Source organism: Bradyrhizobium zhengyangense (assembly GCF_022012435.1).
GTDB classification, from domain to species: Bacteria; Pseudomonadota; Alphaproteobacteria; order Rhizobiales; family Xanthobacteraceae; genus Bradyrhizobium; species Bradyrhizobium zhengyangense.
Genome location: NZ_JAKLUA010000024.1, coordinates 1 through 56,264 on the forward strand (window position 1 = coordinate 1; position 56,264 = coordinate 56,264).

General features: G+C 58.7%; 54 protein-coding genes and 17 pseudogenes. 47 read left to right on the top strand and 24 right to left on the bottom strand.

Annotated features, from left to right (window positions below; genetic code table 11):
• Positions 1-195 (top strand): annotated as a pseudogene (locus tag L6637_RS37720) (UPF0149 family protein); the annotation flags it as partial.
• Positions 196-318: 123 nt separating this feature from the next.
• On the opposite strand, the pseudogene L6637_RS37725 reads toward L6637_RS37720, so the two are convergent.
• A pseudogene (locus tag L6637_RS37725) lies at positions 319-695 on the bottom strand (response regulator transcription factor).
• Here L6637_RS37725 and L6637_RS37730 point away from each other — a divergent pair.
• Both L6637_RS37730 and L6637_RS37735 read left to right on the top strand, forming a co-directional pair.
• Positions 667-1,023 carry a hypothetical protein gene (locus tag L6637_RS37730; protein WP_128955101.1) on the top strand — a complete coding sequence of 119 codons (357 nt, stop codon included), beginning with the start codon at positions 667-669 and terminating at the stop codon, positions 1,021-1,023. The pseudogene L6637_RS37725 and the gene L6637_RS37730 sit on opposite strands and share 29 nt — an antisense overlap.
• A 137-nt stretch (positions 1,024-1,160) precedes the next feature.
• Positions 1,161-2,295, top strand: a pseudogene (locus tag L6637_RS37735) (IS3 family transposase).
• Between the two features lie 273 nt (positions 2,296-2,568).
• Here L6637_RS37735 and L6637_RS37740 read toward each other — a convergent pair.
• Together L6637_RS37740 and L6637_RS37745 are read right to left on the bottom strand one after the other, a co-directional pair.
• Positions 2,569-3,441, bottom strand: a pseudogene (locus L6637_RS37740) (nucleotidyl transferase AbiEii/AbiGii toxin family protein).
• Entirely contained in the window at positions 3,431-3,958 is a 528-nt protein-coding gene (locus L6637_RS37745; RefSeq protein WP_232995616.1) for a type IV toxin-antitoxin system AbiEi family antitoxin domain-containing protein, read from the bottom strand. Before L6637_RS37745 ends, L6637_RS37740 begins: the two are co-directional and overlap by 11 nt.
• Before the next feature lie 24 nt (positions 3,959-3,982).
• Here L6637_RS37745 and L6637_RS37750 point away from each other — a divergent pair, with 24 nt between their 5' ends.
• The 3 genes from L6637_RS37750 to L6637_RS37760 are packed head-to-tail and all read left to right on the top strand — an operon-like array spanning position 3,983 to position 5,869.
• The gene (locus tag L6637_RS37750; protein ID WP_167506287.1) at positions 3,983-4,510 is read left to right on the top strand and encodes a metallophosphoesterase family protein; all 528 of its coding nucleotides are present in this window, start codon (positions 3,983-3,985) and stop codon (positions 4,508-4,510) included.
• Entirely contained in the window at positions 4,507-5,112 is a 606-nt protein-coding gene (locus tag L6637_RS37755) for a hypothetical protein (RefSeq protein ID WP_167506286.1), read from the top strand. The genes L6637_RS37750 and L6637_RS37755 overlap by 4 nt, the downstream gene beginning before the upstream one ends.
• Positions 5,093-5,869, top strand: coding sequence for an ATP-binding protein (locus L6637_RS37760; protein ID WP_128929785.1), 777 nt, complete (start codon positions 5,093-5,095; stop codon positions 5,867-5,869). The genes L6637_RS37755 and L6637_RS37760 overlap by 20 nt, the downstream gene beginning before the upstream one ends.
• A 589-nt stretch (positions 5,870-6,458) precedes the next feature.
• On the opposite strand, the gene L6637_RS37765 is transcribed toward L6637_RS37760, so the two are convergent.
• Positions 6,459-6,929, bottom strand: a complete 471-nt coding sequence (locus L6637_RS37765; RefSeq protein WP_128958632.1) for a hypothetical protein — start codon at positions 6,927-6,929, stop codon at positions 6,459-6,461.
• A gap of 104 nt (positions 6,930-7,033) precedes the next feature.
• On the opposite strand from L6637_RS37765, the gene L6637_RS37770 reads away from it, so the two are divergent.
• Both L6637_RS37770 and L6637_RS37775 read left to right on the top strand, forming a co-directional pair.
• Positions 7,034-7,882, top strand: a complete 849-nt coding sequence (locus tag L6637_RS37770; RefSeq protein ID WP_128958633.1) for a coiled-coil domain-containing protein — start codon at positions 7,034-7,036, stop codon at positions 7,880-7,882.
• Entirely contained in the window at positions 7,842-8,573 is a 732-nt protein-coding gene (locus L6637_RS37775; RefSeq protein WP_128929783.1) for an ATP-binding protein, read from the top strand. Before L6637_RS37770 ends, L6637_RS37775 begins: the two co-directional genes overlap by 41 nt.
• A gap of 352 nt (positions 8,574-8,925) precedes the next feature.
• Here L6637_RS37775 and L6637_RS37780 read toward each other — a convergent pair whose 3' ends face one another.
• The 4 genes from L6637_RS37780 to L6637_RS37795 form a co-directional block, all read right to left on the bottom strand.
• Positions 8,926-10,017: a hypothetical protein gene (locus L6637_RS37780; protein WP_206733199.1), complete on the bottom strand. Its 1,092-nt coding sequence runs from the start codon at positions 10,015-10,017 to the stop codon at positions 8,926-8,928.
• Between the two features lie 14 nt (positions 10,018-10,031).
• The gene (locus tag L6637_RS37785; protein WP_206733200.1) at positions 10,032-10,394 is read right to left on the bottom strand and encodes an ATP-binding cassette domain-containing protein; all 363 of its coding nucleotides are present in this window, start codon (positions 10,392-10,394) and stop codon (positions 10,032-10,034) included.
• 393 nt (positions 10,395-10,787) lie between these two features.
• Positions 10,788-11,168, bottom strand: a complete 381-nt coding sequence (locus L6637_RS37790) for a hypothetical protein (RefSeq protein WP_206733201.1) — start codon at positions 11,166-11,168, stop codon at positions 10,788-10,790.
• A gap of 8 nt (positions 11,169-11,176) precedes the next feature.
• Entirely contained in the window at positions 11,177-11,944 is a 768-nt protein-coding gene (locus tag L6637_RS37795) for a hypothetical protein (protein ID WP_206733544.1), read from the bottom strand.
• Between L6637_RS37795 and L6637_RS37800 the strand changes: the two genes are divergently transcribed.
• Positions 11,943-12,191 carry a hypothetical protein gene (locus L6637_RS37800; protein WP_206733545.1) on the top strand — a complete coding sequence of 83 codons (249 nt, stop codon included), beginning with the start codon at positions 11,943-11,945 and terminating at the stop codon, positions 12,189-12,191. The two genes, L6637_RS37795 and L6637_RS37800, sit on opposite strands and share 2 nt — an antisense overlap.
• 237 nt (positions 12,192-12,428) lie before the next feature.
• Here L6637_RS37800 and L6637_RS37805 read toward each other — a convergent pair whose 3' ends face one another.
• The 3 genes and pseudogenes from L6637_RS37805 to L6637_RS37815 all read right to left on the bottom strand — a co-directional run.
• Positions 12,429-12,824 (bottom strand): hypothetical protein, encoded by a 396-nt coding sequence (locus L6637_RS37805; RefSeq protein WP_206733205.1) that lies wholly within the window; start codon positions 12,822-12,824, stop codon positions 12,429-12,431.
• Positions 12,796-13,086, bottom strand: a complete 291-nt coding sequence (locus tag L6637_RS42870; RefSeq protein WP_347339917.1) for a type 1 glutamine amidotransferase family protein — start codon at positions 13,084-13,086, stop codon at positions 12,796-12,798. Before L6637_RS42870 ends, L6637_RS37805 begins: the two co-directional genes overlap by 29 nt.
• A pseudogene (locus L6637_RS37815) lies at positions 13,083-13,372 on the bottom strand (chorismate-binding protein); the annotation flags it as partial. The pseudogene L6637_RS37815 and the gene L6637_RS42870, both read right to left, overlap by 4 nt.
• 154 nt (positions 13,373-13,526) lie before the next feature.
• Between L6637_RS37815 and L6637_RS37820 the strand changes: the two are divergent.
• The 5 genes and pseudogenes from L6637_RS37820 to L6637_RS37835 form a co-directional block, all read left to right on the top strand.
• Positions 13,527-13,868, top strand: coding sequence for a hypothetical protein (locus L6637_RS37820; RefSeq protein ID WP_128929782.1), 342 nt, complete (start codon positions 13,527-13,529; stop codon positions 13,866-13,868).
• Positions 13,865-14,368 (top strand): annotated as a pseudogene (locus L6637_RS37825) (helix-turn-helix domain-containing protein); the annotation flags it as partial. The gene L6637_RS37820 and the pseudogene L6637_RS37825, both read left to right, overlap by 4 nt.
• Positions 14,369-14,894: 526 nt before the next feature.
• On the top strand, positions 14,895-15,449 hold the full coding sequence (locus tag L6637_RS42475) for a reverse transcriptase domain-containing protein (protein WP_276575796.1): 555 nt from the start codon (positions 14,895-14,897) through the stop codon (positions 15,447-15,449).
• Between the two features lie 80 nt (positions 15,450-15,529).
• Positions 15,530-15,763, top strand: coding sequence for a reverse transcriptase domain-containing protein (locus L6637_RS43050; protein WP_276575798.1), 234 nt, complete (start codon positions 15,530-15,532; stop codon positions 15,761-15,763).
• Positions 15,700-16,074, top strand: a pseudogene (locus L6637_RS37835) (IS630 family transposase); the annotation flags it as partial. The gene L6637_RS43050 and the pseudogene L6637_RS37835, both read left to right, overlap by 64 nt.
• Positions 16,075-16,174: 100 nt before the next feature.
• Here the strand turns inward: L6637_RS37835 and L6637_RS37840 are convergent.
• Positions 16,175-17,241: pseudogene (locus L6637_RS37840) on the bottom strand (hypothetical protein).
• 245 nt (positions 17,242-17,486) lie between these two features.
• Positions 17,487-18,077, bottom strand: a complete 591-nt coding sequence (locus tag L6637_RS37845; protein ID WP_232995615.1) for a DUF6088 family protein — start codon at positions 18,075-18,077, stop codon at positions 17,487-17,489.
• Positions 18,078-18,323: 246 nt separating this feature from the next.
• Here L6637_RS37845 and L6637_RS37850 point away from each other — a divergent pair, with 246 nt between their 5' ends.
• The 4 genes and pseudogenes from L6637_RS37850 to L6637_RS37865 all read left to right on the top strand — a co-directional run.
• Complete coding sequence (locus L6637_RS37850; protein ID WP_128930177.1) at positions 18,324-18,881, top strand: hypothetical protein; 558 nt, start codon at positions 18,324-18,326, stop codon at positions 18,879-18,881.
• Positions 18,878-19,558, top strand: a complete 681-nt coding sequence (locus L6637_RS37855; RefSeq protein WP_308421722.1) for a hypothetical protein — start codon at positions 18,878-18,880, stop codon at positions 19,556-19,558. Before L6637_RS37850 ends, L6637_RS37855 begins: the two co-directional genes overlap by 4 nt.
• Positions 19,559-20,475: 917 nt before the next feature.
• A complete protein-coding gene (locus tag L6637_RS37860) occupies positions 20,476-20,805 on the top strand; it encodes a hypothetical protein (RefSeq protein ID WP_128929781.1) in 330 nt (109 codons plus the stop codon).
• Positions 20,796-21,277: pseudogene (locus L6637_RS37865) on the top strand (transposase); the annotation flags it as partial. The gene L6637_RS37860 and the pseudogene L6637_RS37865, both read left to right, overlap by 10 nt.
• A gap of 51 nt (positions 21,278-21,328) precedes the next feature.
• On the opposite strand, the pseudogene L6637_RS37870 reads toward L6637_RS37865, so the two are convergent.
• Positions 21,329-22,245, bottom strand: a pseudogene (locus L6637_RS37870) (IS3 family transposase); the annotation flags it as partial.
• Positions 22,246-23,080: 835 nt separating this feature from the next.
• Between L6637_RS37870 and L6637_RS37875 the strand changes: the two are divergent.
• From L6637_RS37875 to L6637_RS37895, 5 genes are all read left to right on the top strand, one after another.
• Positions 23,081-24,670: an amidophosphoribosyltransferase gene (locus L6637_RS37875; protein ID WP_232995614.1), complete on the top strand. Its 1,590-nt coding sequence runs from the start codon at positions 23,081-23,083 to the stop codon at positions 24,668-24,670.
• Between the two features lie 9 nt (positions 24,671-24,679).
• The gene (locus tag L6637_RS37880) at positions 24,680-25,360 is read left to right on the top strand and encodes an HAD family hydrolase (RefSeq protein ID WP_128929780.1); all 681 of its coding nucleotides are present in this window, start codon (positions 24,680-24,682) and stop codon (positions 25,358-25,360) included.
• Between the two features lie 3 nt (positions 25,361-25,363).
• Positions 25,364-26,269, top strand: a complete 906-nt coding sequence (locus tag L6637_RS37885; protein ID WP_128929779.1) for an NAD(P)-dependent oxidoreductase — start codon at positions 25,364-25,366, stop codon at positions 26,267-26,269.
• Between the two features lie 308 nt (positions 26,270-26,577).
• On the top strand, positions 26,578-26,748 hold the full coding sequence (locus L6637_RS37890; protein ID WP_232995656.1) for an IS4/Tn5 family transposase DNA-binding protein: 171 nt from the start codon (positions 26,578-26,580) through the stop codon (positions 26,746-26,748).
• Positions 26,749-27,491: 743 nt separating this feature from the next.
• Entirely contained in the window at positions 27,492-27,719 is a 228-nt protein-coding gene (locus tag L6637_RS37895; protein WP_188637434.1) for a hypothetical protein, read from the top strand.
• 16 nt (positions 27,720-27,735) lie between these two features.
• Here L6637_RS37895 and L6637_RS37900 read toward each other — a convergent pair whose 3' ends face one another.
• Complete coding sequence (locus L6637_RS37900) at positions 27,736-27,942, bottom strand: transposase (protein ID WP_373291724.1); 207 nt, start codon at positions 27,940-27,942, stop codon at positions 27,736-27,738.
• Positions 27,943-28,135: 193 nt separating this feature from the next.
• Here L6637_RS37900 and L6637_RS37905 point away from each other — a divergent pair, with 193 nt between their 5' ends.
• Positions 28,136-29,095 (top strand): IS110 family RNA-guided transposase, encoded by a 960-nt coding sequence (locus tag L6637_RS37905; RefSeq protein ID WP_232995613.1) that lies wholly within the window; start codon positions 28,136-28,138, stop codon positions 29,093-29,095.
• Between the two features lie 131 nt (positions 29,096-29,226).
• On the opposite strand, the gene L6637_RS42720 is transcribed toward L6637_RS37905, so the two are convergent.
• Positions 29,227-30,009, bottom strand: a complete 783-nt coding sequence (locus L6637_RS42720) for a transposase (protein WP_430644590.1) — start codon at positions 30,007-30,009, stop codon at positions 29,227-29,229.
• Positions 29,964-30,266, bottom strand: a complete 303-nt coding sequence (locus L6637_RS37915; protein ID WP_237866556.1) for a transposase — start codon at positions 30,264-30,266, stop codon at positions 29,964-29,966. Before L6637_RS37915 ends, L6637_RS42720 begins: the two co-directional genes overlap by 46 nt.
• On the opposite strand from L6637_RS37915, the gene L6637_RS37920 reads away from it, so the two are divergent.
• Together L6637_RS37920 and L6637_RS37925 are read left to right on the top strand one after the other, a co-directional pair.
• Positions 30,265-30,600: a DUF4365 domain-containing protein gene (locus L6637_RS37920; protein WP_128929778.1), complete on the top strand. Its 336-nt coding sequence runs from the start codon at positions 30,265-30,267 to the stop codon at positions 30,598-30,600. The two genes, L6637_RS37915 and L6637_RS37920, sit on opposite strands and share 2 nt — an antisense overlap.
• An 87-nt stretch (positions 30,601-30,687) precedes the next feature.
• Positions 30,688-31,398, top strand: a complete 711-nt coding sequence (locus L6637_RS37925) for a hypothetical protein (protein WP_128929777.1) — start codon at positions 30,688-30,690, stop codon at positions 31,396-31,398.
• A gap of 4 nt (positions 31,399-31,402) precedes the next feature.
• Here the strand turns inward: L6637_RS37925 and L6637_RS42725 are convergent.
• A pseudogene (locus L6637_RS42725) lies at positions 31,403-31,504 on the bottom strand (transposase); the annotation flags it as partial.
• Between the two features lie 52 nt (positions 31,505-31,556).
• Here L6637_RS42725 and L6637_RS37935 point away from each other — a divergent pair.
• From L6637_RS37935 to L6637_RS37950, 4 genes and pseudogenes are all read left to right on the top strand, one after another.
• Positions 31,557-31,848, top strand: a pseudogene (locus tag L6637_RS37935) (transposase); the annotation flags it as partial.
• A 624-nt stretch (positions 31,849-32,472) separates the two neighbouring features.
• Entirely contained in the window at positions 32,473-32,790 is a 318-nt protein-coding gene (locus L6637_RS37940; protein ID WP_232995611.1) for an IS4/Tn5 family transposase DNA-binding protein, read from the top strand.
• A 150-nt stretch (positions 32,791-32,940) separates the two neighbouring features.
• On the top strand, positions 32,941-33,450 hold the full coding sequence (locus tag L6637_RS37945; RefSeq protein WP_232995610.1) for a hypothetical protein: 510 nt from the start codon (positions 32,941-32,943) through the stop codon (positions 33,448-33,450).
• Positions 33,451-33,582: 132 nt separating this feature from the next.
• Positions 33,583-33,795 carry a hypothetical protein gene (locus L6637_RS37950; protein WP_232995609.1) on the top strand — a complete coding sequence of 71 codons (213 nt, stop codon included), beginning with the start codon at positions 33,583-33,585 and terminating at the stop codon, positions 33,793-33,795.
• A 196-nt stretch (positions 33,796-33,991) separates the two neighbouring features.
• Here the strand turns inward: L6637_RS37950 and L6637_RS37955 are convergent, their stop codons facing one another.
• Positions 33,992-34,684: a substrate-binding domain-containing protein gene (locus L6637_RS37955; RefSeq protein ID WP_232995608.1), complete on the bottom strand. Its 693-nt coding sequence runs from the start codon at positions 34,682-34,684 to the stop codon at positions 33,992-33,994.
• Positions 34,685-34,831: 147 nt separating this feature from the next.
• Positions 34,832-34,954 (bottom strand): annotated as a pseudogene (locus tag L6637_RS42875) (LacI family DNA-binding transcriptional regulator); the annotation flags it as partial.
• A gap of 103 nt (positions 34,955-35,057) precedes the next feature.
• On the opposite strand from L6637_RS42875, the gene L6637_RS37960 reads away from it, so the two are divergent.
• Entirely contained in the window at positions 35,058-36,293 is a 1,236-nt protein-coding gene (locus tag L6637_RS37960) for an NAD(P)/FAD-dependent oxidoreductase (RefSeq protein ID WP_232995607.1), read from the top strand.
• Here L6637_RS37960 and L6637_RS37965 read toward each other — a convergent pair.
• The 3 genes from L6637_RS37965 to L6637_RS37975 all read right to left on the bottom strand — a co-directional run bounded on the left by L6637_RS37965 (position 36,290) and on the right by L6637_RS37975 (position 39,217).
• Entirely contained in the window at positions 36,290-36,712 is a 423-nt protein-coding gene (locus L6637_RS37965) for a MocE family 2Fe-2S type ferredoxin (RefSeq protein ID WP_373291727.1), read from the bottom strand. The genes L6637_RS37960 and L6637_RS37965 overlap by 4 nt on opposite strands.
• Positions 36,713-37,071: 359 nt before the next feature.
• Positions 37,072-37,923, bottom strand: coding sequence for a sugar phosphate isomerase/epimerase family protein (locus tag L6637_RS37970; protein ID WP_128955100.1), 852 nt, complete (start codon positions 37,921-37,923; stop codon positions 37,072-37,074).
• 7 nt (positions 37,924-37,930) lie between these two features.
• Positions 37,931-39,217 (bottom strand): NAD(P)/FAD-dependent oxidoreductase, encoded by a 1,287-nt coding sequence (locus L6637_RS37975; RefSeq protein WP_128929774.1) that lies wholly within the window; start codon positions 39,215-39,217, stop codon positions 37,931-37,933.
• A gap of 247 nt (positions 39,218-39,464) precedes the next feature.
• Between L6637_RS37975 and L6637_RS37980 the strand changes: the two are divergent.
• The 16 genes and pseudogenes from L6637_RS37980 to L6637_RS38055 all read left to right on the top strand — a co-directional run.
• Positions 39,465-40,580, top strand: a pseudogene (locus L6637_RS37980) (DDE-type integrase/transposase/recombinase); the annotation flags it as partial.
• A 104-nt stretch (positions 40,581-40,684) separates the two neighbouring features.
• Positions 40,685-41,050: a hypothetical protein gene (locus L6637_RS37985; protein WP_128929773.1), complete on the top strand. Its 366-nt coding sequence runs from the start codon at positions 40,685-40,687 to the stop codon at positions 41,048-41,050.
• Positions 41,051-41,226: 176 nt separating this feature from the next.
• Entirely contained in the window at positions 41,227-42,240 is a 1,014-nt protein-coding gene (locus L6637_RS37990; protein ID WP_128955099.1) for a sterol desaturase family protein, read from the top strand.
• Between the two features lie 94 nt (positions 42,241-42,334).
• Entirely contained in the window at positions 42,335-43,426 is a 1,092-nt protein-coding gene (locus L6637_RS37995; protein ID WP_128929771.1) for a substrate-binding domain-containing protein, read from the top strand.
• Between the two features lie 38 nt (positions 43,427-43,464).
• A complete protein-coding gene (locus L6637_RS38000) occupies positions 43,465-45,003 on the top strand; it encodes a sugar ABC transporter ATP-binding protein (RefSeq protein ID WP_164934141.1) in 1,539 nt (512 codons plus the stop codon).
• Positions 45,004-45,113: 110 nt separating this feature from the next.
• A complete protein-coding gene (locus L6637_RS38005; RefSeq protein ID WP_245478061.1) occupies positions 45,114-46,034 on the top strand; it encodes an ABC transporter permease in 921 nt (306 codons plus the stop codon).
• 13 nt (positions 46,035-46,047) lie between these two features.
• A pseudogene (locus L6637_RS38010) lies at positions 46,048-46,289 on the top strand (hypothetical protein); the annotation flags it as partial.
• A gap of 563 nt (positions 46,290-46,852) precedes the next feature.
• Positions 46,853-48,148, top strand: a pseudogene (locus tag L6637_RS38015) (extracellular solute-binding protein).
• An 85-nt stretch (positions 48,149-48,233) separates the two neighbouring features.
• On the top strand, positions 48,234-49,169 hold the full coding sequence (locus tag L6637_RS38020) for a carbohydrate ABC transporter permease (RefSeq protein ID WP_232995606.1): 936 nt from the start codon (positions 48,234-48,236) through the stop codon (positions 49,167-49,169).
• 11 nt (positions 49,170-49,180) lie between these two features.
• Positions 49,181-50,041, top strand: a complete 861-nt coding sequence (locus L6637_RS38025) for a carbohydrate ABC transporter permease (RefSeq protein WP_128929767.1) — start codon at positions 49,181-49,183, stop codon at positions 50,039-50,041.
• The gene (locus L6637_RS38030; protein WP_128929766.1) at positions 50,038-50,979 is read left to right on the top strand and encodes a ribokinase; all 942 of its coding nucleotides are present in this window, start codon (positions 50,038-50,040) and stop codon (positions 50,977-50,979) included. The genes L6637_RS38025 and L6637_RS38030 overlap by 4 nt, the downstream gene beginning before the upstream one ends.
• 136 nt (positions 50,980-51,115) lie before the next feature.
• A pseudogene (locus tag L6637_RS38035) lies at positions 51,116-51,748 on the top strand (SDR family NAD(P)-dependent oxidoreductase); the annotation flags it as partial.
• Positions 51,741-52,064, top strand: coding sequence for an HAD family hydrolase (locus L6637_RS38040; protein ID WP_430648592.1), 324 nt, complete (start codon positions 51,741-51,743; stop codon positions 52,062-52,064). The pseudogene L6637_RS38035 and the gene L6637_RS38040, both read left to right, overlap by 8 nt.
• A 260-nt stretch (positions 52,065-52,324) precedes the next feature.
• On the top strand, positions 52,325-52,567 hold the full coding sequence (locus L6637_RS38045; protein WP_232995604.1) for an HAD hydrolase-like protein: 243 nt from the start codon (positions 52,325-52,327) through the stop codon (positions 52,565-52,567).
• A complete protein-coding gene (locus L6637_RS38050; RefSeq protein WP_128929765.1) occupies positions 52,567-53,679 on the top strand; it encodes an ABC transporter ATP-binding protein in 1,113 nt (370 codons plus the stop codon). Before L6637_RS38045 ends, L6637_RS38050 begins: the two co-directional genes overlap by 1 nt.
• Positions 53,680-53,713: 34 nt before the next feature.
• Positions 53,714-55,489 (top strand): phosphoenolpyruvate hydrolase family protein, encoded by a 1,776-nt coding sequence (locus tag L6637_RS38055; protein ID WP_188637435.1) that lies wholly within the window; start codon positions 53,714-53,716, stop codon positions 55,487-55,489.
• Positions 55,490-55,496: 7 nt separating this feature from the next.
• On the opposite strand, the gene L6637_RS38060 is transcribed toward L6637_RS38055, so the two are convergent.
• The gene (locus L6637_RS38060) at positions 55,497-56,048 is read right to left on the bottom strand and encodes a hypothetical protein (protein ID WP_232995603.1); all 552 of its coding nucleotides are present in this window, start codon (positions 56,046-56,048) and stop codon (positions 55,497-55,499) included.
• Positions 56,049-56,264 lie beyond the last annotated feature (216 nt).

The window sequence follows — 56,264 nt, forward strand, 5'->3', positions numbered from 1 at the left end:
GGCAACGTCAATCACGGCCTACTTCTACCTATCCTGCTGCACTGTCGCGACGATCAGGGCCGACCGCTGCTTGGACCGCCACGAAGCGGCCGCGAGACCAAGAAACTTCTGCGTAACGCCCACGCCGATATTCCCACGGCGGTCGAAGCCTTGCGGCAATACTGGATGCCGATCCGCTACGCCCGCGCTCACTGATCACTGCGGACGTGGGAGCTCATGCCGGTTACCTTCAAAATAACCGCGGCAGCGCAACCTACGGGAATCTCGCAATGCATCCCCGCTTTGGGACTGAAGGCCGTGGGGAGGGGGCCAAGGTCCTCACGCGTGTGTGTCGCCTGACCCCGGCAGTACAATGGTCAAACACTTGATCAACGCAGCCGTGGAAAACGGTTTGGCAAGAAAGCAGATCCCGCCAGCCTTGATCGCTCGTGCGCGCACCCCATCGCCGTGATGAAGATGAACGGCATACGATGACCGGGGCTTCGCATATGCATCAGCAGGTCAATTCCGCTCATCATGGACATTTGGACGTCGGTAATCACGCAGGTCGTCTCGGCCAATGCCGCAGCGCGCAGGAACTCCTCGGCGGAGGCAAAGGCAAGGACCGCGTATCCGTACGATGCCAGAAGATTGCTCGTTGCACTGCGAACGGATGGATCATTGTCGATGACCGAAATGATAGAAGGCTTTGACAAACTGATTGCTCGTGATCCGGGCTGCTCCGCCTGCGGAATGTTCACAGTAGAGGGGCTACGAGCCACATCAGAGGTTTGGGAGCAGCTTGAGTGTCGGGAGAAGGAGACGCTGCAAGACGCGGAACGTCTAACCGAGCAACTTCTGGACCGGCTGATTTCCGAAAGTTTGCCGGACGAATCCGTAACCCAGGATCATGTCAATGTACTGTATCGGCATTGGCCATTGCCGATGTACAATCTCGACCTCCATCCGATCCCGGTATCTCTCGAAGAGCTGAAGGCCGAGCAGGAGCGCCTCCTCTGGGCAGAGGTCGGCGACCCTCGATGACACTGACGATTTGAGTGATCAATCCGATATCAGCATGAGTTTGCGAGGTTTGAGCTGGTCCCGCAAATCTGAACAGCGCGATAAGTGGAGTTTCTGCCTGACGGCGGGCAAGATTGACCCGCGAATCAGGAGCGACGATGAGCAGACGAGCACGGCGGAACGACACTGCGGCTTTCACGGCGAAGGTGGCGCTTGCCGCCCTCAAGGGTGACGGCACGCTGGCACAACTGGCGGAGCAGTTCGACGTTCACCCCAATCAGATCACATCGTGGAAGGCGCAGCTCGAAGGCGGCGCTGCCGATGTGTTCGGTCCGGACGGCGGGAGTCGGATCGCCGAACCCACCATCGACGTGAAGTCGCTGCACACCAAGATCGGCGAGTTGACGCTGGAGAACGAGTTTTTAGAAGGAGCGCTCACCAAGGCGGGATTGCTGAGCGCAAAGCGATGATCGACCGTGAACACGATCTGCCGATCAGCAAGCAGGCGGAAGCCCTGAGCATCAGCCGCGGCAGCGTCGATTACCTGCCGCGTCCGGTGTCGCCCAAAGACCTCGCGCTGATGCAGCGGCTCGACCGGCTGCACCTGGAGTTTCCATTCGCCGGTTCGCGTATGTTGCGACGCCTACTGGCTGCAGAGGGGTGCAAGATCGGCCGCCGGCATTTCAAACCGCTGATGCGGCGGATGGGGATAAAGGCGCTGTACCGCCGTCCGCGCACCACCCAACCCGAGCCCGGGCACAAGATCTATCCATAGCTGCTGCGCGGTATGGAGATCACGCGTCCGAACCAGGTTTGGGCGATGGACATCACCTACATCCCGATGGCACGAGGCGTCGTTTATCTGGCCGTGGTGCTGGACTGGGCGACCCGCCGGGCGCTGTCGTGGCGGCTGTCGATCACCATGGAGGCCGCATTCTGCGTCGCGCCACTGGAAGATGCCATGGCCCGTCACGGCAAGCCGGAGATCTTCAACACCGACCAGGGCTCGCAGTTCACCGGCGCGGCGTTCACCGGAGTGCTCGCTGACAATGACATCGCCATCAGCATGGAGGCCGCGGCGCCTGGCGGGACAACGTGTTCGTCGAGCGGCTGTGGCGCAGCGTCAAATACGAGGAGGTGTATCTGCGGGCCTACGACAGCGTCAGCGAAGCTCGCGCCTCGATCGGCCGTTATTTGGACTTCTACAATTGCCGCCGTCCACATTCGAGCCTTGACGGCGGCACACCGGATCAAGCCTACTTCACCTCGCTGCCGCTTCGCACGGCAGCCTAAACCCGGCAGAGGCTCCACTTATCGACGCGCAGTTGCTGTTCAGACAACCGGGACCAGGTCAGTTACGCGGCCAAGGTCATTCGAATGGGACGCCTTCTTTGGTGTACCCAAGTTTGTCGGCGGCGACCACTAGTTCGTCTCAGGGTGGGTCGCGCATTTATATGGCTTGGTCACGCCTTGGTCGAAATGCATCTCGCCGAGGCACGAAGAGACACCCGCTATAGGGGCTATGACCGCAGCTTTTCGATCTCCGAACGCAACTGCGCATGTTTTTCAGGATTTTGCGTTTTCAATTTTGCGATATTGAGCAGCTTCCGCCGAACCGCCGGTAATTGCGCGGCCTGCGGTAAGCCGATAGGCCTCGAAGTCCGGCTCGCCGTCATGGAGCGTTAGCAGAAAGCGCATCGCCGCGTCGTCGAGCCGTGCAAGCATATCGGACAATAACCGCGACCGCGCTGCCTTGAGCTCGTTGAGGCCGACGGGCGGCACCGTCACTCCCTCGAACTCCTTGGCAAAGATGTCATCAAGTTCTGACAATGACGGACGGACGAGTTCATGCGGAGGACGCCCCGAACTTGCGACGTAGACGAGGAACGTGCGGTAGAGCGCGTCGGTCAGTTCTTCATTGTCATACAGAAACTTCACCTCGAAGAGGTCGCGCGGATGCTGTCGGTCGACAGCAGCATTGAGCTTGCCGCCGAAGAGATCCTCGAATGCCACCACTTGCATCTCCGCAAATCCGAAGGCTTCGGCGGCCGGATCGCTGACGACGCGAAGCTCGGGAGCGTGAACCTTGCCGCATGCGACAGGTGACGTCTCGACTTTGATTTCGGCGCCAGCCTGCCGGACGAGGAGCCGCGTGTCGTTATTGTCGCTGCCGGCGATGCGCTGAACGCTGACGCCGCGGAGATCACGCTGAATATCCTCGCGAATGCGATCAAGAGCGGCGTCGATCCCTGCGAGGGTTGCGTCGCGGTCGCCGATCGGCAAGTAGACGAGGTCAATATCGACCTACAGTCGTGGCATGTCGCGATAAACGAGATTGATCGCGGTGCCGCCTTTCAGAGCGAAGCTGTCCTGACTCGCGATGTAGGGCAATGTCCGGACCAGCAGCTCCACCTGGCGCATGTATCGTTCACGCGCCATCGACCGTTTCCTGTGGCACGAGCTCGGCCGGAACTGTCATGCGACAGGTCGGGTGAAGCCGCCCGCCTTGCACAAGGCTGCGGTCACCGCGGCCCAATTCTATATGGGCGGTGTCGATGTGCTTTCGCCACGGATGTACATGCTTGTCCGCATAAATGAAAAACAAGCGCTTGACTTTGATGCTGCGGCACTCCTCGAGCAGTTGGTTCAGCAGTTTTGGTCGCAGGCTCACCAAGCCCTCGAACAGCGTATCGACCTTTTGGAAGCTTTCATCCGCAGGGAGCTCATCCAGCATTTCGAGAATCGCTCTCTCAGGCGAAGACATCCTGATCGGCCATCTCCAGGGGCTGAGCGCAAGTTCGCTGTTATCGTTGTCCGACAGGCTGAATGCGGCATCCTCGACGCCGACCGGCTGAGATCCAAACGGTGCGTCGGATGTCTGAGCGGTCAGGAAGGTCCCGCGGCTGAAAGAATCCGAACGGCGACCCGAGCAGCCTTCGAGGACCTTGTCACCCAAGCGATCAACGGACAGGTTGCTTTCATGATCATCGCCGGCGATCTCTATGATGGCGACTGGCGCGATTTTCAGACCGGGCTCCTTTTCGTCCGGCAGATGGGGCGCCTGCGCGCGGCGAACATCCCGGCTTTCGTTCTTCACGGCAATCACGACGTTGAAAGTCAGATCACTAAACGGTTGCCACTCCAGGACAACGTGCAGGTGTTCAGCTATCGCAAATCCCAGACCTTCAAACTCGACGATCCTCGCGTTGCGATCCACAGTCAGAGCTTCCGTATGCAGGCGACGACGGATAACGCGGCGGCGGCTTATCCACCGCCCGTGAAGGGGTATTTCAACATCGGTGTTCTACACACCGCCCGTGGAGGACCGAAAGGCCCCCATGAGAATTACGCACCGGGTACGCTCGATGAACTGGTAAACAAGGGCTACGACTACTGGGCTCTTGCACACGTGCATCAGGGCGGCGTGCTGCACGAGCAGCCGCACGTCTCTGCGGCAACCTGCAAGGCCGCCATATCCGCGAAGCCGGCGCAAAGTCGGCGCAGTTGATCACGGTGAGGGACGGCGCGCTGCAAGGCATTGAGCCATTGCATACCGACGTCGTGCGATGGATATATCTCGACGTGCCGGTTGGCGAACGCGCACGATTTGGGGACGTCATCGATCAAATCAAGAGCATCATCGGCGAGGCCACCAGAAACGCAGAGGGCCGGTTGCTGGCCTGCCGCATCCAGCTGAGCGGCGCGACCGCTCTCCATGGCGAGTTGCTGGCCTCCGGGCTGCAATTGCTGGCGGAAGCGCGCGCCGCAGCCCTCGCGCTCGGTGAAGAGGTCGCCTGGATCGAACGCGTTATCAATGTGACCAGATCGGCATCGGCGGTCTGCATTCTGTCGGATGGGAGCGCGATCAACGATCTCCCTGTCCTGCTGGCTCATGCTGCGGACGACGCTGACTTGCAGGCGGAGATCGCGAGCGATCTGGGCGATCTCGTCCGCAGGCTTCCGCATGATGCCGCGCTGGATATCGACGATCCGCTTCTGGAGGCGGCGATCAACAAAGACTTTGGCGCGGTGATTGAGCAGGCAGGCGCATATCTGAGCGCGCGCTTGGCTGCGAGAGAGGCGGTGATCCATGCGTGTCCGTTCCCTTGACCTGATCCGGTACGGACACTTCACCGAAGCCTCGCTTCATATTCCGTCTGAAGGGCCCGATTTTCATATCGTGTATGGCGAGAACGAGGCCGGCAAGTCGACGACGATGTCGGCGATTGAAGAGCTGCTGTTCGGGATTCCGGGTCAGTCTGCAAGAAACGTTCTTCATGAGAACGCGGCGTTGCGCATCGGCGCGACGTTGGAACGTGAGGGAACGGAGCTATCGATCCGGCGGCGCAAGGGCAACAAGGACACGCTGCTCGGCCTTGACGAGCTGCCTCTTCCTGCGGGCGACGGGCTGCTTGGACCGTTGGTCGGCGGGATAGATCGCGCATTCTTCTGCCGGATGTTCTGTCTCGCCCATGAGCGCCTGCGCGATGGCGGCCGGGACATCATCCAGGCCAAGGACGATGTCGGCGCGACCTTGTTCGCCGCGGGGGCGGGCGTCTCCGGTCTTCGCGATCGACTGGCGGCGATGCAGGAAGAAGCGGACGGGCTGTGGGGCAGCCGCAGGGCGGGGCACCGGAAATATTACCAGGCGGAGGAACGTCTCAAAGAGGCCGAAGCGACGTTGCGCCAACACACGGTCACCGCGACCAAATGGCAGGAGCTGAAATCCGCCTATGAAGAGGCGCGCGACGCTGTGTCCAGATCGAGAAAGAGATCGAAGAGCAAGTCGCCGAGCTCGCCAAAATCGTGCGCGTCCGGCGCGTTTATCGCAACGTACGGCGTCTCGGCGAAATCGAATACGAGATAACGGCCCTCGGCGTCGTTGCCGATCTGCCCGCTGATGCCGCGAAGCAATTCGACAAGGCGTCGGCCGATAACGCCGCCGCGGAGGCGCGCATCACAGCCTTTCAGAAACAGATAGCAACGTTCAGCGCTGAGCGCGCCGCGATCGCGATAGACGATAACGTTCTGCTCCATGAGGCGGAGATCGAACGCCTGTCCAAGCTCAGAATCCAGCTCGCTTCGGGAAGAGCTGATTGCCAAAGCGGCGGGCGGAGCTCGCAGCGGCGGAAGACGCTCTCAAGTGGGCCGCGTCCGAACTGGCTTGGACGGGTGAGACCGCCGAGCTGGTTGATAGAATCCCGCCGCGTGCCAAAGCTTCGGCCGTGCAAGGCTTGCTGACCTCTCGCGGCGGCCGCTTTGCGGCCGTCGAGAATGCCCAGAAGACCCTTGAAGACGCGGGCGAAAAGCTGGCCAATCTCCAGGCTCGCATTGAGGCGATCGGGACCCCCCAGGATCTGTCGGGCTTGGCGGGCGTGGTCAAATCCACTTCCGCCTTGGGCGATCTTGACGCTCCTCTCCTGGCTACCCAGCGAGAGTATCGGGACGCGGATGAACTATGTCGGCAGCAAATGGCGATGATGAATCCCGCGGTCGTTGACGAGACGAGTTTGCGCGCCATGAAAATCCTGGTCGAAGCCGCAGTGAAGGCACATCGCGACGCGGTGCGCGATCTTGAAGGCCGTACTCAAAGCCAGCAAGCGGCTATCCGCGATCCGACTCGGGCTGTCGAGAACAATCGAAAGTCCTACGCGCGGTTGGTATCCGATGAAAAGATCGTGTCGGCCGAGGATTTGACGAAGCTGCGGGAACGCCGGGACGCAGGATGGCCTATCATCAGGCGTCGGCATGTCGACAATATCGCAGTGCCGGAATCGGAAGAGCGCGCCTTCGCAGATGGCGACGCGCTGCTCCACGCCTATGAAACGGCTGTCGGCCATGCCGATGCGGCGGCGGATCAGCGGTTTCAGAACGCAGAGTCGACGGCTGCGGCCATGGTGCTGGCTCGGCAGATCGCCGACCAGCAAGACGCTCTCGACTCCAACAAGCAAGAACTTGCCTCGTTAGCTGCAGAGCGGAGCGCCTTGGCCATGCCTGGGCCGGCATGTGGAACGGTGTCACGGATGGCCCGTTGCCCCCTGACGAGATGCTCGACTGGCTCGACGCGAGGGCCGATCTGCTGGATCAGATCGCCAAGCGCGACGGCGCAGCTCGCTCGGCAACGTCGCTGCAACACGAAATCGCAGAAGCCAAGCGACAGCTAGTGGGCTTGCTGCAGGATACGGCGATTGCGGCCTCGGCAGGCAGCCTGCCCCTGAACGGCATTTTGGCGACGGCGGAAGTGCGCATCCGCACGGAAGAGGCGAATGCGCAAAAGCGGACCGAGCTTGCGCTCGATGAGCGGAAGCTCAAGGCCGACGTCGAGCGCAAGCGCGGTGTGGTCGAGGGCGCCGAGAAAGAACGCGCCGCCTGGAATGCGCAGTGGAAGGACGCCTTGGCGGCGCTCAGTCTTTCGGCTGAAGGTCCCATTGAGACCATTCAGGAGCAAATCGACGCGATCGACCAGATGCGCGAGACGTCAGTTAAGATTGCGGACTTGCAGCACGAGCGAATCGGAAAGATCGAGCGCGACATCAAGGCGTTTGCAACGGAGGTCGAAAGGCTCGTTGCATCGGTGTCGGTGCAGCTGGCGGGTGAGGACGCAGACGAGGCCGCCCTCAAGCTTCATGCACGATTGAATGCGTCGAAGCAGGCGCGTGACTCACTTAACGAGAAGAGTGAAGCGGTTGAAAATCTTCAGAAGAAGCTGGACGACTGCGACAGGTCGAGAAATGACGCGCGGGTCATTATGACAGGGCTCCAACGGGCGGCCGGCGCTGGAACGATCGACGCGTTGCGCGAAGCTATTCAGCGGTCTGACCAACAACGCGCGCTCAAGGATGAACGGGCGCGGTTGCGCGACGCTCGAAGCCGATGGTGACGGTCTTGGCCTAGTGGTTCTCGCCGAGGAGTGCCACAGCAACGATCCCGACCAGGCTGCGGCGCGGGAACAGACTTTGAAGAAATCGCTCGAAGAGGTCCGGGAGCGGCAACTGACCAATATCCAGCACAGTAAAGATACCGAGCGCGTATTCGAGGCCGTCGGCGGCGACGCTGCCGCGCAATATGCGCGCGTTCGTTCGGCGTCGGTGATCCTCAGATGGGCGATCGAGCGGTTCCGGCGTGAAAAGCAGGCGCCGCTGCTCAAGCGAGCCGGGGAATTGTTCTCGATCCTGACCGCCGGTTCCTTCGAACGGCTTACGCTCGCATACGATGAGAAGGATGTTCCGCACCTAGCGGGTCTGCGCGGGGATGGAGGCGCCGTCCCAGTATCAGGACTGAGCGAAGGCGCGGCCGATCAGTTGTTGATGGCCTTACGCATCGCTGCCGTAGAAGAGTATCTTACGCATTCCGCGCCAGCGCCATTTATCGCCGATGATCTTTTCATCAATTATGACGATGCGCGGGCTGCGGCTGGTTTCAAAGTCCTGCAACAGCTGGCGGAAAAGACGCAAGTGCTCTTCTTCACTCATCATCAGCATCTGGTCGGCGTTGCCCGCACAGCTTTCGACGGGCATGTGGCGACCGCGGTTCTCGAACCCCGCGGGGTTCCGATAAAGAACGTGGCCTGACGGGTAGACGGCATCAGCGCGAGGGATCGAAGCCGGACGGCGGGTGGGCTCGTTCACGAGCCCGGCCGGTGAGCCAGCACGCGGAGCGCGCTGCCGAGGCTATTCCTCAAGCCGCCATCGGCTATGCAGGGGCCTTGCCGATGGTAATCGCATCGCCGACAAAGCACCGCAGCGGCGTTGATCTTCTTTAGGATCTCGATGGGCGAGGTTGAAATTGGATGAGATTGCGGGCGACTTCAATTTCGGGAACTGCAAAGACTGGCCGATAGCAGTGAGGCGACTATCTGCACTCTCTGTTAGAAAACGGGCGTTCGGTGTACCTGCGAACGATCCGAACGACTCCGTCGCCTGATCACGCGCAATCATACAGCACGCCAACGACTCCTCGCGCAGTGACCAAGGTCGGTATCACGCCGAAGATATCGGTCGCCTCGGTCGCGAGGACAATCGACGAACCGAGGCCGCCGATCGTCTCGAATTGGCGGAGGTGAGCCAACTTACCGGGCAGACGGGCACCGACCCGCTTGAGAATGCTCGTACCATCATCGAGCGTTACTGCGACAAGTGTGTTCTCCCATCGATCGAGATAGCCAATTGTTAGCTCGGCGCCGCCCAAAATGATCTGACCGGGAAGCGCGAGTGGAACGGCGCTGTCCTCTCTGACGCGGTAAGCGACGACGACGTGCGCAAGCTCCGGCACCATATCGACAGGCGTTGCCTCGCCACTTCCAGGCGGCGGCGGCATATCGGTGAAGATTGCGCCGACAATGCGGTGCACGCGCAGCTTGCTCTCGTCGAACGTCAGTGTCGGGCGCGAGGTCCGCGGGTCGGGCATCTGCGCAGCTAGCGAGACACCGATTGCGCCACGTGACGTCACCAGCCGTCGTGCCAGCACTCGATTGCGATACTGAGCAATCACAAGATGTTGGTCGCGGCCAGGATAAGGTTCAACCTCGACGATCGCGACCGCGCCGCCGGGGATAGCAAAGCCCAACGTGTCGCCGCGGACGTAGAAGAGCGCTTTGCCCTCGAACCATTCGCCACTAAGCCGTTCGACAGCAACATCTTGCGTCCCGCCCACGGGCAATTCGCCGACGAACGCGGCGATTTCTGGGCAGAGCGGAACGGAAAAGGTGGGGCGGATGATCGGCCGCAAGGGCGCGACGTCCGTTCTGCTCTCGGAAGGCGCGAGTGGCTCGCGCCACCGGTACAAGCGAAATTGTTCGTGGACCTTTTCGATGCTGGTCCGCAGCCGCGCGAAGTCGGCTTCGACAGCCTTTACGTCCATGTAGCTGATCGACGCCTTGTCGTGGTGCGACGTGTTGAGGACACGCCGCGGCTCCGCCCCTTCGGCGAGGGCGGTATCCTCCGCGAACCGCTTGACGACCGGATTGGCAAACAGTTCGCCTGTCCCGATCGAGACGAGCCCGCGCAGCTTGTCCATCAGAGGGATGAGCGTCAGCGGCTTCGTCGATGTGGCATACGCGGGATGAGCAACATCATCGAATAGATCACCGAGCCGCGATTCGAGGAAGACGCGCAGGCCGCATAGTTCTGTGCGTCAGAAGCGGAATCGGAGTTCATATGAAACGCGTGGCGCCCGCGATCGATCTCCTCGATCGCTGGCGAGACGATGAGAGTCGGCCGCACCGCGTTCACCGGGTGGACAGATAGATGCTCAACGCGGTCGGCGGCACGATTCTCGGCAACGAGCGAGCGGGCGAACTTGCGATCGTGGGTGGTCACTAGAAGCTGAGCGCCCGCCTCGGCGAGCCCAGCCAAACCTCGCGCGAGGCGCTCGCGATTGTCGTTGTCGAGCATTCTGCGGGTCGTCGAGCACCAGCAATGACAGACCGCCGCGGGTTGTGAGGACGTGCTCGCGGAAGGCGAGAAAGAAGCCGAGCAGCGCGCCGCGCAGCGCAGAAGCGTTGGAGACATGCTGGGCAGGTGCGGTCACGCCCTCGCGGCCGACCTTGAGCTCAAGTACGCCCCGTGCGTCCATACCAGTTCCGGTAAGGTCGGGAGCAAAGCCGGTCGCGTTGCGGTAGATCGCGCGCCGCCAGTGCTCCGACCGGTTGTGCAGCTTCGCCCGTAGCGCCTCAACCTGAGACTGGGCGAGCTCGGCGAGTGGCACAAGCAGATCAAGCGCGGATACGGCCCTGCAGCAGGCGTCCATACGCGCCTGCTTCGATGCATGTTCCACGCGGGCGGCTTCTATCCGGCGAACATATTCGATCGCGGTATTAAGCGGCGCGACGCCCTCAACGATCGCGAGCAGCGATGACAATCGGCGGCCGATCGCCCGGCTCGCGTCGGCGGCACCGTCCTGGCCGCGCCGAACGGCTGGAGGAAACTCTTCAGTGCTGCGGCGTTGGCTCCGCGCCATTCGGCGAACGCCAACGCACGCACAGTGCGGTCGACTATCCGCTGCAACGCCGTCGTTCCAGTCACCAATACGGCAGGCAGCACACGAGTGTCCGGTTCTTCGAAGGCAGGCAAAGTCGCGAGGCGCTCATCCACGAGCGCCGAAGCATCGGCGCGAAGCGCCGATAGCGCACCGCGGAACGATTCCGTCCCGAACAGTTCGTCAATCAATCCAGCTCTCAATAAGTCGATGGGTGACCCTGGCAAGTCGCCGCGGGTTTCCTTCGCGAGGGTAGGCGGAAGATCTTGGAGGAGGCGACTGCACCAGTGCGACGACATTCGGCGACGGTGCGCGCGATAACCTCGCGGTCTCGCGTGGCTTCCGCTAGGTGGTCGCTGACCGTATTACCAGTAACCGGATCGCATTCCCCGTGGAGCGGGCCGACGCAAACCGGGCACATGCCGTCATCGGCATGGCCATGCTCGTGCATCCAGGCGGAAAGCCTAGCGTACAGCTGCGCCCGCCGCGCGCGGTCGGGGCTCGCAGCAAGCGCGGCCAGCGTCGCCGCCTCGGCATCGATCTGCGCCAACAGTCTGGCGACCACCGCGATCTCGTCGGCGCTCGCCGACAGGGCCGAGAGCCGCGCGATGGAGGGCAACTCGCTGAGATGCTTCGATAGCTGTTCGATGGCTGGCCGAATGCTCGCCTCGAGGTCGTCGCGGGCCTTCTTGTCCTCGGGGTTGAATTGTTCGCCCAATACTTCGCGCGCCTTGGCCAGTGCCGTCGCCTTCAGGGCCGCGAAATGCTCATTGATCTTCTGGATTCCGCCTTTGGAATCCTCAGCATCGACCGCAGGTGCATCTCCTTCGAATGCGATGGCGGGAAATTCCGCGACGGCGCCGGCGAGGTCGTCGGCAGCCTGCTGGTAGCGTTCTACGACTGATGCGTTGGGCTTCGAGTTCCTTGGTCGTGCGCTTGGCAATCCGCTCGGACGCTTTACCGGCATGCTTGGCGAGATCGACGAGGTCAGCGAGGCCGGTCAGGCGGGCGACTGCCTCGCCGAGTTGCGACGTAGAGCCGACCGCCAGAAACGGCAGCAGCGCGGGCATGGTCGTCGCAATGCGCGAGGCAATTGGGTCGATGCCGATTGCGTCGAGATCGGGCGGTGTCTCGGTGATCTTGCCGCGCGGGGTGCGGCCCTCCTGGTGGCGGAGGGGTGGCAGCGGGTCACCGTGGGCGTCGACGAAGGTTAGCTCGACCCAACTGTCGGCTGGAATCGCCTCGCCGTCCGCAGGCAGATCGCTAGCTTTGTGTGGCATAGGCGTGATTGCCGACATCGGGTGCGTCGTTACCGTGTCGTCGTTGCGCGCGGCCTCGCAAACGAACTCGGTCGGTCCCTCCTCGGGTGGGCGCTGGGAGCGGATGAGGTGACCGGTCAAACACCAGACGATGGCGTTGGCGATGGACGTCTTGCCCGAACCATCGGCGCCCTAGGTGACAGTCTTGCCAGATTCGAAGACGAACGTGTCGGGAGGCGCGGTGGAACGACCGTAAACGTGCAGCCCAGCAAACCGGTGTGCGACGACCTTTACCAGCCGCAACACTTTGACAGTGCGAGCTTGACCATCATCAGCCGCGGTCTCCAGCGTCGGCGGCTCCGTCCCAATGACGTTGATGATTGCCTCGACGTCGCCTGCGGAAAGATTACCGGCCCACTTGCCCCGATTGCGGCGATACCAATCCAACACCGCGCGGGCATCGTCTGAGTCTATCGAAAGATGGTCGCCCGCGGCGACAGCGACGGCTCGCCCGCCGATCAAATCGGCGAGCAGTGTGTCGGTAGTAAGCAGATGAATGTCACGCGGTGCCGGTGAGTCTTCGTTCACGTTTGCCCCCTTTGCCGGCACTTACCCTGTGAACGCTTATCAGTCCAGCGAATTGAAGGTCCGGCAGCGGCGATGTTCCTTGCGGATCCAAATTCAGGACCGGCAACTTGAGTACAAGGCTGACCGCGCGCGGCTTGAGGCCAACAAGATCGCTGATGCTCGCCAAGTCGTTTCGGACGACCTCCGTTGCTTGATCAAGCTCGCGGAAATAGCGGGCAATGTTGAAGGCGAAGGAATCGTAGTTGTCAATGATGGCAATCAAAGTGCACCAGCTGCTTCAGCACGAAATGCATCAAAGATCCGCTGAGCCTTGGCGAGCGTCTCCTCGATTCGGCCTCTGGGTCCGACAGCACCGTTATTCCACCGCCGGCATGAAATACGGCCAGGTCGTCGTCGATCGTGACAGTGCGGATCGCAATGTTCGTGTCCATGTGCCCGTTGAAGCCGATCGCCCCGCAATATACCTCTCGCGCCACGCGCTCGATTTCCGCAATAATTTCCATCGAGCGCACCTTCGGTGCCCCGGTGATGGAGCCGCCGACGGCGCATCCACACGACAATACATCATTGCGCGATCGATCAGCATCACGCGGCCCTACTGCGCAGGGCGGTATCACTACCGGGGGTTGACACGCAAAGATTTGTTGCACCACTATGGCCAACCGATACTAGGATGCAGACCAATCGAGCGCGGACGCGAACTTGACGATCGAAACAGCCACAATCCCCATCGTCCGGACACCGAAAACCAACGGCATCGTCCCCCTCGATCTCGTCGAAGCGATGTCAGTGGTCGCCGCCTCTCGCGCCACCCTCGCGATCATCAAAGCCTACGAAGCGGCCGGCGTGACCGGCAATGTCATGGTTCCGCTCGTCACAGACTGTCCAGTTGATCCCGCCACACTCGGCCGGGCAATACGGCGGGTCTGGAAAGCCGCATTGGAGGATGTTGGAAACGGAGGCTCCGTACGGGTCGAACTCCGACCTAGAGCGGTTCACAGATTTATTGAATCGGAAGGGATCCCGGATCTGGGGCGAATATGATTCAAGATGCTGGCTGGGCTGGAGGCCAGCATCTGATGGTCCGACCAATTTCCAACGATTTGCGTAAGCGCGCGGTATCCGCTGTTGCCAAGGGTGAGAGCTGCCGATCTGTGGCGGAACGGTTTGGCGTTGCGGTCTCGTCAGTCGTGAAGTGGTCTCAGCGTTATCGAGCGACCGGCTCGGTAGCCCCCGGCAAGATGGGTGGTCACCGCAAGCCTGTGCTTGATCCGCACCGGGCCTTCATCGTCGAGCGGATCACCGAGACGCCGCACCTGACGCTGCATGGTCTGAAGGCAGAGCTGGCAGCCCGTGGGGTCAAGGTCTCACACAACGCAGTCTGGCTGTTCCTGCGCCGGGAGGGGCTGCGGTTCAAAAGAACACTGTTCGCCCTCGAACAGGCTCGCGCCGACGTCTCTCGTAGGCGCCTGCGTTGGCGATCTTGGCAGGCCGGGCTCGATCCGGGCCGGCTCGTCTTCATCGATGAGAGTGTGCTGCAGACAGCGGAAGGAGTTCAAATGAACTAAGACCGATGGTGAAGCTGCGAGAAAGATGGGGGCGGGCCCCCGAGATCAGCTTTCAGGGGCGGGTCTCAAACCAATCCGAGCTGCTGCGGTAAAGAGCTGTGGTGGTGAGCGTCGGATCAGAAGTTCGGAATATACCGAGCAGGTGAGTGTCCGAAAGACGAACGAAAGTGAACCCTCCTGAGACGCGTCGTTATTAATTCAAGTGTCGTCAAAACCAGGACCGTCTCGTCAACCTGGGACACGTCCGCCAGATGCCTGACGACTGGGCGGGCGGCGACCGGCGTAGAGGGGGCGTGAGTCGGACACAGGCTTTCGCGTGGAACTGCAGGAACCAGGCTCTTGATGCCAAGGGAGAAGCGCAAGCGGTGCCAACCGCGAGGCGGGAGTACCGATGCAAGAGACTGGGGCGGACCGATCCGTAGGAGCGTTGAGGGCCCTGTAATGGGGACGGAGCAAAGGGATCGGGTCAGGTAGTCGTACTCTTGGACCAACTGGAAACAGGATGACTTCGAACAGTGCGATAAACAAGCCGTTCTCGATTGAGAAGCGGCGAGTGTACGAAGCGTACAAGGCGGTCAAATCCAATCGCGGAGCGGCTGGAGTGGACGGACAGACCTTCGAGATGTTCGAGAAAGACCTTGCAGGGAATCTCTACAAGATCTGGAATCGGATGTCGTCGGGGGTGTACTTTCCACCTCCGGTGCTCGCCGTCTCCATTCCAAAGAAGACCTGCGGCGAAAGGACTTTAGGTGTGCCCACTATCAGCGATCGGATGGTGGTCAAACGGATGATTGAGCCGGAACTGGAATCCATCTTCCTGCCGGACTCTTACGGTCACAGGCCAGGAAAATCGGCTCTGGACGCCGTGGGCGTCACGCGTCAGCGGTGCTGGAAATATGATTGGGTCCTGGAGTTCGACATCAAAGGACTGTTTGACAATCTCCCGCATGATCTTCTTGCTGAAGGCGGTCCGGAGACACGTGAAATGCAAATGGGCGCTGCTCTACATCGAAAGATGGCTGACGGCATCAAGGGAAAAGGACGGGAAGCTCGTTGAGCGGATCCGCGGAACCCTCAAGGGGCGTGATCAGCCCAATACTGGCCAATCTGTTCCTGCATTATACGTTTGATCTCTGGATGGCGCGGACACATCCCGACCTTCCTTGGTGTCGGTATGCCGATGACGGACTGGTGCACTGCCGGACCGAGCAAGAAGCAGAAGCCATTAAGGCGGAGCTTCAAGCGAGGCTGGAAGTGTGCGGACTTCAGATGCATCCGACGAAGACGCAGATCGTTTACTGCAAGGACAACTCACGGCACCCTTCGTCTTCGACGGCCCGATCAATGGCGAATGCTTCCGCGCTTACGTGAAGCACCTGCTCCTGCCGACCTTGCGCGAGGGCGATATCGTCATTCTCGACAATCTCGGAAGCCACAAGTCGAACGCTGTCAGACAGATGATCAAGGCGGCTGGCGCCAGGCTCTGGTACCTGCCGCCATACTCGCCCGACCTCAACCCGATCGAGCAGGCATTTTCCAAGATCAAACACTGGATGCGGCAAGCCCAGAAGCGCACCCTCGAGGACACCTGGCGCCATATCGGTCACCTCGTCCAGGAGGTCCAGCCCCGCGAATGCGCCAACTACTTCGCAAACTCAGGTTATGCTTCAATCAAAATGTGAAACGCTCTAACGAGGACGCGGTCGATATCATCGCAGGACCTGCAACGGACATCCGTCCCGACAAGTCGAGCAAAGCCAGCTTCCCGCAGCCGTCGTCCTCTTAGAATCCATACGGCCGTTCGGCCCAGCGCAGAAGCACTCGAGCATCCCGATTGGGCAAGATGACACGCTGATCGCGGAGGCCCTTGGCGATGGTTTGACCAACCTCCGGCTCGACGCGATTGCCATGCGTAATCAGAAAAAACCAGCCGAATGGAACGCCGACTTCACGGTCGATCGCTTCCACGCGGTCCATCAAGAAATGGACGGACGCACCTCCCACGCCAAGCCTCTCGTCCGGCAGATGAAGGGGACGCGGCACAAATCCAACCTCGCGCGTGCCTTTGTGGTCGTAGTCGCAAATATCGAGGGCCCAGTGCGCGTAGACGCGTTCAGCCGAGGCGCTCGATTCGTCCCAGTCCTGGAAGAAACGGTTCTCCCGCGGTACGAACTCGAACCAGTCCGGCACCAGTTCAAGAAACGGCGTCTCGGTTGTGCCCTCCCGTGTCACTTCACGCACCGCACGACGTTCCATCTCCGGCCGCTGCGCCTCGCGCCTCTCGCGCTCGAGTCGGGCGCACCGCGTAAGGTAACTCCGAACGTAGATGACGCTGCTGCCCGCGCGCCCAAGCATCCGATAGAGCGGACCCGCGATGACCTTGTTGTCGGACATCTCTTCGTGCGTGATCCATGACGGATCGAGTAATTCGTCCTTGCCCCAAGGGCGGTACGTCGATTGACGATCGGCCCCGCACGCGATTCGACTTCCCGGCCGAGACGGATTTGCACATAGTCCGCCGCGCCCGATCCAGTCGGCGCGAAGGCGTAGACCGTCTTACCGCGCCATTCAGAAGTCTGAAGATCGCTCTGGCGCAATCGCGTCCAGAGCGCGCCGATGTCGCCGTTGTTCTTGGCAAGCTCGGCTTCCATCCACGACCGGTATTCTGCGATCCGTGTCCCGTCAGCGGCGATCACCGAGCGTCTGTCGCGCCAATACTGGTCATCGATGGCCGCCGTCGAAAATGGGAATCCAGCAAACGTCTCTGTCAGCGCGGCCGCCAGCGCCGTTTCGTTAGCTCCGATCGGAAGACGGGCGAGGACCGCCTCGATCGTGGCGGGATCGGGCAGTCGTGCGGAACATTCTCCGGAGGCTCATCCATGACTTGATCCCATCATCGGAGCCTGTTTCGCCGCGCGCTCGATCTCTTCCATTGACGCCAGGATGTGCTCGAACCGAAGCCCCGCCGCAAGATCATTGGCGTCATGTTCGCATAGTCACGCGCGAGCGCGTCGATCGGCGCACGAGGCCGGTTCGCTGTCGTTAAGAAAAGATCGAACTTCTCGCCGGATGACCTCCTTGCAAGCTGCGCTGCTCACGAGCCATCCTCCGGTATGGCGTCGTCACGCTCGAGCAAGGGCCTAAGGAAATCCTGCATCCAGATCGGCATAGCTGACAGACCTGCGCGAAGATCGTCGCGAATCACCCTTCCATGCTGCGGATTTGCAAACAGTCTGTTCAGGAGGTTCACTATTGGCTGTCGATCATACCTACTTGTCATCATGTCCTGCATCCAATAGAGCGCCTGCACGACGCGCATGCCTGGACGTCCGGCCCAATAGAGACGGCTGGGCGCTGCCGACTTGAAATGGATGACCTGCTTTCCAAGGATGATCGGCTTCAGGCGGGCGTCGATCAGGACCTCGATGCGCGATGGGACGGCCCTGGTGAAGCCGAGATCATTCGCGGTAGTCATCCCGTCAACCACGACGCGGGCTTGGTCGCGGCGCGCCACGGCCTTGATGACGGCGCGATAGTCGGGGATTCCCAGCTTGCCCGTGAAATTGCTCTTTCGCGGCCGGTCGTAGAGGCCACGATCGAAGCGGCGTAGTTCGCCAGCCACGACCAGGCGCTGCAACGCCTTGTCGACGGTCGCACGGCTTCCGAAGTCGGCGAAATTGTCCATACCTCTGTGGGTGCCGCGTCGATGCGGGCAATGAGCCGCGATCGGAGGTCCGGGGTCGGCTCCTTGAGCGTGTCCGAAATATGATGTAAATTTCGGTCGGAAGCAACTCAGCTGCGATGGAATCTTTGACTGGAACTCGCCCGTTTTGAGCGGTCAAAGGACCTAAGACCTCGGACCAGTTGACGGACACCCGTCTGCACGCATACTGTCCTCAGTCCTAGGACAGAGGACATGCGCGCGGAACCCATGAAAAGTCAGGATATTGTCGTCCTGCTGAAGCTCGTGTGCTTGCAGGATCATGAGCACGCCGGCGGGGTAGGCCCCTTTGGCCAAGATGGCGAAGACCCATACTCGGTGCGGGGACTCGAGACGTCCCTCGGAATCAGCAAAACCGAAGTCGCCGCCTCGATCAAGCGCAGCCTTGCATCGGGTATGGCAATTAAGCGCCCGATGACGAGCCGTCCCGATCCCAATCGCAGGAACCTGCGCGACTTCATCACATACGGCCTGAAGTTCGTTTTTCCGGCAAGCCCGGGTCCCATGCAGCGCGGCATGCCAACGGCATTCGCCGCCCCGGTCCTGAAGGACTTACTCTACAGCGCGGGTAGCCTGATTCATGTTTGGCCTTATGCGCGCGGCCGCGAGATGGGGCAGTCCGTCGCGCCGCTGTTCAAGACTGTGCCGAAAGCCGCCGAGAGGGATGATCGCCTCTATGCCTATCTGGCTCTCGTCGACGCAATACGGCTCGGCAATCAGCGCGAAGCGAGTCTCGCGGCCAACTTGCTCAAGGAGAGACTAGGGTGACCATCCAGGGGCATCTCAAGGAAATGCTGAAGACAGTCGCCGGCGCACTCGGCGATGAGCTGCGTGCGCGATTGGTCTTCGTCGGAGGCTGCACAACCGCTCTCTACATAACGGATCCGGTCACCCTCGAAGGAGTCAGATCGACAGATGATGTCGACCTGATCGTGGATCTCGTCGGCTTCCCGGAGTGGGCAAAGCTGGTGGATCAGTTGCGAACGCAGGGTTTTTCCGAGACACCCGAGGACAATGTCATCTGTCGGATGAAGCTTAATGAACTCAAGGTCGATTTCATGCCCGACGACGAGAAGATCCTCGGTTTCAGCAATCGTTGGTACGCAAAGGGCATCGAAACAGCTGTTGAGACGCCCCTGGATGATGCCATTACGATTCGTCGCCTCACGCCGCCCTTGTTCATCGCAACGAAGCTGGAGGCTTATCGCGGAAGAGGTAGTGGGACCTTATCGGCAGCCGCGACGCCGAGGACATTCTCCTGCTCGTCGACGGGCGGGAGGAACTGCTTGACGAAGTTGCCGCCTCCGATGCAGACATTAGCTCATACATTGCCGAGCAATTCGGAGCGCTGCTCGCAGATCGCGACTTCGATCATTTCCTCGAAGGAAATATTCGCGGCCCGGTGGGGCGTGCTGACATTGTTCGCGACCGATTCGTTGCATTGAGCCAGTTGGGCAACGGCTGATATGGCGTTTGCAATCCAATGGCACAGCCAGCAGGGAACGAGGACGACCGACAACCGGGATTGCGCCGGGATCGGCATACGCCAGACGTCGGCCCTCGCCATAGTGCTCGACGGTTCGACCTCTGGAGCAGAGAGCGGAGCCTTTGCCCACGAGATTGCGCGTCGGATGGTCGATTGGTACGTGTCGACCGACGAAAACATCACCGCGGGGGTTCTCACAGCTCAACTTCGCGCGACGCATGCTAAACTGTCGAAACAGTTTCGGAGGGATTCGGCGAGTTACCTTCTGATGCATGTCGGCGCTGCTCAAACAGCTCTCGTTCTGCACGCAGGCGATTGCCTGGTTGGCCGTCAGGCGCCGGCGGGTCCGATGTCCTGGCTAACCCAGCCGCACACGCTTGCCAACTCGGTGTCGCAGATGACGATCGGCGACCTTGCGAACGATAGCGGTCGTCATCGCCTCACGCGAAGCTTCCGCTCGCGAGAATTCGTCGAGCCAGCTTTCTGTTCAATTGCGCTGGACGACACGCCAGTGCTCGTGGCGACTGACGGGTTCTGGGCCGAGCTGGATCATCGCCAGCAGAGCGCTTTCATCCATGGTCGCGTTCCGGAGAACGCCGGAGAGAGACGACCGCAGCGTACTTCAGATCACACGACTCGGAAGAGGCGGGTTGTCCAAGGTCTCACGGAGCGAGCCTCCTCGCAGAATCTACATGGTCTGCAAGCGCAAAATTGTCGCAAATTTTGCCCCTCTCGATCGAGACAAATTTCGTGGCGTTGAGACGTGACAGATTTTGTGTGGAATTGACCTGGCATGGACGAGTTTTTGGCTAACGAGATTCTAAATTTCTTCTCTTACGGTGCCCGCGGGCAATTGAAGACCGTGGAGTGTTCTGGATGTTTGCCAAGTTGATGCTTCGCGTTCGTGGTCAGCTGATTGCGGGTTTTGCAGCGGAATGTGCGATCATAGCGCTCTCATTCGGATATGCGGTTTTCGCAGTTAGCGGAGTCTCAACCACCGTCAATGAGATGGTGGGTCTTCGTACGCCGGTTGCGATCGCCAGTGCCGAGTTGGCCGGCAATACCGTAGTCTTTGTCGCTTCCGAGAAGGCTTCGGCTAACCTAGAGTCGGTTGCCTGCGCCACTGAGCAGATGAGCTCATCAGTGACCGAAATCGGCCGCCAAGTGTTGGATGCCGCGCGCATTGCGAGCGCCGCGGTTCGATAGGTGCCGTCGGCGACATTCGGCGCTTTGCCGATCCGACCAGGCTGGTGAGCTACCTGGGGCTGAACCCGAGCGTCAGGCAGTCTGGCGAGGGCCCCTACCATGGCAGGATCACCAAGCAGGGCTGCGGCCAAGCTCGCGGAATGCTCGTCGAAGCAGCATGGGCTGTAGCCCGTTCGGCGGGACCGCTGCGTGCATTCCTTCAACGTGTCGCTGCACGACGCGGCAAGCACATCGCGGCAGTCGCGACGGCGCGGAAGCTGGCGATGATCATCTGGCATATGCTGACCAAGAGCACTGACTAAATCTGGACGAGGCCGGCCCTGCTGGCGCACAAGTTCCGGAGCATCGAACTGCGCGCTGGACTACCCACCAGCCATGCCAAGCGTGGATCGGCCTATGATACAACATCCCCGCGAAGAGGGCTGAGGAACGAGCAGGCGTGGAATGCGCCGAGAAGGAGTATACGAGATTGGCGGCCAAAGCCGCGATCCCGACACAGCAAGGCTTCTGCAACATAGGGCTTGTCTACAACATCCGTGTCGGTCGGCTTGCCGGGCTGCGAGAAGTCCAGCATGACGCCGCGCTGGTAGGCCCACAGGTCAAGATCGCGCGACACGAACTCGCTGCCTTGATCGACGCGGATCGTGGCCGGGAAGCCCGCTTCTTTGCAGGCCCTTTCCAGCACCGCCACGACGTCGGCGCCGCGGAAGGTGAACCGTGGCGCCAGCGCCGGTGAGAACCGTGAGAAGATATCGACGATTGTCAGCACGCTAAGCTTGTGTCCTGTTGCCAACTGGTCATGGACGAAGTCCATCGCCCAGGTCTCGTGGATCGCGTCGCCGGCTTGCGATCATCGCGCAGCTTGACTTTGACGCGGCGCTTGGGCCTTTTTGTTGCGCAATTGCAGGCCCAACTCGCGATAGACGCGCCGGGTCTTGTTCTGGCACGGCGCCCATCCTTCACGACGCAGCAGCACGTGAACGCGGCGATAACCGTAGCGAATGCGGGCATGACAGGTCTCCTTGATCTTCTGCTCGAGGGCAGCTTGGCCGGAGCGACGGGACTTGTAGTGGTGGGTCGACCTGTCAAACTAAAACGCCGCACAGGCCCTGCGGATCGAGACCTGCCATTCGTTGCGGACTTCGTCAACCAGCTTGCGCTTCCGGCAAGGCCTCATAGCCTTCGGCGGATCACGTCCTGCGGCATCTCCTTGTCGAGCGACAGGCCCGCGACCAGTTTCTTCAGCTTGCCGTTCTGGGCCTCGAGCTGCTTCAAGCGCGGCATCTCCGTCGGCAGCAGTCCGTCACACTTCTTCTTCCAGTTGAAGTAGGTCGCTTGGCTGATCCCGACCTTGCGGAAGATCTTCGCAGCCGGGACGCCATCGTTGCCCTGCTTCAGGATGAACGCCTTCCGGGCGTCCGAGAACTTCGAGGCCTTCATCGTCCTTCGCTCCTCCCAGCCGAGGGGATTCGGCAGCGAAAACTCTAGCCAAAGTGGTCCAGCTTGCCGGCCTCAGATCATGTCGTTGAACCGACACGCACGATGGTTTCACCGAAAGGGTTAAGTGTTGGCGCCCTGCCTTCGGTCATGAAGCGCTCGAAATTGAGCGATCTTAACGTCGCTACCGTGTTGCCCCGTTGCGAGCGCTTCTAAGCCTGCTCGTTGTCGTCGCGCTCGCGCACAACCGTTCGGCGCGGCGAAGGACGTTGATCATCGAGAGGAGATCGTCAGCGTCGGCTTCAATGCGGCTCTTCACTCGCATCCCAGTCGGAAACTGAAGATGTCGGCGACCGCGTCCAAGACCTGCTCGCCATCTGTCTGGAGCCTCTGATTCCGATCCTGCGGTGTTTGAAAAGGCGGTAGGCCTGAAGCAGGTGCTCGATTACGACTCGGTCGCCGGATCAGAAGGCCTGGTGCGGCTCGAAATCGTCATGCTCGCGCATGTGAGGGGACTGCGTCGCAGGCAAGCTCGAGCGGGTCCGTGGGACCATAGGACACCGAGAACCAACAGTCAGAGCTTGGCTCTTTTCGTACCAACGCGTCGCGCTTCAGACAACGTGTCGGGAGTCGGACGACGCGAAATCATCGCTGGCAAACCAAATGGCCAACTCTTTTCGAATTCCGTCGGCTCTGGGGGCGCGAGCCGAGTGATCTAAGGGCTGGTATGGCGCTTGCTTAAAGAGAGGCGGAACCACGTCTACGCCCCCTGGCGATTAAATACCTTCGCCTGCGATGGACCTAGGAGATCGGTTCTTTAGCACGAGGAGCTAATAGCATGTCCGGTGTTGCTGCTGCGTTTCTATGCTCTTCAAGCAAGTCACGGGCGACGGTTTATGATCGGCTCAAGCACATGGTTCCGAAACTTGCATTTCGCGGTCAGGCGGGGGTCGGCATTGCAGCTTTCATGCACAAGGAAGGTGTTCGATATGCGAGAGCGCTTCAGTCCTCATGCGACTCAGTGCGCATTGAGCACGATGAACAGGATCCGAATTTTAGGCCCCATGTTGCAATCGCCCATATCCGTAGCCGATGCCGCGGAATCAGCGATGGCGGGGACCTTCAGCCAATTCACAACAATGCGGGCACCAGCCGCAGTTTGGCAATTTCTCTAGATGGAGCCTTGGTCAATGGCCGTGAACTCAGGGGAGAATTGCTTGCCCAGGGCTATAGGTTGGGCAGCAACACAGATGCTGAGCTCTTGCTCAAGTGGATTGAAGGCTCTTGTGAAAGAGACTATTGGCGGCACGGTCTGCCCGTCAATTACGAAAACATCTTTCGCGACATTGATGACCGAATTGATGGCGCTATTAGCGCGATTCTCCTGGACGGAGAAGGAAATCTGGTTGCATACCGTAATCGATGTGGTTTGCGTCCATTGGAAACTATGCAAACAGATGACGGGTTCTTGCTGGTTGCTTCGGAAAATTGTGCCTTTGCCGATCTGGAGGGTAAGACACAGCAAATCTTACCAGGGCACATCAGGTATGTAGACGGGAAAATGGGGTACTGCGTTGATCGTTCCGTGAGCAACGGGCAATACAAAGCCAAACTCTGCGCCTACGAAGCTCTTTACTTAGGAAATCCGAACACATCGGTCGAAGGCCAATCACATTTCGAAACCCGTTACAACATCGGAGCCGCCCTTGGTGGCCTTGTTGCGCAGCGACTGCAAGGAGAACTAGGCTCCACACTCACAATCGTTTCCTCCATGCCGCATACTGGCGGGCCGTACGCTGATGGTCTGTTTGCATCTCTCGTCGAATACGGCGTGTTCGCCCAGCGTCGGGAAGTAGTCTCAACGCAATTTTTTCAGCGAACTCTAATCGGTACACCCAGCGAGCGAAAATGTCTCATTGCTCAAAAGTACCGCGTATCGGAAACGAGCCTTGCTGAAGCCGCGATAATAATTGTCGACGAGGCCCTCATTCGTGGCGATACCAGTCAGGCTGTCACGAATATGCTGCTTGCCGCTGGGGCCAAAGCCGTACATTGGGCGATCGGTTCGCCGCCCATAGTGGCTCCTAACTACTACGGCATGGGTATCGACACACTAGATGAGTTGGCATTCTGGCAGATATGGAAACAATTGCCGCCTGAACAGCGCACGCAAATCCTTCGCTTTCACAAGATGGAGCCGCAAGATCTCAAAATCATCGAAAGCAATATCGCGGCATCCATCAACGCGGCCACGATAACGTATCTGCCGTTTCCACTTCTAGTATCGTTGTTGCCCTGCAGGCAAGACGGCGTCGATTTGTCACCGTTTACATTCGAGATGCCAACCCCTGCGGGGCAGAAGCGCGCGAATAGGAACTTGCGCGAATTAGCGGCCGATCTTCCCTATTCGGAATCGATCCTTGCTTGAGGTCAAATCATGAAACCGGTTCTCGTCTTTGATTGGAATGGAACGCTGCTCGATGATACGTACGCACTGCTCCAAACGACAAATGCCATACTAGATCGCTTTGGTCATGCAACAATCGACATGAGCACCTTCCGGGAACATTGCGATGTTCCGCTATCTCTTCTTTATCGCAGTCTCGGAATGTCGCAAGACGAGGTTGCGACGGTGGATCGCGATGGCAGTGCAATCTTTCACGACACGTACGAACCTCTTGCGGGTAAAGCCGATCTGCGCGAGGGCGCGCGCAGGGTGTTGGAGTTAGCGCACCAAGAAGCAGCTTCGTCCATCATCGTGAGCAACCATATAGTCGATCCTCTGCGCTCCCAATTGAGAAGACTTGGGATCGACGACTACATCAACGATGTGCTCGCCTTTGAAAACCGCACTACCCAATATAAATCGATGAGCAAGGGAGAGCGGCTTCGTCTATACATGCAGAAAAACAACCTGAAGCCGGCGTCAACCTTCATCATCGGCGATATGCCGGTCGAAACGGATATCGCGCGCAATCTCGGACTCGTAAGCATATCCATTACCGGTGGATTTGTTTCGGAGTCGCGCTTGCGCGCGGCGCGTCCTGACTACACGATTAACAACCATCATGAGCTGTTACCAATCTTACAAAGGCACGGGTTTTTTCGGAATGCATAAATCATGATTGGCGAGGAATCATCACCCAACGTCGCTCCTAAAACGGCGAAGCAGAGAATAGGCCTTATCGGAGCTGGACGCATGGGAACCGGTATCGGTATCAGCCTATTGCGTCACCAAATCGAGCTGCATATCAAAGCGAACAAAACTCGCTTCGGTGCGGATCGCTTGACTGGTGCAGGTGCCCATGAACATCCTTCGATCGCCGAGTTGGCGCGGCATGTAAACGCCGTCGTGTTATCCTTGCCTTCCAGCCGCGAGGTTGAGGCAGTATGCCTTGGGCAAGATGGGCTGTTCGTCCATATGCCCCGAGGAGGGTTGATAATTGACTGCTCGACGTCTTATCCTGCTTCAACGGTCGCACTGGCTGAGCAGGCGCAAAAATGCGGCCTAAGCTTTATGGACGCTCCAGTAACGCGGAGCCCCGAACAAGCAGAGCTAGGCCTTCTCAACGCGATCGTTGGATCGAATGAAAAGCTTTTTCCTGTCGCTGAGGGCATTCTTGGTGCGTTTTGTGAGACCGTTCTTCATGTCGGAGATGTCGGACAAGGTCACAAGCTCAAGCTTGTTTACAACAGCATGACTATGGGGATAGCGGCGGTAGCCGCGGAGGTTTGCCAGTTTGCGTGCGGCCTTGACGTCGATCTCGTAACACTCCGCTCTCTGGTTAGTCGGGGCTCCACCAATAGCGGAATATTTCAAGCCTTCGTGTCCTTTTTGTTAGGCGAGAAACCCGATGTTCTGGCAATCTCAATCGCGAATTCCGCAAAGGATATTGAGTGCGCTGTGCGCCTGGCAGGCGAGAGCGCAGTTCCGGTGCCGGTCTTGGCTGCCGCCGCACACAAATTAAATGTCTCAGTTGTTGCGGGCAAAGGCGAACTCACACTACCTCATCTGTCTCGCCCATGAGCTCCTCGGCCTATTCATAGCAATCGAGAGCGGGCTCTAACCGCGGAGCGAGTGCAGATCGTCGTTATGGAGAGGTGTAGCTGGCGGGGCCGCGGCCCTCTATCGGTCTGCGCATTTTCATCGATGCAGTGTACGCATCCGGGCAACCCTACGATTACCCACATTTTTTGAGGTGTACTGTGCCGAAAAACTTGAGTCGCCAGAAACGCTTGTGATTCTTTGACGGGTACCTGATTCGAGAAGAGGTGCTCTATGGACTGACTTCACGCGCGCGGGATGAGAAGGCGGATCGGTTGACGTCTGACGCGGTGACCTGGTTTGACCGTGAAGCAGCGCTTTGCGAATTCCATGACACTCGGCTTGGCGAGAGAATTCGCATGCTGCTGAAGCAGATCGGCGGAGACATCGGACAGAGCATTCCGATGGTGTGCCAAGACTGGGCTAATACCAAGGCGGCCTATCGTTTCTTTCTCCAATGAACGAGTAAGCGAGGCCGACATCCTGTCACAGTGCCGGCCTTTGGCATGAGTTGCATCGTGTCGAGACATGATGCATCCGCGCCACGTCCGCGTTTCACCGTATTGGCGACCGGCGCGAGTACATCTGATTGGCAGCTTCATTCCACGAGGCGACCTAAGTGCGGCAAGGCCGCCGCTTTTGTTGACCAGGCGATTGCCGGCATCTGAGCCGCTTCGCGCGAGAAGATCGGTGCTTTCCCGGTACGACGTTTGGAATTGTGCGAACGGATTGTCGGGCGGAGGGAGCTCCAGCCACTCGTCGTCGTACTCGGGACGGTCGTGCTCGAGTCCGTAGTCGAAATCTTCGACCACGTGGTGGGAGCCGGTGTTGGTTTCCTGATGGTTCTCGACGCCCTCCGGATACTCCCAGACCCTAGGGAAAGTCTTCCCAATTCCGGATGCTTAATAACGGCTTCATGGTGGAGCTCCGGTCCCATCTGTCGCTCGTCGCTGCAAACGGCGTTCCAGTCCAGCAGGTCCGAATCGATTTCGTGTATCTCGCCAAAACGTCGATGTCTGATACGGGCGGTTCCATTGCAGTAGACGTACATCACCAGCGATTTCCCGACTCTTTCCGATGGCATCATACCATCGGAGCGCGCCCGCGGTCGAAGCGGATTGTCGATCGCCGATAACCGACGAAGGAGTGCACGACCGGCGTCGAGCAATGGACAGGAGTCGGATCCCGCGCCCAACATACGGCCATGAAGAAGGTCGTGAAAAGCGATGTCATCGGACAGCAGGGAATGTCCCTCATCGAGGGAATCGTTCTCTTGGAGTTCATGTTCTATCCGACCGGCGGCGTCGAAGCGGAGATCGACGGCTTCATCGAGTTGCGTGACGCCGAAACGGGCGAGGTCGCAACTGGTAGTGTCCAGTATCTTTCGCACATTGATCAGGCGACGACTCCGGTCTCAGAGAGTTGCTGCTGATAGAGCGGTCGCATATTCATGTAGCATTTGGTCGACCACGCGTTCCGGCAATGTGCCGCAGCCGTGCCACTGCCAAGTTGAGACAGGATTGACCGTCAGGAAAGGCGCCGATGACACGGGTTCGTCGCCGGATCTCCTTCATGATGCGCTCGAGCGGATTGTTAACCGGTATGAGGATGGCGCGGTCACTGTTTCCGCTACTGGCTTTTCGAACTGGTGGCATATGCTGCGAGTATCCGGGATAGAGGCTCCGGGAGCACGAAGGTGCGGGCGGCCGGTTCGTACGATGAGCTGCGAGCTCGTTTTGTTAGGTGGCCGCCTCTTACGACTCGCCCGGTTGCGCCGAGAGCGCGAATCCGTAGTTGTCGTGTCGCCCGCCGCTCTCGTTATCAACGTGGCGGGTAGGAAAGACGGACATGCGACGCGTAATCGGAATGGATATCCACCGCACCTTCTGGGAGGTGGCGATTTGGGAAGGAGGCGTGCTGCGGCACGCAGGCCGGGTCGACATGACCCGCGTGGCACTTGAAGGCTTCGGGAGGACGCCTAAGCCGACGGACGAGGTCGTTCTGGAAGCGACTGGCAATAGCATGGCAGCGTCGCGCGTACTGTCGCCTTTCGTCGCCCGGGAGGTGATCGCCAACCCGCTGCAGGTGAAGGCGATCGCCCATGCGCATGTGAAGACCGACAAGGTTGATGCAGGCACTCTCGCGAACCTTTACGTCGCGGGCTACTTGCCCGAAGTGTGGACGCCGGACGCGGTTACCGAGCGATTGCGCCGGCTGGTGGCGCGGCGTTACCAGATTGTACGTCGTCGAACACGCGTAAAGAATGAGGTGCATGCGATCCTTGCGTCGCATCTTGTTCCGAAGTGCCTTCACTCTGACCTGCTCAACCAGCGCGGCCGAGTGTGGCTTGCACGGCAGGTCGTGCCGGCAGATGAGCAGCCGGCACTTGAGCGGAATATCCGTGAACTCGATCGGCTCGCCGAAGACCAGGCGGAGTTGGACCGCGAGATCGCACTGAGTGTCATGGGCGACAGTCCCGTGCGAAGGCTGATGACGATCACGAGCGTCAACCTAACGGTGGCCGTCGGCATCATCGCGGCGGTCGGCGACGTCACGCGAGTCAAGAGCCCACAGAAGCTGGTGAGCTACTTCGGCCTGAATCCACGGGTACGCCAGTCGGGCCTCGGCGCTGCCCATCATGGGCGCATCAGCAAGGTTGGTCGCAGCCACGCGCGGGCGATGCTGGTCGAGGCGGAATGGGGTGCTGCAAAGAGGCCTTGTTCGTTCGCATCAGGGCGAAGCGGGGGCATCAGATCGCGGCGGTCGCGCTTGCCCGTAAGCTCACTGTCCTATGCAGGCATCTGCTGACCAAGCAGGAAGACTATCTTTGGGCGCGGCCGGCTCCGGTGGCGAGCAAGATGCGCGCCATGGATGGAGGCTCAGGCGGGGCGGCCGCAGAAGAAAGGCAATCGCCGGGGGGACCACTTACGCCTATAACGTCAAGTCTCTGCGCGACCAGGAACGTCAGGTCGCCGAACTCGCCGAGAAGAGTTACGTACGATTTGTAACGTACTGGAAAGTATGTCCGCCGAGGGCGCGGCGCGCGGACGCCTCAACCCGATAAGGCTTGAATAGGCTGCCTGGCCGCGCTTCCAGCCGACACGCCGCTCTTCGCCACGAGGTCGCCCGCGCCAACCGCGGCGCGGCTCTCTTGGGTATGAATGGCCTTGAGCATGTGGCTCACCTCGCGGACCCGGGTCGACGGCACGAGGCTGAAGACATTGCGATAAAAATGCACCATGCGGCGCTGATAGCGTACCCCCCGTAGTAATCCGTAACGCTTTCGGCAAGACCTCGGCAGGCATCGGAAACCACCAACTGCACGCCCTTGAGACCACGATCGACGAGATGCCGCAAAAACGATGACCAGCCGGACTTGCCTCCGTGGCACCTTCACAGATGCCGAGGATCCCCCGGAATCCCTCGGCATTGACGGCCGAGGCCATCAGCAGCGACACGTTGCGAACTTCACCGGCCCAGCTGCGCTTCATCACAATGCCATCGAGATAGAGATACGGATGCTCGTCCTCGATCCTGCGATTCCGCCATGCCTCGATCTTGGCATAGATCTTCTTGTTCAGGTTCGACACTGTGCTCGGGCTGACCCGGGTGCCCCACAGCGCCTCCGTGATGTCTTCGACCCGGCGAACTGAAATCCCGGCCAGATACATCTCGATCAGCGCCTCCTCAACCGAGCTCTCCCGCCTCTGGTAGCGCTCGATAGTCGCCGTCTCGAAGGTTTGCCGCCGTAGCTTCTGGCCTTCAAATTGACGTCGCCCGCCTTGGTTTGCAGCGTTCGTTCGTAGCTGCCCGCCCGCGTGTCCTGCTGGGCCTGGCTCCGCTCATAGCGTCCGACACCGCACAGCAGGTCCGCTTCGGCCTCCAGCATGGCATTCAGCGTCTCTTCTACCGTTCCGCGGACCATCTCGCCCAGGTGATCGCGAATCCGGGCTTCATCTATCTGGATCACCTGACCCATGGCATTCCCATCGTTCATCCAAAGCTCCTTCATTCTAGAAGAAGCCGTCAGTGCTGAAAGAGCGAAAGATTCTGTACGCAACCTGCTCCTGCGGGTCCAGGGCAAGGCCACTGAGCGCGAACGACTGCAGGTGGAGACCGAGGAAACGTTCGAATTCGCGTGCGCCGACGCTGACATCGAATACTGGACCAAAGGCACGGCTCCCGTCCTGCTGATCGTCGTGGCTCTGAAGACGCGGAAGGCCTACTGCAAATCGCTGAAGGAGTGGTTTGCGGATCCGGAGCGCCGTAAGTCCCGCAGGTCGTCTTCGAGAAGGCGAACCTACCAACGCTAAGGGGTGTCCCAATGGGGCGATCTGAGTACAATAGGACCTATGCTTGGTGGCAGGATTAAGCCGCCACACTAAAAGCGAGGACTACGCATGCGCCCGAATTATCTTTTCGGAATGAGGCAAGCCGCGAGGCAAGCAAAGGCACTCCAAATTCCCGAAATCGCCGCTATCGAGTTTGGCGTCGCTGGCGGTATGGGACTGCTGGAGATGGAACAAGTCGCTGAGAGTCTTCAGGCTGAAACGGGAGTTCGCTTCCGACTCTACGGCTTCGATCTGGAAACTGGCTTGCCACCCTCTGACGATTACCGAGATCTGCCATACCTCTGGCGCGCCGGTTTTTTCAAAATGGATAGGGCTAAATTGGAGCGTCAATTAAAGCGCGCCACCCTGATAATCGGCAACGTCGGCGAGACGGTTCTGGCGTTTATCGAACGCTATTCGCCACCTGTTATCGGCTTTGTGTCTTTCGACCTCGACCTCTATACAAGTACTAAGCCGGCACTAAACCTTTTCAACTCTGCTGCATCTCATTTTCTACCACGGACCTTCTGCTACTTTGACGATATCGTCGGTGATCTTGATGAAGTACACTGCGAATGGGTTGGGGAACTTCTGGCAATCCGGGAATTTAACGATGCTCACGCAGCGCGGAAAATCGCAAAGATAAACGGTCTGTCTTGGAAGTTTGGCGCACCAACGCAGTGGCATGACCAGATCTTTGTGTTGCACCTGTTCGATCACCCCGCCTACAAGCAATACATCAATGAGCGGACGGACTGGCAACTGCCCCTACCAGAATAAGTTAGCTGGTCCCGGCCTTGCGGCAGATCTCCGCCACCGCAACCCCGTCACTGCCCTGCTTCAGGATGAGCGCCTTCTGGGCGTCCGAAAACTTCGAAGCCTTCATCGTCCTTCGCTCCTCCCAGCCAGGGAACCGGTGCGAAAAACTCTAGCCAAAAATGGTCCAGTTTGCCGGCCTCAGATCAGAAGATGGACGGGCAAGGTTCACGGAAGAGCAGGTTATCGCAGTGTTGAAGGAGCATGAGGCTGGAGCGACGACAGCAGGCCTGGCTCGCAAACACGGGTCTCCGAGGCGACGATCTACAATTGGAAGGCCAAGTTCGGCGGCATGGAAGTCTCCGAAGCCAAGCGGCTGAAGCGCTCGAGGAAGAGAACGCGAAGCTGAAGAAGCTGCTGGCCGAGCAGATGCTCGATGCGGCGGCACTGCGCGAGCTTTTGTCAAAAAATGTATGGTTCACCCCGTCCGTGTAAGGGTTCGTAACAACGAAAATGACACTTCCAGTTGCATAAATGTATCCGGCCTCTCGTGAGTGGACTGCTGTTGCAGCCAGGCCATGATGAGATCTGCGCACGCCGTTCCCAATAAATGGTTCGGGCACGAAGCCCGTTTTTTGCACAGGCCTTACGGCATGTTGATCCACTGTTTCGTCATCACTGTTCCCGAGCCATGCAATCGAAGCCAGCGTCAGGTGAAAGCAGGATCTCTGCGTTCGTAGAGAGCTCAAGACCACCCAGACAATGCGTGCGGATTCCGAGATGATGGTGCGCACCGTACCGACTTGATGGCGCGCAGGGTTCCGAAATGATCGCGCCCAGCATTCCGAGCATTTTCCGCGCAGCATTCGGATTTGATCGCGCGCAGATTCGGATGGTGTGAGGCCCGATCGTTGGGCCAATTCTCCGGCTGGAAGCAGCTGGGAGGATTGGATGCCGACGAGGAGGGTTATCATGCGCCAGGTGCGCGAGATTGTGAGGCTGAGCCTTGCATCGGGAGGCGTCCGACGCGATGACCTGGTTTGATCGTGAAGCAGCGCTTTGCGAATTCCAGGACGCTGGACTTGGCGAGAGATTTACATGCTACTGAAGCAGATCGGTGGAGACATCGGCCAGAGCATTCCGATGGTTTGCCAAGACTGGGCGAATACCAAGGCGGCCTATCGTTTCTTTTCCAATGAACGAGTAAGCGAGGCCGACATTCTGTCTGGTCTCTTTAAATCGACGCGGGAACGTATCGCGGCTGCGAAAGGTCCTGTTCTTGTCCCGCATGATACGACCGAGTTCACCTATCAAAGAGAGCGCCCGGATCTGATCGGGATGATTAAGCGCATCCCCAAAAGCAACTCCCGAAGATTGGACGGAAAACCCAAACGTACACGACATGCGGAATATTGATGCATTCGAGCTTTGCGGTGACCCTCGAGGGGCTTCCACTGGGGCTCAGCGCCGTGAAGTTCTGGACCGAAAGAAGTTCAGAGGGGGCGCCGCGCTCAGGCGCGAGGTCAACCTGACACGGATCCCCATTGAAACCAAGGAGAGCATTCGGTGGCTGGAGAACCTCAAACAATCCACGGAGCTTTTCGAGAAGCCACGCAGTGCATCCATATCGGTGATCGTGAGGCCGATATTTATGACTTGTTGTGCGCCGCCCAAGAGGTTGGAACGCATTTCTTGGTAAGGACCTTTGTCAATCGCCTGGCAGGCGATGGCGATCATACCGTTGCAACGATAATGGACGAGGTCGTGGTCAAAGGCCTCCACCGGATCGAAGTCCAGGATAGCAAGGGCAATCCAGACCAGTCTGTTCTTGAAATCCGGTATCGTAAAATCGGTACTTTGCTACCGATCGGCAAGCAGTCGCGGTATCCAACTTTGACTATGACAGTGATCCACGCTGATGAAAGAGGAGCGCCAAAGAACAGAAAGAAGATTGAATGGAAACTCCTGACCGATCTTCCAGTGCAATCGGCGCAGGGCTGCGATCGAGAAACTCGAATGGTATTCCCTGCGATGGAAGATCGAGGTCTTCCACAAGATACTCAAATCCGGCTGTAGGGCAGAGGAGGACTCGCAACTGCGGACTGCTCAGCGATTGACGAATCTGATCTCGGTATTCTGCATTGTGAGCTGGCGCATTTTTTGGATGACGATGCTTAATCGTTCAGCGCCAAATGCCTCACCGGATTTGTGCTGACCAAGGCTGAAAGCCAATTGCTTGATCGGCTCGTCGAAGACAAGAATCCAGTCGACACACAACGAAAGACATTGTCGCATTATCTTATCAAGATCGCCAGGCTCGGCGGCTATCTCGCCCGCGCCAACGATCCGCCACCAGGGAATCTGATCATATGGCGCGGATTATCGCGATTCATCGATATCGCAACGGGAGCGAAACTCTGACTCAAAAAATGTGGGTAATCGCAAGCATCACCGGACGGATACCATCAAGCTTGGCCCACGGCGAGTTCGGGCGCCTTTCGGCCGAGGGCAGGCTGCTCGTCAGCCGCGCCAAACGCAGCATTGCCGCTAGCGCGCAGAACGCGCCGGTCGCGATGAAAAAGAGCGGCCCTCGCAGGACTCTGGATACTGCACAGTCTTAGATGTTGTATTTCGTGTGGACGGTAAACGATACTATCCCGGCCTCGGGCGCGTGAGCCGTTAGGCCGAAGCGGGCTAAGAGAAGAGCTACCGACCTCGATGCTTGTTCTTCCGGGTTCTGATCAATCGCCAGAGCAACGACGCCGGTCTTCATCATCTGTCTGACCTCGTCGCTAAGGTCGTGCGCGATCACGATTGGTGCTCTGGCCAACCACGGTGCCACTGTGTGGGCAAGCCCATTTTTTGATCCCGCGACGTAGATACCGCTGACAGCATCCTCGGACATTCCTTTAGGGCACTCATCGCTCTCCATTATCTCGACGTGTATCGGAGAAGAAAGTTCTGCCTTCACACCGTCTCGAAATCCACTAATCCTAGAGGCCTCCGCTCGGTATTTCAGATCGGAGCAGACCGCTAAGTAGATTCCCCGATTGACCATCCGGGACATGAAGAATGCCGCAGCTCGTCCGGCTCCGTAGTGGTCAATCCCGACGTAGGCCAACCGTGGTGTCGTCGGCAGGTCTGATCCGAGAGTAATGACAGGGGTCCCCGATGAGGTCACCGAGGCAATCGCATCTATCATTTGATCTGTCTCGGGTCCGTACACTATCACCGCGTCTGCCTTGGCCGCGCGAATCAGACCCGGGACCGCTTCCGCATGCCGCTCCTCGAATAGGACGCGTTCGATCACAAGGGATTTTGTAGTTTGCGCGATTTGGCTTTCAAACGCTCGGGCAAGCCGCAACAGAAGGGGCGTCCTTTGCGAAGGCATTATTACCTTGACTCGAAAGAGCCGACGATGGGGCGATGGAAGAGTCCGACTGATCCCCAGCTGACGAGCAGCTTCGATGACTTTCAGCGCCGTCTTCGGGGATACATTAGCTCGTTCATTGAGGACGCGATCGACCGTTGCAATTCCGACGCCAGCGAGCTTGGCTACCTCGTTCAGCCCAGGTTTCATTCGCTTCGGCTTTCGTTTTGCGGTATGTTTGTTGACGATAGCCCATCGCAGGTCAACACCGCACTTCGCACCAAGATGTCATGGATGCACAGGATTATAACTGATGACTGAGCGATGCAGAATAGTCATCGTTGGAGGGGGGCACGCCGGCGGCAGATTGGCGCAACTCTTGTCTCGCGGCCCCGATCGCGTCCACGTGACCCTCGTCGGGGCCGAGCCTATCTATCCCTACGAACGACCTCCGCTATCTAAAGGAGTTCTCCTGGGCACCAGCGGGCTCGATGACTGCGTGTTGTGGAAGCCTAACGACCCAGTTTGGGAGCGTGTAGAGACCCATCTCGGCGTCGCCGTTGAAGATGTTGATCGCGTCCGGAAAAACATCCGACTTAGCGACGGTAAAGTGATTAGATACGATCGATTGGTTCTCGCTACCGGCTCTCGAGTTCGCGGGTTTCCGGTGCAAGGAAGTCAGCTCCGCGGCGTCTTTAGCCTTCGAAGTTACGCCGATGCTCAAACCGTTTCTAAGTACTTCCTGGCATCAAACCGAGTGGCCGTCGTTGGTGGCGGATTTATCGGCCTCGAAGTCGCGGCGGCCGCCGCACAGCGCGGCATCCAGCCACGAGTGATCGAAGCTTCCGACCGACTGCTTTCTCGCTTGGTGCCGCGACTGGTAGCAGATCGCCTTGCCGAGACGCACCTCCACGCTGGTGTGCAATTGACGTACGGGGCCATGGTCGAGAGGTTCGTTTCCAATGGCCATGGTAGCCTAAAGCGCGCTGTTCTCAGCAATGGAGATGCTGTTGACTGCAGTGTCGCCGTCGTTGCCGTTGGTGTTGAACCTGAGATATCCCTTGCGATTGGCGCCGGCTTGGAGATCGACATTGGTGTAATAACTAACGAGCAGCTGCGTACCTCTGATCCCAACATATTCGCCTGTGGCGACATTGCCGCCTTCTGGCATCCACTTTACCAACGGCATATACGTTTGGAGTCGTGGCAAAACGCGGAGGATCACGCAAGAATCCTAGCCGCCGTACTGCTGGGCGAAGAAGTTACGGCGCCGTCAGTCCCATTCTTTTGGTCTGACCAGTACGACCTCTCCCTTCAAATAATGGGGTTACCTCATCTCGGTACGTCGACAAGGCGAAAACCGACAGCGTCTGGAAGCGCGATCTTGCTTCACTGCGACGCACTTGAACGACTCGTCGGCGCGACCGCCATCGGACCCACGGCGCTCATCGGGCGAGAGCTGAGAAAAATGCGTCAGCTGATTGCTTCACGCGCTATCTGCAACTCTGTCACGCTTGACGGAGCCGAGTTAGAGGTCGTTGCGGGTTAAGCCCGTCGAGGTACCAAAACGGTGACCGCTCCATCCTCGATTCTCACCTCGTACGTGCGCAGGTTTATGCATACCGGAGCGCCAAGTGCCTTTCCCGTCATATAGCTGAACCGTCCAGAGTGACGGGGGCACTCCACCGTGTGGCCCTCAACATAACCATCGGACAGGTGGGCGTGTTCATGAGTGCAAATATCGTCTGTTACGAAGATTTCGCCCTTCGGGGAGCGAAATATTGCGTATGAATGCCCGTCAAACTCCCAGCGACGAACGTCTTGAAGCCGAATATCCTCTACCTTGCACGCAAACACCCATGTACGAGCGGTGTCGTCAACCATCTTCAAATCTAGGCTCATGTTGAACTTCTCTTCCCTCTTTAGAATATGCTGAACGTCTGGCGCCATCACTTTTGCACCTGACATCGAACCCTTCGTCGATCGATCCGGCGGCAAAGTCGGGCTATCATTAGGTCGACTTCTAGTTCTCCCGCGTACCCGTCGACCTCATTGCACCTTTGGATCTTCTCAATAGACCATGTATGCATGCGCCGCTTCCGGCCGGGCCCCCCAAACCGATGTCGACCAAGATCCCAGCGCTCTCATAGCTCAAATCAACAGAAAGAGGCCATCTGGATCAGCACACGAAGCGTGTATCGACGATACAACAAATCGCGATCGCCTTGATCTGGACACCTACATCTGCAGTCTACAGTTTGCAGTCTTCAGCAGCGGAGCAGTAGTGGGCTGTAACGTTTCCTGAGTTCAAGCGCTGTCGTTGTGCTCTACGCGTTGTCTTCCAGGTGGGCTCCAGACTTGTCCCAAGCCTTCCTGACGCATTCTCGAAGCATCAGGGCTTCGCTCCAGCGATCCGTTGTATCTTCACCATCTCGACCGGTTATCGCGTACGGCCGCGGCCCCAACTCGCAAGTAAACGCCAATGCCTCTCCGTCCGCCGCGCGCCGGCGCCAACTCCGAAAGCCGTAGCCCCACCACTCTAAGAACTGGTCGAGCCACATTTGGTGCTGCGGGAAGCTAATCTCGATTTGTATTTGCTCGCGGCTTGCTACCCTACCGTGGAACGCCCAACACCTATCCAAAACTTGATGGATGTGGCTGTTATTCTCCTCGGTAATTGGCCATGAGAACTCGCGCCCAACAACGAAGTGCGAAATATCCCCCAGCAGCTTGAGATCGGGGATTCGTTCAAGTAGATCGAGTGTAAAGAACAGGTCGGTCGTCATCCGGTCGCGATGTGTCTCTATATAGACGGGAAAATCGACCTCCTCGGCAAGCCGCAGCCATCCTTCTAAAAGCGGGATGCAATCATCCAAGCGACGTGGCCGTACATCTGGTTGAATCTCAAGATGATGAAGACCGAATTCCGTTGCATTTTCGAGCACTGGCTTGAGCTCATCGATGGTCTTCGGAAAACACTGGCCTTCGGCTGTCAACCCGTTCGCCTTCAACAGGCCATGCAGCTCGCGTACGTACTCCCGGCTCCGCCAATCTGCGCTAACGCCGTCATAGCCGGCATCTTTGATCATTCGGATGTTTTCCTCAAGCCCGCGTTCTGGCTCCGTCGCGCTTCGCAATTCCATGGCCCAAAGCGACTGAAAGAACAGGATGGTGTTCATGTAGTGTCTACCTTCGAACTGCTGAGAGAGCGGCTTCATGCGTTGAGTGGGCGTTGACGGCATCTGACTGCAAGAGCTTTCTCAAATCGTAGCTTGGGTCCTGCAGGACGGAAGGCGACGGGCGAAGGCGCCTCTCAATTATCGAGGTCGCGACTCGGACGATCTTTGCTACTTGCGATAGGCTACCGAACGCCGCCGTGGCCTCTAGAACGCCAAATCTGTCTAGGAGAAACGTTACTATACCCCCATCGTCTAAACTACGATTTACCTCGACCTGCGATTTGTTCGGAATGCCAGCAACTTGGAATACTTTGTCGAATTGATCAGACCACATCCATGGAACTGCCCTATAGGAAACCTTTCGTCCCAAAATGTTCAACGCGGCAGTGCCCCCCTGGTCCAGCGCATTCTTCCATGCCTCCAATCGTATCGTGTCTTTACCCGTCGACGCCGGATATCTTGCTGCGTCTCCGGCGGCGAAGATCCGAGAGTCTGCAGTTTGGAGGTATTCATTGACGAGAATGCCGTCGTCAGTGGCAAGGCCAGCCTTCTGCGCCAATTCAACGTCGGGATCCGCGCCAACAGCAACCAGAACTGTGTCGGCTACGAATTCCTGTCCTGATCTGAGTCGCACGCCCTCGACCATGTCGCAACCAATGATCGCCTCCACGTCCGCTCCGAGGAAAACCTTGGTGCCGTTGGAACGATGCAGTTCTAAGATTCTATCGGACGTCGAGATCGGCATCACGCGAGACAGCAGAGCGGGTGCCTTTTCCAAAACTGTTGTGTCAACACCTCTTGCCCGGGCAGACGCCGCGACTTCCAATCCGATCAGTCCTCCGCCGATAACGACAAGCCTTCGTGCCGGCATCAATCTCTCTCGGAGAACGGCGGATTGATCCAACGACCGCAGCGCGATCACTCCCTTCGAGCCGACGCCAGGCAACTGCGGAAAACGCGGTTTTGCTCCTGTCGCGAGCAGGAGGTAGTCATACCGAAAACGATCTCCTCCAGCGAGTGTAACGCTCTGTGCGTCCCGGTCGATTGCTTCCGCTCTGACCCCAGAGCGGAAAAGGATTCCGTTCTGGTCAAGCCAACCTGGGGCAAGAGCCGCTACGCCGCTGAAGCTCTCCTCTTGAGTAAGGACTGACTTGGACAGAGGCGGACGCTCATAAGGGGCGGACCGTTCCTCCGTTAGGAGTACAATCTCGTCGGACCACCCATGCTCCCGTAGTGCGCGAGCTGCACTCGTCCCAGCATGTCCAGCACCAACTATGACAATTCTTCGAGCCATCACATCAAGTCCGAACTGTGCGAGCTTGGAGGTTAGTCGCCGACATCTGATTTAGGCTATTCTGAACCTGATGTTTTTCCATCATGTTTACGATTCGTAGACTCGCTCGTGTGCGGGGCGCCCCGAGTCGGCGGCCTGCCGGCGTAGGATCAACGCCATGTAGTGTGGCGTGTTCGCCGTCAGCGCCTCTGAGACCAGGACTTCACGAAGGAGGATTTCTGGTTCATCGTTGCCGTACGGAGCGAAGTTGAAGCAGAAATCCGGGCCGGACAAAGCCCCGGCAGAACAAGTGCTGAAGGACAACCGACGCCAGGCACCTCGGCAGTATTCAGCGGAAAAGAATATCCGTATCGTGTTGGAAGGATTTGCGCGACGAGGAGAATATCTCCGAGCTGTGTGGCCTCGATGTATTATGGCCGGTCCAAGGAGTTCCTTGAGGCTGGCAAACGCCGCCTTGGGGGGCGACACTGCCCGCTCAGCCACGTCCGGCGAGGTCAAGGATCTTCGTCGTGAAGCCTCCGAATTGAAGGAGGTGGTCGCCGATCGTACCCTGGAGAACCGCTTACAAAAAAGAGTTGAGCGCGGCTGGGGAGGACGAGGCATGAGGTATCCTGCGTTCGCGAAGGCCGAGATCATCGCGCTGGTCGAGCAATCACCATCTGCGTGCCAGACGCACGCTCGAGAAGCTCGGCATCCCGCGAGCCGCATTTTATCGGTGGTACGATCGCTACCGTGCGGTTGGCGTTGAGGTACTGGCTGAGTATCGCTCGAAGTCGGACATGGTCTGGAATCGGGTTCCTGACGAAGTCCGCGGTCAGATCATCGATCTGGCGCTGGAGATTCCCGAGCTGTCGCCGCGCGAGCTGGCGGTGCGCTTCACCGATGACAGAAAGTACTTAGTCTCCGAGGCGCTGGGTCTATCGGCTGCTGAAGGCGCACGACCTGATCACCAGCCCCGCCTATGAGGTGATCAAGACGGCCAACGAGTTCAAGGACAAGACCACGGCGATCAACCAGCTCTGTCAGACTGACTTCGCCTACCTCAAGATCACCGGCTGGGGCTGGTATTATCTGTTCACTGTGCTCGCTGACTTCTCGCGTTATATCGTGGCGTTGAGGATGAGCCCAACCATGTGCGCCTCCGACGTTACGGCCACGCTCGACCGGGCGCTTGTCGCCTCAGGCCTGGAGTACATCAATATAAAGCAGCGGTCACGGCTTCTCAGCGACAACGGATCAAGTTACGTCGCGGATGATCTGGCCACCTGGCTCAAGGGCAAGGACATACGGCCTGTGCGCGGTGCGCCAATCATCGCCAGACCCAGGGCACTGGCATCAGACCTTGAAGAACCGCATCTTGCTGAGCGCATCAAGCGCGAGACCATCGCAATCCGTCGCTTGCGGCATCGACTGCAGGCAGCTTAACCTCTAGCCCAAGATGATCCGGAGCCTCCCTTCTCGAAATGCATGAGCGGTCTCAAATTATCTGACGACGGACACAACGCGAACATTGCGGCGCCGTGGTCGAAGTTGGCGAAGAGTTCGGCCGCGGCGGTGAAGGTCGTGTGGTCCGTTGTGAGCAAGACGCCAAAGTTCGTCGCCGGTGGCGCAGCCCTCAGCGTACAACGGTTCGCTGCTAATAACGCGAGCGACCGGTTCGCGGCGAAGTCGTTCACCTCGAAGTGGCGCCCGGCGCAATCCGTTGTGGCCGCTCAGATGCTGCATCGCGGTTCGAAAGGCAGTGATGTCTGGTGTACCGGTGTTTCGATAGCGAGCACGCTAAGTTGCATCAGTTGCCGATCTGCAATCTATACTCTCGACCGCTATACGTAGCGTGCAGGGGAGCAAACGAGCCGTACAATGACGAGCGTTTAGCGGCCGTGGCGACAATGCAGTAAGCCGTAGCTCGACATTTTGATGGATTTCAATCAACCTAACCATCGAGCCATCCAACGCTCTGCCATATACTGAAGAAAATATAGGGGTGGATTGCGCGCCAGGAGGAAGCGATGATGGAGGAAACTAAATTCGGCCGTCGCGACGAGTTTGGTCACTACGCGCCTAAGGAGCTCATCAGTTATGGGCCGTTGTTCACGTTGCCTCCGAAACCTATGGCGGTGATAAAGTGGTTGCCAGGGTACTTTTTGCCTTGGAACCTGCTGCTTATCGTGTTCGGGATCGGTTATTGGCTCTTTCTTGCGCCGTCTCTTGAACAAATGAAGACACTCGAGATCGGCTGGGTACTTTATCTCGTTCTCCTCAACTATGCCATCGTCGTCCTTTGGTATGGCGCCTGGCACTCTTGGCTCTACGTTTTGCGACGGCAGGAGACGCGCTTTAAGTACAACCCGCGTTGGCCCACGGCCAGAGCTACTGTTTTCGTCTTCGGCAAACAGGCTTTGGACAATATTTTCTGGACGATAACGAGCGGCGTTCCGGTCTTTACAGCATATCAGGTCGCGGCGTTTTATCTTTATGCCAACGGCTACGTGCCTCTCATCACCTTGTCAGACAACCCAATATGGTTCATCGTCCTGCTGTTACTCGTCCCATTCATTCATGAGGTCCACTTTTACGCGGTTCACCGCCTGCTTCATACTCGTCTCCTCTACAAGTACGTTCATTCATTGCACCACAATAATACGAACGTGCTTCCCTGGTCGGGATTAGCGATGCACCCGGTCGAACACATCCTGTATTTTTCTGTCATCGTGTTGATCGCTGTCTTCAATTCACATCCAATACATATGCTTGCCATGGTGATGCGCGCGGGCCTCGCTCCAGCAATTGCCCATACCGGTTTCGATCGAACCGAGCTGGGGGGCGAGCGCACCGTCCCATCTGGAGTCTACGCTCATTATCTTCACCACAAGCTTTTCGAGGTGAATTACGCTGATGGGGCGGTCCCACTAGACAAGTGGTTTGGCAGCTTTCACGACGGCAGCCCTGAAGCCGATGAGCGTCTAAAGCTTCGTATGGAACGGCGTGCTGAAGCTTATGCCAAGAAGGACGCTCGAGCCTGACTGGGTGCTCAACGTACCCTAGAATCCTATTGAAGAACTCAAGCCGCACGGAGAACTCCGCGGCCAAGCACCACGTCAGCAAAGGGGAAACGTTATGATTGTGGCAAGGATTGTTCGTCGCGCATTTCTCGCAGGCGTCGCGGGGATCGCCCTTACAAGTGTAGCGTTCGCAGACGGGCCCACTCCGATTCGAGTTAAGTCGGACGCGCACGCCGAGGTACCGCAAAAGTTTAAGAATCACGCGGTTAAGATCGCGGTTGTCCGCCAGCTCAACACTGGCGACGTGTATCAGGAGTGGATTGCCGGCGTTGAGGCTGAAGCGAAGAAGCTCGGCGTCAAGCTGACGGTCTACAACGCCGACGGCGACAATGCGAAGCAGGCGCTGATGCTGCAGCAGGCCGTAGCCACTCAGCCGGATGCCATCGTCATTGGTTGGGGATTTGGTGATAGTCTGCGCGACGGCATCAAGGCGGCCGCTGACGCCAATATTCCTGTCGTGACCTACTACGTTTCGGTCGAGCCGTCGGACAAGGTCATCACCGTTGATCAGGGCGACAAGCTGATGATGACCGGCATCCTTGGTGCTCTGAAGGCCCATATCGGCGGCGACGGTGCAAAGGCTGACGTCATCTATGTCTATGTGCCAGGCTATCAGGCGCTCGATCTGCGCAACGAAGTCTGGAAGGAATTCTTGAGGGCCAACCCTGGCGTCAATACGGTAGCGACGATCGGCGTCGTCAACGCCAACACTGCCGCCCAGACGGCCGATCAGGCCAAGGCAGCGCTGACTGCCCATCCAAACGTCAAGGCGATTGTCGCGCCGTATGATGAGTTCACCAAAGGCGCATCGCTAGCGATCAGCGAACTCGGTCTGGCGGACAAGGTTAAGACCTATGGCATGGACATCTCAACTGCCGACATCGCGGTAATGACGAAGCCACACAGTCCTTGGGTGGTCACGGCTACCACCAACCAGTCCAATGTCGGCTCGGTCGTACTGCGGGTGGCCGCGGCCAGGATTGCCGGCGACCTCATCGGCAACACGCTGAGCGTGCCGCCGCTGGTTATCACTCAGGAAGAGCTGCGCACGAACAAAGTCGAGAACATCGAACAGCTTGGTGCGGTCTTTCCGGATCTGAAGACGCCGGACGTGGCGAAGGCCCCTTGGATGGATAAGATGAAATGAATCGGTCCACGCAGGAAAGCCTCGCTGGAGGTTGCCCTATGTCCGAGCGAACGAGAGCCCTCGTCGAGTTCCGCAACATCACCAAGCGCTTCGGTGCCACGCAAGCGCTAAAGGGTGTGAGCTTCTCGATTATGCCGGGCGAGACGCTGGGTCTGCTCGGTGCCAACGGCGCCGGCAAGTCCACGCTCATCAAAGTGCTCTCCGGCAATTTCCTGCGCACGTCCGGCGAAATCCTGATCGAGGGCGAGCGGACCGAAATCCGCTCGCCGACCGAAGCGCGTGACTGCGGCATCGCGACCGTTCACCAGAACATCGACGATGCCGTGGTGTTCGGCATGACAGTGGCAGAAAATTTGCTGCTCGACGATCTCTCGACCGCCGACTCGCCCTTCTTTCTCAACCGCCGCAGCGTCATGGACCGCGCGCAGCAGGTGCAGCAGAAGTTGGGCCTCAAGCTACCGCTGGAAGCTCCGGTGGAGGAACTGTCAGCGAGCGGTCGGCAGGAGGTGGCGATCGCGCGCGCCCTAGTGAAGAACCCTAAGCTGTTGATCCTCGACGAGCCGACTTCGACGCTGTCGGCGCGTGAAGCGGAAAAATTGTTCGAGGCGGTGGCGGACCTCAAGCGGCGCGGTATCGCGGTGCTTTACGTCTCGCACCGCATGAGCGAGAGCCAGCAACTATGCAACCGCGCAGTCGTTTTGCGCAATGGTCAGATCGTTTCCGAGCACCAGTCACCGCTCGATACGAATGCGATAGCGACATCAATTCTCGGCGATCTGATCTTGTCGGCGAAACATGTCATCCGCCGCTCGGACCAGGTGCCGGTGTTTGTCGGACGCGGCTTGCGTGTGCGGCCCGATGCGGTGCCCGTCGACCTGACGTTCCGCAAGGGCGAGGTGATCGGTATCACCGGGCTCGTTGGCGCCGGGAAGACCGAGCTTCTGGAACAGATTTACGGTGCTATGCCGCTGGTTTCGGGCAAGATGCTGCTCAACGATCGGCCCTTCAAGCCGCGCGACGCAGCCGATGCGCTGACGAGGGGCGTGGCGATGGTGCCGGAGGAGCGCGCGAAGCAATCGATCTTCCCTGGCGAGGGCCTGGCGAAGCATTGCTCGATCGGCGCAATGGGATTCTTCAGCCGCTATGGCTTCATCGACCTACATAAAGAAGTGGCATTCACCCAGGATATCATCCGTGACTACAACGTCAAGTGTCCCGGCTGGGATGCCCCCATCGAGGCGCTGTCGGGAGGCAATCAGCAGAAGCTGTTAGTCGGCCGCTGGCTCAAGCACGGCTGGTCACTTCTAATTCTTGACGAACCGTTCCGGGGAATCGACATCGGAGCGCGCGGCATCATCTCGGACGCGCTGCGGGCTTTCTCGGAGTACAACTCGGTCGTAGTCTCGTCGTCGGACCCTGAGGAAGTGGTGGAGGTCGCCGACCGCGTACTCATTATGGTCGAAGGAGCGATCGCGGGCGAAGTTATGGCGGATGCGCTCAGCTCCGAAGAGCTTTCTGAAATCATGAGCCGGACCGGTGCAGCTCGGCAAGGCGTAAGTGGGGGCACCCTTCAATGACAATCCAAAACTCGCTCGCGCAGCCGGCCGAGCCTGGATCCACCCGCGGCAGCGCGGAAAAGCTGAAAGTCTTCATCTACCGCTACGGGCTTTTGGCCGTTCTGGTGCTGATGATTCTGTTCTTCTCCTGGCAGCAGCCGTTCTTCCGCACGTTCGCCAATGCAATGTTTATCCTGCAAGCGGCCTCGGTGGTCGCGGTGATCGGGCTTGGCGCCACGGTTTCGATGACGGTCGGCGGATTCGACCTGTCCGTAGGAGCGTCGATGTCGCTTGCGGTGATGGCAGCAACCGCGGCGATGGTGATCGGCGACCTCGGTGGCGCCCCAGCGATTCTGATCGCCGTGGCGGCGGGCGTCGCGGTCGGCCTATTCAACACTTTTCTCATTGTCTACGCCCGCATCCCCGATCTGGTGGCAACGCTCTCCGGCTTGTTCCTCATCAACGGGTTGACCTTGCTCGGCGTCTCGGGCCAGTCGATCGCGGAGGGTATGTCGTTCAACGGCAATGTCGCTCCGGGCAAGTTCTCGCCGCTATTCGGCTGGCTAGGTGGTGGGCGGCTGTTCGGTATCCCAGCGTCAGTCGTGGTCGCAGGTCTGATATTCATCGTCGTCATTGTGCTGCTCAATTACACGCGGTGGGGGCGGGCCTTCTACGCCGTTGGGGGCAATCCGATCGCAGCCGCGGCGGCCGGCATCCGCGTGGCGCGTTATCGCATGGCGGCATACCTGATCTCCGGCGCGTTGGCAGCAATCGCCGGAGTCATGTTAGCGGCCCGCTCCAACCGGGGCGACGTCAATGTGGGCGACGCGTACTTGCTGCAGGCCGTGTCCGCCGCGCTCGTGGGATATGCCGTGCTTGGCGCCAACAAAGCGAATGCCGTCGGTACGCTGGTTGGCGCGGTCTTCGTCGCCACACTAATCAACGGACTGACAATGTTCAATTTCCCGTACTACGCGCAAAGCTTCGTTCAGGGAGTGCTGCTCGTGGTCGCGTTGCTGATGAGTTACACGCTTGGCCCACGCCGCCGTTGAACTTAGTTCTTGGTCGGCGATCTTGTGCGCGGTTGACGAACAAGGAGCTGTTACGCAAGAGATCTCCTCCAATATCCAGGAGGCACACACGGGGCCCGCCGAGTGGCTTCGAGCATAGCCGACGTGAAGCGCCGCGCAACGGAGACCGGCTCGGCTTCGAGTTAACTGCTCACCTACGCGCAGATGCTGTCCAACGACAGCGCGCGGCTGAAGACAGAGGTCCGGAGATTCCTGATGACGGTTCTTGCAGCTTAAAGCCGTCTCGGCGCATTCGGAGGAACGGTACGGAAGACGGAAAACCGTGTGAAGTACTGCAGTGGAGGATTGAAACCTTTGCCCTATCGCGCACTCGAGAACGGTCATTGTGAACCTCGCTAACCGGCGCGTGCACAAGAGATTTCGGAGCCGCCACATCCCAGGACAATCGACTGTCGTTTGACTGCCGAAGCTACGAGGCGTCAGCGTCATAAGTTTGCTAATTGATCCTTGAGGATGACTGCTGCCAGTCCAGCAAATTGGTAGACAACGTGGCTTGAGTACGCCTGACGCGATCCGCGGATCACTTTCTGAACTACCGATTGTTCGACGTTACCCAATCTTACCCAAAGAGAGTTCGGAAAACCGCTTACGACGGAACAGCGGGCGCTAGCCTTGCCGACACTGCGGCCTCTCGAAGAGGAGGGGGCACGAGGTTTACGGGCCAAAGAGCTCACCGGAGGGGAATCATGCCAAGGAAGTACGCTGCTTGTCCGGACCGTTCAGCAAATTTTGCTAGGAAAGCTACCCTTATCTGCTCCACGCTTTTGGCCGGAACGGCCATGGCGCTTACCCACGCCAAGGCAGACGACATCAATTGGCGCCAGTTCGAAGGCGAGTCGATCGTCTGGGCCTCCGATATTCATCCATATGCCGATGCGGTTGCAGCCCAGCTGCCGGAATTCGAGAAGCTTACCGGCATCAAGGTGACGCCGGAGCTTTATCCGGACGATGCGTATTGGAATAAGTTGACGATCCAGCTCAGCACCAAATCACCAAGCTGGGACGTTGTCGGTACGGGCATTCAACCGGCTTGGGATCTTGCGCCCGGTCAATTGCTTGAGCCCCTCGACCGCTATCTGAACGATCCGAAACTTACGGCGGCCGGCTACGATTACAAGGATTTCTTCCCAGCACTACGAGATGCGCTGACTTGGAAGGTCAAGGAAGGCCAGATCGAGCCGGGAAGCGGGCAGGTGTGGGCCATTCCGCATGGCTTCGAGAATATCCAACTGTTCTAACGGAAGGACATCCTCGACAAGTATGGCATCAAGGTCCCTACGACCCCGCCGGAGATGTCCGCGGCATGCGAAAAGCTGAAGGCTGCCGATCCGACGATTACGCCCCTTGGCGTCCGCGGTGTGCGGTTCTGGAGCAGCATCCACACGGCCGCAATCTCGATCGCCAGGTCCTACGGGGTGCACGATTTCACCGTCAAGGACGGTAAGCTCGACACCGGCCTCGACTCACCCGAGTCGATCGCTTTCCACAAGGACTATGTGGACATGATCAAGAAGTGCGCGGCGCCCTCCTTTGCTAACGACAATTGGTACCAGGTGGTCGAAGGCATCAATTCCGGCCGCACAGCCATGGCGATCGATTCCAACATGTTTGGCTTTTGGAACGACGTTGCCGGCAAGCCAGCCTCAGGCAAAATAGCATTTGCGCCGCCCTTGCGTGCTCCGAATGCCAAAAACTTCGAATCCAACATCTGGATCTGGTCTTTGGCGATGAATGCGGCATCGCAAAAGAAGGGAGCTGCGTGGCTCTTCATCCAATGGGCGACTTCGAAGCAAGTGAAGCTCAACGGTGCCGTGGCCGGCAAGCTCGTCAACTCTCCGCGCACCTCGACCTGGACTGACAAGGCATGGCTCGAATACGCGGCAAAGCCTGAATTCAACAACTTTGTCGACACGTTCAAGAGCGTGCAGGACCGGGCAAAGCTGGCCTTTACAGCTCGCGTCGGCTTTGCCGAAGCAATGAATGCCTGGGCCGTTGCCATGCAGAAAATGGTCAACGGAGCTGACGTGAAGGCGACATTGACAGACCTCGCGGCCGAAATCCGATCGACCATGTGAAGTGCCGAGGGGGCGGCGGCGACCCGCTGCCCCTTCTTGCAATTAGAGATGTAGTCATATGGAACTTCGAGGATACGACGCAATCGTGACGCTGCAGTCTTCGGCCAGCCAACTTGCCTCCTCACAGGATCGGCGGATCAAGAGCGCTGAGGAGCCGCGTCTTGACTGGTGGAGCATTGCAGCAATTGCGCCAGCCATCGTCATACTTGTAGGATTTCTGCTTCTGTTCTTCTACGGCGTCTATCAGTCGTTGACTGACCTCAGGTTCGGTCGCCCCTTGGTCCACTTCATCGGCCTCAACAATTACGCGGCGCTGATTAAGACAGAGGATTTCTGGAATAGCATTCGCGCGACGCTGGTCTACTCTGGATCCGCCGTCCTTGCCGAGGCAGCCTTCGGTCTCGCGCTTGCCAAGCTGTTCGCGACCGAAGTCTTCCTGGCCCGCGTGATGCGGCCGGTCATTCTCCTGCCCCTCGTCCTACCCCCGATGAGCGTAGCGCTCATGTGGACGACCATGATGGACCCACAAAACGGGATCATGAATTATCTGTTGTCGCTTGTCGGGATCGGCCGATTTGCCTGGATCTCAGATCCCGTGACCGCAATGTTCTCCCTGGTCCTGATCGACGTATGGACCTACACGCCCTTCTTCGCACTCATCATCTTCGCCGGCCTTCAGGGCATCAATGAAGAGGTGAGAGAAGCCGCGCGCGTTAACGGTGCGAAGGGCTTGGCGACCTTTCTGCACATCGAGCAGCCTCTGATTGCTCCCTACATTCTGATCGCGGCGGTGTTTCGGCTGATCGAGTCTCTCAACCAGTTCGACATCATCTTCGGGACAACCCAAGGCGGGCCCGGCAACAGCACTTCGGTTCTTTCGGTACGTGCCTACATCACCGCGTTCCAGAATCTCGCTTTTGGGCGTGGCGCCGCACTGATGGTGGTCAATTGGCTGATCGTGCTAGTCGGGACGTTCGCCATGGTCAAGCTCTGGCGCTTTGTTCGCCAGCGCGTCAGCTGAAGAGGCCGCGCATGCGCGTCAATCGTTCGACTCCCGCCAATCTGATCCTCAACCTGCTCGTGGGCGTTTGCGCATTTATCCTAGCTTTTCCGCTTATCTGGATATTGATGATGTCGCTGAAGCAGCAGGCCGAAGTCATGACCTGGCCACCGACCTTTCTGTTCTCGCCGACCCTGGAGAATTTTCGCGTGCTGTTTGATGTCGCCCAGGCGGGGGCGACCAGCTATGGCACCATCAAAGTCGATTTCTTGACGCCGATCACCAACAGCGTCGTCATAGCGCTGGGCTCGGTCATCGTGTCTCTGCTCGTGGGCGTGCCGGCCGGCTACGTGCTGGCGCGGCGCGACATACCTCTCAAAGAGGACATTGCGTTCTTCATTCTTGGATTCCGCTTTGCCCCGGTTCTCCTGGTCGTCATCCCGCTCTTCAGCGTATTCCAGACCATCGGGCTATATGACACCTATCTCGGCATGATCTGGGTCTACCAGGTGGTCACACTGCCGATGATCGTCTGGCTGAGCCGCTCCTACATCGAGGACATCCCCAAGGACATCGAGGAGGCGGCTGCCATGGACGGCGCCAAACCCGTTCGCGTCGTGCTGCACATCGTGCTGCCACTGTTGAAGCCAGGACTGATCGGAGCCTCATTGCTCATCTTCCTGCTCGCCTGGCACAATTTTGCCCTCGGTCTAATGCTGAGCTCGACCAAGGCGCCGGTGACGGTCGCTCTGCTCAAGCTTCTCAATCCGGGCGTGCAGTTCTATCCCGTCATGGCGGCCGGGCTCGTCGTGACGATGATCATTCCCGTCATCCTGATCGTCATTGGCCAGCGTCACCTCGAACGCGGCCTCACCTTCGGTGCCGTAAAATGAACACCCGGCCATTGATGTTCTTCGGAACGACGAATCTCGATCTCTGCTTCAACGTCGAGCGACTGCCGACTCCAGGTGAAAGCCTGATGGGCGGCTTGACCCGTTACCCCGGAGGCAAGGGCGCCAATCAGGCCGTTGCTGCCGCCCGGCTTGGCCTCAAGCCACATTTCTACACGCGTCTCGGCGATGACGATGCCGGCCACTGGCTGTTGCAGTCCCTGATGCAGGCCGGCGTTCGCGCAGATGCCATTCAGATCTCTGCGGGCGAGGTCTCCGGTTCAGCCCTGGTCATGGTCGGCGACGACGGCTCGAACATGATCGTCATAGACCCTGGCACGAATTTGAACGTGACACCCGAGATGATCGAGCGCGCGGCCGAGTTCATCGCGCGCGATGCAATCGTTGTTGCGGAAATGGGGATGCCGATCTCGGCCCTTAATCGGCTCTTCGAGATGAAGGCGGACAAGGGTTTTGAACTCATCTTCAAGCCGGCGCCGGTCAGGCCCGGGCTTTCACCGGCCGCGTGGGCAAGCGTTGACTTCGTCACGCCGAACCAGACGGAAGCCTTTGAGCTCACAGGGATCGAAGTCCTCGACTTCCACACAGCCGCGGGCGCGGCCTTAAAGCTTCTCGATCTCGGTCCAGCTGCCGCCCTAATCACCTTGGGCGCGCAGGGCGCTTACTATGCCGACAAGAAGCAATCTTTTTCTCTGCGCGCCTTCCCGGTGAAGGTCGTGGATACCACGGCCGCAGGGGATGCTTTCAATGGCGCCTTCGCCGCTTCATTGGCTGAGAGCCTGCCCTTGAGGGAAGCCGTACGAAGGGCGCTCGCGGTGGCAGCCCTGTGCGTGACGCGCCGCGGTGCTCAAAGCTCGATGCCGAGCCGCGAGGCGGTTGGCGAATTTCTGCAATCACAAACGATCCTGGAGTTGGAATGACTGAACAGTTCTCAGTTTCGGATAGAACGGTGCTCGTAACCGGAGCCGGTGGAGGCATCGGGTCGGCCATTGTTTCAATGCATTCCGGGCGGGAGGGGCGAATGTCCTTGCCACCGATGCTAATCTCGCAAACCTCAGGGAGACCTTGGCTGGCCTGCCCCATGGCAACGGCGTACTGCCAATGGCGATGGATGTCGCGCGGGAGGACGATGTCGCAAGGGTGCTAGATGAGATTGCCAGACGTTTCGGCCGGCTCGATGTGCTGGTGAATAACGCCGGCATCAAGTCTGCCGAGCCGCTCCTGAACGGCAATTCGGAAAAGATCGAGCGCACGATCCAGATCAACTCAGTCGCTGTCCTGCGCTCCTCCAAACTGGTGGTCGACCGGTTCATGAAGGCGAAAGGTGGCCGTATCGTCAACGTCGGCTCCTCGCTGTCCTCGCAAGGTGCAGTCTTCAACTATCAGGCTGGCGGCGCCGACTACTGCTTGTCCAAGGCGATCGTCCACGATCTCACCAAGCTGCTCGCCTACGAATGCGCGCCGCTCAAGATCAATGTCAACGCAATCGCCCCTGGCATTATCGACACGCCCATGCACGGGCGTCCCCGGGAGGAGACCGAAGCCCGCCATAGTGGCCGGATCCCGCTGGGACGCGTGGGTCTACCGGAGAATATCGCGGGTCTTGCTGTCTTTCTCGCAAGCCCCGCGGCCTCATATATGACCGGGCAGATTCTTCACGTGAACGGCGGGATGCTGATGAATGGCTAATACCGCCCCGGCCCATAACTGGCCGCAAGTCAAAGGTATCATTTCGGATCTCGATGGCGTGGTTTATCGCGGCAACGCGGCGATACCAGATGCTATCCAGACATTTGGAGCTTGGCAGACGGCAGGATTGCCGTTCTGCTTCGTGACTAACAATTCCACCCATACCCCCGAAGATGTCTCCGCAAACTTGCGAGTTTCGGGCTTGTCGTCACGCCGAAAGACGTTGTCACGAGCGCCATCACTGCCGCCGAGCTCATTCGCGCGACATACAAGGATGCAACGCGCGTATTCGTCGTGGGCGCGCCATCGCTGGTGAAGGCCATCACCGAAGCGGGGCTCGATGTGACCGATCGCGAACCCGATGCCGTGGTCATGGGCCTCGATCGCTAGATAACGCATGAGAAGCTGCGGATTGCGGTCGAAGCGATCCTGAACGGTGCCGCATTCGTCGGCACCAACCCCGATCTCCTCCTGCCGACCGCAGGCGGTTTCGAACCTGGAGCAGGAGCAACGATCACAGCTGTAGCTGCTGCCACAGGCGTGAAGCCCTTGATTGTCGGGAAACCTGAGCCGCACATGATCGAGACGGCACTTTCCCGTCTCGGGACGGCGCGCAACGCCACATTGATGATTGGCGACCAGATCCAGACGGATATCCAGGCCGGAAAGCGAGCGAAGCTACCGACGGTGCTGGTCACGACCGGCGTGCCGCCCCGCGAAGACCCATCCCTGGTGCCACCTGATTTTATCGTCTCCAGCCTGGCAGAGATTGAGGTCCCGGCGGCGCTGGTCGAACGGATTCGACAGAGGAGTTCGTGATGGCCGATGTTCGTTTGGAAGGCGTCAACAAGGCCTATGGGACAATCCAGATCCTGCGGAACATTGATCTCACCATCGATCACGGCGAGTTCGTCGTGTTCGTCGGACCTTCGGGATCGGGCAAGTCGACGCTGTTGCGAATGATTGGAGGACTAGAACGAATCAGCGGCGGCCGGCTTCTGATTGACAACGAGCTCGTCAATGATGTCGATGCGGCGGATCGAAACCTCGGGATGGTGTTTCAGAGCTACGCGCTCTATCCGCACATGACTGTGCGCGAGAACCTTGCCTTTCCTCTGCGAATGGCAAAGGTTGCGAAGACCGGGATCGAGACCAGGGTCGCCGAGACTGCGTCGCTGCTACAGATCGATCATCTTCTGGACCGAAAACCCCGACAACTCTCGGGCGGCCAGCGTCAGCGCGTTGCGATTGGCCGCGCAATTGTTCGCGAACCCAAGGTGTTCCTATTCGACGAACCCCTGTCGAACCTTGATACCGAATTGCGGGTGCAGATGCGGGTTCAGATTGCCAAGCTCCACAAGCAGCTTGGGAATACCATGATCTACGTGACACACGACCAGGTGGAAGCCATGACAATGGCCGACAAGATCGTCGTACTCAAGGACGGCAACATCGAGCAGGTGGGAAGCCCGCATGATCTCTATCACAATCCGGCATCCCGGTTTGTGGCCGGATTCATCGGCTCACCCAAGATGAATTTCCTGGGCGGCCACATCGAGGCGGCGCACGAGGCGGGCATGGACGTCAGGCTCGACGCCGGGGCGACAGTCTCCGTCCCCGTGCAGCCGGATCAATTGCTCGTCGGCAAGCCGATCACACTCGGAATTCGCCCCGATGACTTCTCTCCATCTGCGGCGGAGAGGAAAGAGATCGCGATCGAACTCGACGTCGATTTCGTCGAGCATCTTGGCAGCGTCACCTACATCTACGGAAACGCTGGCAAGGAATCGGTGGTCGCAAAGGCGCCAAAGCCGGAGTCACAGAAGAGGTCTGGCAAGGTTCGTCTTGCGGCGTCGCCGGCGGACTGCCACCTGTTCGTGACGAACGGAAAGGCGCTGCGCCGGTTGCACGCGCCCGCAAATTGGAGCTAGTTTTCGCAACCGCCGTGCAGGAGGCGGGCAAGTCATGCACACGCGGACAGACCAGGCAAAGGGCGGCGGCATCAGGCGGTTCTTCCGCAACTCCCGCTCCTTTATGCTTGGGGCTGGAATAGGATCGGGCATGACCGCGCGAGCGGCCGAACGGGCGGGCGCGGATTTCGTTCTCGCCCTTAACGCCGGCCGATTTCGCGCGATGGGGGGCTCTTCGCCAGCCTCAATTCTTCCAATCCGCAATACAAACGAATTCGTGGCGGGCTTCGGCCGGACCGAGATCCTGCCCTCAACGAAATTGCCGGTATTTTTTGGCGCTTGTACCTTCGATCCGCAGCTGGATATCGACCGCTTTCTCGACCGCATCATGCGATGGGGTTTTTCAGGCGTCACCAATTTCCCGTCCGTCATCCACATTGATGACTACAGGAGATCACTGCTTGAAAGTTGCGGGCTCGGCTACGAGCGGGAAATCGAACTCCTGGTCAAAGCCGCAAAACGCGGCCTAATGACCATCGCTTATACTCGCACCCAGTCCGAAGCAAGGCGCATGGTTGAAGCTGGAGCTGAAGCCATCTGTATCAACTTCAATCTCAACCGCGCTGTCGAAAGCGGATGCGACTTGTCGATCAGCCTGTCGGAGCTTGCCGCGCGAACGAGCGCTGTTGCGCGTGTCGCTCAATCCGTCGACGTGAACGCAATTTGCCTGCTTGGTGGCGGGCCAATCACGAAGCCTGACGAACTCCTGGACATCTGCCGAGAAACGGGTGTGCAGGGTTTCATTGGCGGTTCGTCGCTCGACCGCATCCCGCTCGAAATGTCAGTTCTCGAGGTAACCTCGGGCTTTAAGACCATCCACTTATTGCGAGAGAAGGTCGATCTCCTCGAGCGCCAGCTCCAGTTGAGCGGATTCCGGCATGGCGTCATCGCGCAGTCCTCGATCATGAAGCACGTGCTTGAGACTGCAAGGCGCTTGGCAAGTAATCCCAATTCTGTGCTGGTGTGGGGCGAGGCGGGATCGGGAAAGCGAAGGATAGCGAACCTCGTCCATGCCTTTAGCGATCGGAGACACACGAAGGCCGCGCTGTTTCATTGCCGCCGAGGGCCGGCAATCGACACGGTCGGTGCGCTGTTCGGTGCCGAGAGCGCTGAGAATAGGAGGCGCCAACTGTCGCTCCTCGAAGCCGCAAGTGATTCCGCGCTCCTGCTGACGCATGTCGATCAGCTGTCGCGAGATGGGCAAGAGCGTCTCGCGGACTATCTCGAGACGGGTACTTTCACGCCGCTGAACGGCGTATCCGTTGTAAGGTCAAACGCCCGGATCATCGCAACCGCGACAGTGACCCGCGGAGCAAGCTTGGAAAGTGTTCTATGTCCCCGCCTTCTTGCCTTCTTTGCCGGGCTTGACATAGAACAACCCGCTTTGCCAAACCGTCTGGAGGACCTTCCACAGCTCATTCAGCATTTTGCCGTCGAAGCCAAGGGGGATTCGAATGCACAAACGCTGGCAATAGAGAAGTCCGCGTTCTTGGCGTTAGCGGGCCACCATTGGCCCGGAAATTTGAGAGAATTGCGCCAGATCGTCAATCAACTGGTGATGGTGAAAGACGCGCATATAACTGCTGACGTCCTCAAGCCGCTTCTGAACTCGACGTCGCCCGCTCGGCCCAAAGGAGCATTCTCCGAGCGCGAGTGGTTCATCGAAGGCCTAAAACGAAACAGGCTCCACCGTGGCAAGACCGCACAATCTCTTGGGCTTTCAAGGAAGACGCTTTACAACAAGATAAAGAAACTGCGGATCCTAGAATAGCCTACCCTCATTTCTTGCGTCGGGTTTGCTGCGACGTAGTCGCATGCAAAAACGAGAACCTTGGCATCGACGATGCCTGTTGGCCAAGGCTGATCAACCCCATTTCGTCGCAAATCCTACGCGCAAGAGCCTCTTCGGGCAAATACACAATACCTTCGAGATGCGCTCCAAGTCTCGTCTCTGCCATCGTGATCTCAGAATCCTTGGCAGCAACAAACAGGATTTTGAATCCCAGGCTGGCGAACCATTCCATACGTCGAAGTTCGAGCTCCAGTCCGGAGTTAATTGGCATGCCATCCGTAGCCTGCTCAATGATAGATGCAGGTGGGAAATTTGTGACGCCGGAGATTCTCGCCTCTTTCAGCAAGTCGGCAAAATCCTCCCAACAGGCAAAGGGATCGATCATGACCATCGCCGCGTAGGCGCGAATGGACGCTTGCTTGTCGAGGCTGCGCAAATCTCGCAAAAGACAGTCATTCCAGTCGACGACAGGTAAAGTCGCCATTACGAGCATCGAGTCTGCTGGAAAGCTCCGCAGGGACGGCGCGTAGATTTCCAAGGGCGCGCCTCTAGATGCGGCCGTTAAGCGCGTGGCAAGCTTGCAGCTGACTATACCCATTCTTACCCACCCGGAAGTATCGCCGATGTTATACAATGCTTCAGCCCGGTCTAGACCTCCTATTGTTGAGAATGCTCCGGGAGGAAATTCGTGTCTCATTATTTGGCGGACGGCCAAGCGTCGGTCCCGGATGGAGCCTCGCCTGTAAATGTTTCA

Coding starts and splice junctions, on each gene's coding strand:
- L6637_RS37795 (WP_206733544.1), bottom strand. CDS start 11,944: ATGCCGGTAAAGCGTCCGAGCGGATTGCCAAGCGCACGACCAAGGAAC.
- L6637_RS37860 (WP_128929781.1), top strand. CDS start 20,476: ATGTTTGCCAAGTTGATGCTTCGCGTTCGTGGTCAGCTGATTGCGGGT.
- L6637_RS37970 (WP_128955100.1), bottom strand. CDS start 37,923: ATGAACACCATCCTGTTCTTTCAGTCGCTTTGGGCCATGGAATTGCGA.
- L6637_RS37920 (WP_128929778.1), top strand. CDS start 30,265: ATGGCATTCCCATCGTTCATCCAAAGCTCCTTCATTCTAGAAGAAGCC.
- L6637_RS38045 (WP_232995604.1), top strand. CDS start 52,325: ATGATCGAGACGGCACTTTCCCGTCTCGGGACGGCGCGCAACGCCACA.
- L6637_RS37900 (WP_373291724.1), bottom strand. CDS start 27,942: ATGCCACCAGTTCGAAAAGCCAGTAGCGGAAACAGTGACCGCGCCATC.
- L6637_RS38000 (WP_164934141.1), top strand. CDS start 43,465: ATGTCCGAGCGAACGAGAGCCCTCGTCGAGTTCCGCAACATCACCAAG.
- L6637_RS37905 (WP_232995613.1), top strand. CDS start 28,136: ATGCGACGCGTAATCGGAATGGATATCCACCGCACCTTCTGGGAGGTG.
- L6637_RS38030 (WP_128929766.1), top strand. CDS start 50,038: ATGAACACCCGGCCATTGATGTTCTTCGGAACGACGAATCTCGATCTC.
- L6637_RS37990 (WP_128955099.1), top strand. CDS start 41,227: ATGATGGAGGAAACTAAATTCGGCCGTCGCGACGAGTTTGGTCACTAC.
- L6637_RS37975 (WP_128929774.1), bottom strand. CDS start 39,217: ATGGCTCGAAGAATTGTCATAGTTGGTGCTGGACATGCTGGGACGAGT.
- L6637_RS38050 (WP_128929765.1), top strand. CDS start 52,567: ATGGCCGATGTTCGTTTGGAAGGCGTCAACAAGGCCTATGGGACAATC.
- L6637_RS37965 (WP_373291727.1), bottom strand. CDS start 36,712: ATGTCAGGTGCAAAAGTGATGGCGCCAGACGTTCAGCATATTCTAAAG.
- L6637_RS37800 (WP_206733545.1), top strand. CDS start 11,943: ATGCTTGGCGAGATCGACGAGGTCAGCGAGGCCGGTCAGGCGGGCGAC.
- L6637_RS37785 (WP_206733200.1), bottom strand. CDS start 10,394: ATGCTCGACAACGACAATCGCGAGCGCCTCGCGCGAGGTTTGGCTGGG.
- L6637_RS42475 (WP_276575796.1), top strand. CDS start 14,895: ATGACTTCGAACAGTGCGATAAACAAGCCGTTCTCGATTGAGAAGCGG.
- L6637_RS43050 (WP_276575798.1), top strand. CDS start 15,530: ATGGCGCGGACACATCCCGACCTTCCTTGGTGTCGGTATGCCGATGAC.
- L6637_RS37915 (WP_237866556.1), bottom strand. CDS start 30,266: ATGGGTCAGGTGATCCAGATAGATGAAGCCCGGATTCGCGATCACCTG.
- L6637_RS37850 (WP_128930177.1), top strand. CDS start 18,324: ATGAAAAGTCAGGATATTGTCGTCCTGCTGAAGCTCGTGTGCTTGCAG.
- L6637_RS37995 (WP_128929771.1), top strand. CDS start 42,335: ATGATTGTGGCAAGGATTGTTCGTCGCGCATTTCTCGCAGGCGTCGCG.
- L6637_RS37775 (WP_128929783.1), top strand. CDS start 7,842: ATGAACGGGCGCGGTTGCGCGACGCTCGAAGCCGATGGTGACGGTCTT.
- L6637_RS38005 (WP_245478061.1), top strand. CDS start 45,114: ATGATTCTGTTCTTCTCCTGGCAGCAGCCGTTCTTCCGCACGTTCGCC.
- L6637_RS37885 (WP_128929779.1), top strand. CDS start 25,364: ATGATTGGCGAGGAATCATCACCCAACGTCGCTCCTAAAACGGCGAAG.
- L6637_RS37845 (WP_232995615.1), bottom strand. CDS start 18,077: ATGGACAATTTCGCCGACTTCGGAAGCCGTGCGACCGTCGACAAGGCG.
- L6637_RS37880 (WP_128929780.1), top strand. CDS start 24,680: ATGAAACCGGTTCTCGTCTTTGATTGGAATGGAACGCTGCTCGATGAT.
- L6637_RS37925 (WP_128929777.1), top strand. CDS start 30,688: ATGCGCCCGAATTATCTTTTCGGAATGAGGCAAGCCGCGAGGCAAGCA.
- L6637_RS37940 (WP_232995611.1), top strand. CDS start 32,473: ATGCTACTGAAGCAGATCGGTGGAGACATCGGCCAGAGCATTCCGATG.
- L6637_RS37985 (WP_128929773.1), top strand. CDS start 40,685: ATGAGCGGTCTCAAATTATCTGACGACGGACACAACGCGAACATTGCG.
- L6637_RS37875 (WP_232995614.1), top strand. CDS start 23,081: ATGTCCGGTGTTGCTGCTGCGTTTCTATGCTCTTCAAGCAAGTCACGG.
- L6637_RS38055 (WP_188637435.1), top strand. CDS start 53,714: ATGCACACGCGGACAGACCAGGCAAAGGGCGGCGGCATCAGGCGGTTC.
- L6637_RS37895 (WP_188637434.1), top strand. CDS start 27,492: ATGAAGAAGGTCGTGAAAAGCGATGTCATCGGACAGCAGGGAATGTCC.
- L6637_RS38025 (WP_128929767.1), top strand. CDS start 49,181: ATGCGCGTCAATCGTTCGACTCCCGCCAATCTGATCCTCAACCTGCTC.
- L6637_RS38040 (WP_430648592.1), top strand. CDS start 51,741: ATGGCTAATACCGCCCCGGCCCATAACTGGCCGCAAGTCAAAGGTATC.
- L6637_RS37750 (WP_167506287.1), top strand. CDS start 3,983: ATGATCATCGCCGGCGATCTCTATGATGGCGACTGGCGCGATTTTCAG.
- L6637_RS37780 (WP_206733199.1), bottom strand. CDS start 10,017: ATGGACAAGCTGCGCGGGCTCGTCTCGATCGGGACAGGCGAACTGTTT.
- L6637_RS37960 (WP_232995607.1), top strand. CDS start 35,058: ATGACTGAGCGATGCAGAATAGTCATCGTTGGAGGGGGGCACGCCGGC.
- L6637_RS37760 (WP_128929785.1), top strand. CDS start 5,093: ATGCGTGTCCGTTCCCTTGACCTGATCCGGTACGGACACTTCACCGAA.
- L6637_RS37730 (WP_128955101.1), top strand. CDS start 667: ATGACCGAAATGATAGAAGGCTTTGACAAACTGATTGCTCGTGATCCG.